This window comes from Effusibacillus consociatus (assembly GCF_042652925.1).
GTDB classification, from domain to species: domain Bacteria; phylum Bacillota; class Bacilli; order Tumebacillales; family Effusibacillaceae; genus Effusibacillus; species Effusibacillus consociatus.
Map to the genome: position 1 here is coordinate 1 of NZ_JBHSHC010000044.1, position 57,671 is coordinate 57,671.

Consider the following 57,671-nt stretch of genomic DNA (forward strand, 5'->3'; position numbering starts at 1 on the left):
GAACAATCTTTTCTTCGGTGTCGAACGTTTGCTTCATCAGAACCAGAATATTCATAAGTCGTATCCCCTCGCCTATCTGTTTTCATCGTACCTTCCGTTTTATTCGGCCACAATCCTGTTCAACGCGGAAATCGCTAGTTTCGCTTCAGCCACGATCCGCTCCACGATTTCCCGTACAGTTGGAATGTCGCGAATCAATCCGACTGACTGCCCGCATGACCATATACCCGCGTCAACATCTCCCTCGTTGTATACGCGGACTGAACGGGCCCCCGTAATCAGAGGCAATAGTTCCTCGAGGGAAGTCCCCCGTTTTTCCAATTCCATGACTTCAAGTGCCACAGCATTCCGTGCAACCCTGGAGGCGGATCCGATTGACTTCTGGACAAGTGCCGTATCCATCTCCGAAGCTTCCAGCATCCACCGTTTTACGTTGTCATGCACCATCGATTCTTGAGTAGCCAAAAACCGGGTGCCCAGAACAACCCCTTCAGCTCCCAATGCCAAAGAGGCGGCAAGCCCTCGTCCGTCCGCAATTCCGCCGCCTGCCAGCACAGGAATCTTGACCGCATCGACAGTTTGAGGAACCAGAACCACATGGCCCACGTCCTCCATGCCGGGATGACCTCCCGTTTCAAACCCGACCACAGTTACAGCGTCACATCCCACCCGTTCGGCTGTTTTTGCGTAACGAACCCCCGCGACTTTATGGATGACTATCGCACCATTGTCTTTCAATACTTTCATGTGGGATTCCGGACTGCGACCGGAGGTTTCTACAATTCGGACACCCTCTTCAAGCAGAACATCAATGTACTCTTCGTTTGGCAGCTTTCGCACACTCGGAAAGAGACTGAGGTTAACCCCAATAGGTTTCCTTGTTAATTCCTTCGCTTTCCGAATTTCCTGCCGCAAGTCCTCCGCCGTTTCGAAAGTGGCAGAGGTAATAATCCCTAACCCACCGGCCTCTGAAACCGCAGCGGCCAATGGAGCCCGCCCGACTCGGAACATTCCGCCGCATATGATCGGATATTGGATTCCAAGCATATCTGTTACCCGCGTCCGCATATTCAATCCCTCCTTTTGATCAAGTCGATTTCGACTTATTAATTCAAAATCGACTTATGATTCGTACTTACTGTTTGAGATTTTACTCACCTGCAAAATTTGGCTTTCGTTTTTCTTTAAACGCTTTTACTCCTTCTCGATGATCTTTGCTTTGCTGGAGGACTGACTGACCCATTCTCTCAAATTCCAAGACACCGGGTAAATCGTTTTGCAGCGAGTGATGCAATGCTTTTTTCACAAGCCCGATGGCAAGCGAGGGGCCTTCAGCCAAGGTATGGGCATATTCAAGAGCCGAATCCAGCAGTTGTTCTTTTTCGTAAATACCTGAAACAATCCCCATTTGCCGGGCCTCCGCTTCGTCAAAGAAGCGTCCCCCAAAAATAAGCTCTTTGGCTCTCAACAAACCGACCAATCGCGGAAGATGATACGTAGCACCTGCGTCAGGCATAAGTCCGATTTTTAAAAAACTCAGCGAAAACTTGGTTCCTTTTGCCGCCAATACAATATCGCTGGACAGGACGAGGCTGCATCCGGCCCCAACCACATAGCCGTGGACAGCAGCAATGATGGGCTTATTCATTGCAGTCATCTTGGTCACTATGCGATTGTATAATTGAACCGAATCGAGAGACTGTATGACGGTACGCTCCCCCATCGCCTTTACATCTCCACCTGCAGAAAAATGGTCCCCTTGCCCTGTGAGAAGCAGTACCTTCACATCGGGATCTGCCTCGGCCTCCTCAAGTGTCTTTAACAGTTCTTCCCTTAGTTCTGCAAGAAGCGCGTTTCGCGCAGCTGGATTATTGAGGGAAAGATGAGCCACTTTTCCGATTTTTTGATACACAACGTATTCCACGAGCATCCACCCCCTATTTGTTTTTAATTTTATGCTCCTAGCAAAAAATTGGATGCAATATACGTGCCAATTGGTTGATTCTCATTCGTTTGACGATCGTGTACTTCTGTTTAGTAGCTGCATTTGGAGTCTTCACTTTCCAAACACTTTTACCAAAATAGGAATGGACAGCAGTACCATCGCAAGACGGACAGAGTGAATCACCATCACGTTGACCGTTTTTACACCGTCAATGGATTGAGAAGCCGCCACAACGTCGGCCAGCCCTCCCGGTACGGCACTAAACATCGAGGTCATCAAATCCCACCCGGTTACCTTTGCAACGAAAAGCCCCACCAGCACACCCGCCAGCAGGTAGGTCCCCGCAATGATCAAAGCGGGCAGCCATGCTGTTTTTAAATCGGTCAACATCCCTTTCGTGAAGGACAACCCCAAAGCGGATCCCAAGACGATTTGGACTGCAATCATAACGCCATCAGGCATTTTCCCCAACGAACCGTAGAATAGATTAAAAAGCGCCACCGCGCCAAGCGATCCTATCATTGCACCAGCCGGAATTTTCAGCTTATAGCCCACGAGTCCTCCCGCCGTGCCAATTACCAATGTCAATAAGATTTTTGTGATATCCACTTGTGTCACCTCGTATTACATTCTAATATTTTGCCTACACTTTAATTAGTAAATCTCTTTGTTGAGAGGATTCTGAAAATGGATCATCAGATACAAAAAATTGAAGCGTTGCTCCGCCAGATTACCGAAATCAGGATGGAACATTATGTAGAACATGAACTATTCTCCTATCAATGGTGGACCCTGCTGGTCATGTTGATCGGCTCCTGGATTGTCTGGTGGAAACTGGTGGATCGATCCCGTTTGCTTGAATTATGTTTGGTTGGAGCGTTAGTGGCGATTTGTGCAGCTTCTCTCGATTATATTGGGTCGACCATTCCTTTATGGTCTTACCCAATGCGTTTAATACCCGTAGGAACTTTATTGCCGGTTGTGGATCTTTCGGTACTGCCGGTGTCCTATATGCTGATCGTTCAGTATTTCCCCAAATGCCGTCACTATCTAATTGCTTCGTTTTTACAGTCGGGAGCTTATTCTTTCCTGGCAGAACACCTGTTGGAAAAAATGAAAATTTACCAAATGATCAGCTGGAACCATTGGTATTCCTTTGTCTTTTATTTTGGCATAAGCCTCATGGTTTATTGGATCAGCCGCAGGGTACTGCAAATTACCAAAAACGAACGGACATGATGAAGAAAAAAGACGCCTGTCAATAGACAGACGTTTTTTTCATTTCGTCAAGTTTTCAAACTGCAGATGCAGGTCCCGCAATGCGGCAACCAATGCGTTTTGTGCCTTCCCTTGATAGTGGCGCTGCACCAGCGCAATAGGTTCGTCAATCCCATCTTTCAAACTGCAGCCCCGCAGGAGAGAACCGATAAAATTCCTGCCGTGTTCAGTCGCAAGTGTGCAGGAGGCTTCCAAAATGACTCCATATTTGCTATCTACTTCCGCCGTAATCGTCAAGGAATCAAAGACGCTTTTCGCAGCCATTCCCTGCGGCAGTTTGGCATGACCCGCAATAAAAATCGACTTTCCCGTCAACATCTCTTCACCGCCTCGCCCCTTGCTTCTTGTACTTACATGGTACTGTTGCGGTGAAAGATTCGTCAATTGCAAGATTTCTTCCAGAATTACAAAATTTCTGCCAGGTCCTCCACCGTTTGCTTTTCTTCGAACGGCCACGCCGGCAGCATCTTGCGAAGAGGCTTATCCACCCGATATCCCAATGCATATTCCGCTTGCATAATGGTATGGATCTCGCGGGTTCCTTCATAAATCACAGGCGCTTTCGAATTCCGGAGATAACGCTCAACAGGGTACTCGTTGGAATAACCGTAAGCCCCATGAATCTGAACTGCGTTGTTCGCCGCTTCAAAGGCCATATCACAAGAAATCCATTTTGCAAGAGACGTTTCCCGAGTATTCCGGACTCCTTGATTCTTTAACCATCCGGCACGGTAAACCAGCAAACGGGAGATTTCCAATCCTGATGCCATCTGGGCGATCATTTGTTGGACCAATTGATGCTGGCCGATTTTCTTGCCGAACGTTTCGCGTTCATGACAATACTTGAGACTCGCTTCCAGGCTTGCATTGATCAGACCGCACGCCCCTGCAGCCACGGTAAAGCGGCCGCTGTCAAGCGCGGACATCGCGATCTTGAATCCTTCTCCTTCTTCACCGAGCCGATTTTCCGCCGGCACCCGTACGTCTTCCAGAAACACTTCTCCAGTATTGCCCGCACGGATTCCCAATTTTCCTTTAATCGCTTTTGTGGTAACGCCCGGGAAGGTTCGCTCCACAATAAAGCAGCTGATTCCGTTATGAGCTTTCTCCTTGGCGGTATAAGCAAAAATCAGGAAATGATCTGCCACGTCACACAGCGAAATCCAAGTTTTGGAGCCGTTGAGAATATAGGAATCCCCATCTCTTGCTGCAGTGGTGGCCATTGCGGCAACATCGGACCCGGCTCCCGGTTCGGTTAAACCAAACGCGCCAATTTTTTCACCTCGTGCTTGCGGCGTAAGGTACTTCTCTTTTTGGAATTCGTTTCCCCATTGCAGAAGGGTCATACTGTTCAAGCCGGTGTGGACGGAAACCGCCGTACGAAATGCTGTATCCCCTCGTTCCAGCTCTTCGCAAACAATTGCCAACGTATTATAGTCCATCCCGCTGCCGCCGTACTGTTCCGGAATACAGACGCCCATCAGTTCCAACTCGGCAAGTCGTTTTAAAACTCCTCTTTCAAAATGCCCCTTGGCATCCCATTCCTGAATGTAGGGCATGATTTCCTTGTCAACAAAAGATCGTACCAGCTTGCGAACTGCCTCTTGCTCGTTGGATAATGCAAAGTTCATCATGTTCAACCTCTCCCATTCAAAGTTTAAATTCAGATAATGTTTCTTGCTGCCCAATCATCGATTTGTTCGATTCGAAACCCATATTCCATCAGTATTTCTTTCGTATGCTCTCCCGGAACCGGAGGATGCCGTCGGATTTCAACCGGGCTCCTGGATAGTTTAATGGGACTTCCGACAAGTGGAATTTGACCCGCGGTCGGATGTGTTACTTCCACCTTCATTTCCCTTGCAGCCACATGCGGATCGTTAAACAACTGCTCCATGTTGTGGATCGGTCCGTTTGGAATTCCCGCCTCATTCAATACTTGCTGCCACTCTTTGCACGTTTTGCGGCCAAACTCTGCCTGAATCAATTCAATTAACTGTTCGCGGTTTGAAAGTCTTGCGGAATTGGTCACAAAGTCAGGAGCCTCGGCCAACTCCGGTTTCCCTATGACTTGGCAAAGCTTCTGAAATTGGCGGTCGTTCCCCACCGCGACAACCATCTCCCCGTCACACGCCTGGAATGTCTGATAGGGAACGATATTGGGGTGCTGATTGCCATATCGTTTCGGGATTTGCCCCGATATCAAATAATTGCTGGCGACATTAGCCAGAAGCGAAATTTGGGAATCCAACAAAGAGATGTCGATATGCTGTCCTTGTCCGGAACGTTCCCGTTCCTGTAAGGCGGCAAGAATTGCAATCGTGCAATACAAGCCGGTCGCAAGATCTGCAATCGCAACCCCCACTTTCATCGGGCCTGTCTCCTCGCTGCCCGTAATGCTCATCATTCCGCCCATTGCCTGCACAATGTAATCATAGCCCGGGAGATCTTTGTACGGGCCGTCTTGTCCGAAACCGCTGATCGAGCAATACACCAAGCGGGGATTCAGCGCCTGGAGAACGTCGTACCCCAGCCCCCATTTTTCCATCGTGCCAGTTTTGAAGTTTTGAATGATAACATCGGCCGTCTTTACCATCGTGCGGACAATTTCCCACGCTTCTGGCTTCTTCAAATTTAAGGTCATCGCCCGTTTATTTCGATTGGCAGTCAGATAGTAGGCACTTTGATCCCCGGCAAACGGTGGTCCCCATTCACGAGTCTCGTCCGTTCCCCCAGGTCCCTCGATCTTGATCACGTCCGCACCCAAATCCCCAAGAATCATTGTGCAATAGGGTCCGGCCAGCACACGTGTCAGATCGATGACTTTCAAGCCTTCCAACGCTCTCATATTTCACCCCCCGCGCAGCACTCATCATTGTTTGGGTAAAAAATAAAAGCCAGCCAACCGCATAGAGTTCAATGCGGTTGAAACTGGCTTGTCATCCGTGTCTGGCTTTCCGGCAAGAAAGTCCAACAGATGCAACAGTTGATGAATCTATAAGTAAATAATATTCTGTAAATGCCGTTTTGTAAAGTGGGAATCCAATCAAATATCCAGGGGGGATGTAGATGTACTACTGTATCGCATGCAAAAAGCTGCACGAAAAAACAGACTCCGCTTGGGTGTTTAAAACAGGGTTTCATACGTTGTCCAAAGATGAAATTATTCAATTGGGGATTTGTCAAACTCAACAGACCTCTTCCCAACAAGTTGAAAAACAGGCCCGATCCGCCTGAATATAAGCACAAATCACATGAAGCAAGGAGTTACCGGCAGGTAACTCCTCATTTATATTCCGCCTGGGAAACAGCGGCGCTTGAATTCACATCTCTCGGAATATAAGAAGCAAATAGTGTCCCGACCAGGATCATCCCGCAAGAAAACAGAAACGCGGCCTGAAATCCTCCAAAGTGATCAATGATCCACCCGGCAGCTCCCGGACCGATTAACTGTCCTAAAGCAAAAAACACCGTTACATACCCAAGTGCAACGCCGATCAACGGCGGACGAACCTGTTCGGTAGCTGCTGCCTGAACCAGGGACAACATTCCTCCTACTGTACACCCTAATACGATCTGACCCACCACAAACCCGACAAGATGGGGTGCTATCACCGGGATACTTGTGCCTGCTCCAGCTGCCCAAAACGAGATAAGCAGTGCCGTCCGTCTGCCGATTCGATCCGATACCATTCCCCAAAGAGGCCCGCTCAAGATCGATAAGAAACCGCCTCCTGCCACCACTCTTCCGGCGACAGCAGGGTCAATCTCCCGCTCCAGCATGAATCCGACCAGGAATGTCATGGGAATCATATAGGCCACTCCCAGCAGGAAATAAATTATTCCTACTCGCAAAACCTCTTTTTTCTTATAGACCTCCGCGACAGGGTCCAGCACAGCAGCTTCCGGAGATGCCTTTTGAAGAGGTGGATTTTTGAAAATAAAAGCCGCAAGCAGCGTAACCAGCACTGACCACATTCCAAAAAATGCCCATGCCGAACGCCAACCCCAGACGGGAAATATTTCAACAAAAATGGGAACCAAGCTTCCTGCGGTGAACATTCCAATTCCCGCCCCGCTCGACATGAAGCCGATTACAATTCCCCTTCGTTCCGGAAACCATGCGACTAAAAGTGCAATCAAGGGGGTAAAGGTAAGGGCCGTTCCGACGCCTGACAGGAACATCATACCCAATGCCCACTCATATGAGGGAGCCCACACCAGCCCCAGCAAACTTACAGATATCCCTGCCCCGCCAAGCATTACAACCAGCTTTGCTCCCCAACGGGCGGTAAGCAGCCCTGCGAATATCACCATCCCCAAATATCCCAATGCCGTCGATGTTCCCAGCATCCCCGCCTGGGCATAGGACAATGAAAGTCCTTCTCTCATAAATGGCATTACAACACCATAGGCAAATCGGGCAAACCCAAGCGCGGTCACGTTTAGCAGCACACCAACCAAAACATACAACCCGAAGGAAACGCTTCGCCCCTCCACCCTGCCACCCCCTTTGAATGAATGAATAACCGGTCAGTATGCATTTATGTAATAAAAAATTCGATCATTCGGCCTCTACTCCTTCTTTCCAAGAAACTATTTTCGTCCGAGTCGTCAGACAAATTCTCCCCCTCCCGCTCGAAACTCTGATATGATGATCTTGAAAAAAGATGTTTGTGGGAGGGAAGGAACAATGAGAAATCGAGTATGCGAAATTCTTGGCGTGAAATACCCCATCATTCAAGGCGGACTGGCGTATGTCGGCAATGGCGCTTTGGCGGCGGCAGTTTCAAATGGTGGCGGATTCGGACAGGTAGGTACGGCTGGCCGGACACCGGAGAACTTTAAGGAACAGGTTCGAATCGCGGCCGAATCAACCGATCGGCCGTTTGGTGCAAATCTGCCGATCAGCGAGCATTCCGACAACACTCCTTATATCGAAGCAATCCTTGAAGTCAAAGACAAACTGACTGCGATCAGCCTTTCTGCGGGTAACCCGAAACCGTTGGTTTCTCTCTTCAAAGAAGCGGGTTTGAAAGTCATGATTATGACTGCATCGGTGAAGCATTCCTTAAAAGCGCAGGAATTGGGTGCAGATATTGTGATCTGCGAGGGATTTGAAGCCGGAGGTCACGACAGTCCGCTGGAGATGACCCTGTTCAGCCTCATTCCTCAAGTAAGTCGGGAACTGCAGATTCCTGCGGTCGCCGCCGGGGGAATCGCCAACGGCCAAGGTGTGGTGGCAGCTCTGGCTCTTGGCGCCGAGGGAGTCCAACTGGGTACCCGGTTTGTCGCAACGAAAGAATGTGAAGCCCACGAGAATTATAAAAAATTCCTGGTAGAAGCCAAAGACGATGCCACCGTCGTGCTGGAACGCAGCATTGGTCGGGCCTTACGGGTGCTGAAATCCCCTTTTGCACAAACCATTCTTGAATTTGAAAAATCCCGGCCCACCGTCGAACAGCTCCTTCCCTACATACGCGGGGTCAACAATCGAGTGGCGGCGATTGAAGGCCGTGTCGAAGAAGGTTGGATGAACTGCGGACAAAGTGTAGGTCTTATTGACTCGGTCGAAAGCGCGTCCGATGTGGTACGCAATCTCGCTCGGGAAGCGAGGGAAATTGCTGCAGCGCTTGGTGGCCTCTCGACTCTTTTTGCCGATTAATCAAGTAAACAAGATCTGTATTTGCCAAATTGCTAGACTCTTATGTCTAGCAATTTTTTATTTTTTTTATGTTGCGAGGTTTAGATCTTTCCAAATTGGTCAACTCTAGTTGATGAAATACCAACTTGGGAGGAGAAATTCAGATGAACAAACATATGTCAGTTTTAATTCTGGGAATTCTGATGGCATTCGGTTTGCTGCTGCAGCCGTCTGCGGGAGTCACATATGCCAAGGTGCTCTGCGACTGCGAAGCAGGTGTTCCGAAGATGTTGGCCAAATCCGGGGTGGATCCACTCGCTTCACGATCCGGAATGCCCCAATCCGACAAATCTTTTGTCACATATACCATAAAACCGGGTGATACTTTATCCCAACTCGCACGACAGTTTAATACGGACGTGACTGCAATCATTGCGATGAACAATGTGACGGATCCGCGAGCTTTAACGGTCGGTCAATCTTTGACCATTCCGAAAGAATTAAAGCAAGAAGAAGTTCCGGCTGTCATGAGTATTGATAAAATCATGAGCTTTACATTAACCGCATACACCTCTGGACCCGAATCAACCGGAAAGACACCGGAACATCCGGCCTACGGCATTACTTCGACCGGAAAACGGGCGACGGAAGGGCGGACCATAGCGGTGGACCCTCGTATCATTCCATATGGAACGAAAGTCTACATTGAAGGAGTCGGTATTCGGACTGCTGAAGATACAGGCGGTGCCATCAAAGGAAACCGGATCGATGTCTATATGGAGGACGTTGGACAAGCAGTCCAGTTTGGCGTTAAGAAAAACATTCGTGTATATATCTTGTCATCACCAAATGCATAGCAGGTTTATACTACTAGTTTTTGGACAAAATGATAAATGCGCCTAGTGGTCATATATTGAAATAAACACCTATTGAAACGAGGAAAGGAGAATTTACAACATGGTGACGATTGAACGAGTAATCAGATCCGAACAGAAAGGCCGCATTATCTATCAAGGCAATCTACTGTCACATCATGCAGATGCTTTATCTACTATCCCTTTATACAATCACCCGGATGGAACAGGATATCAGCGTCCGTTTGACAGTGCCAGAGCCTTATCGTATGCCGAATATCTTCAGCAGGATGATGCATGCCTCACCCCTATCGTGCTCAATGCAGATGGAAAATGGACATTTGAAGCTTATGACGAGAGCAATCCCGATTTTGGAAAATTGGTTTGTCAGGGCCCTGCAAGGGTCATAGACGGACAGCACCGGTTGGGCGGCATTGACAAGTATCATAGACAGCTTCTCAATGAAGAGCCGCTGCCGGTTCCGTTTCTGGCTTTTCATGTACTCTATCCGGAAGAGGAAGTTTCGATCTTCGACACCATCAATACGAATCAGGTAGGCCTGACCAAATCTCTGTTGGTGTATCTGAAACGGGACAAAGAAGAATATGCCCGTATCGCCATTGACCTTGCGGAGCGTAATGATTCACCGTTCTACAATCTGGTTGTGGTGGTGACAAAGAAAACTACAGACCGTCCGTTCACACTCGATCATTTGAAGCGGGCCTGTGAGATGATGATTGAAGGGACTCCGCTTGCAGAATTAAGTTTGGAAAAGAAACGGATCGCTGTCATGGTTTATTTCCGGGAAATCAGCCGGGTGTTTGAGGAAGCGTGGCATTCCAAAACCGCCTTCAAGCTCCGCAGCGTCATGGGCTTAATGAGCTGTGCGATGGTGGGAAGAAGCATTTTGGAAGCAGCTTGGCAGCCGGATAAAGAATGGATCGACGAGGGTGAGGTCAAACGTCTCGTTTGGAAAATGCACACGTTTGATTGGTCCCGAACCGGTCAAATCCGTTATGCATCAGGGATTCCGGGCCAACGCTATGTTTCGCAGGTACTTACCTACATGGTATTTGGTGTACCGGTAAAAACAAGAGAACCCGTTCCCAGACCGAAGTTTACGATCGAGGGACAGGTAGGATAAAAAAAGCCCACCAAAGTGACGTGACAATAAGGTTCGTCGGCTAAAACCGAACGTCCATGTTCGAACGCCGACACTAGCACATCCATGTGCGTCGCAACGGGAACCGCGACTACGCGTGCAAGGTCACGCTAAGGTCTAAAGCCCAAGTCTCGCCGTGTTGATGGGAACCCGAATAAAGATTCAGCGTAAGCCAATCAGATTGACAGGCGATCAATTATATCTGACGCAATCAAAGCGCTTTCGCCAAGGCGTGCAGCTGCCTGATCGCCTGCACGCCCATGTAAATACACGCCTAGACAAGCCGCCTGTACGGCATTATGTCCTTGGGCCAGCAGACTCGCAATCATGCCCGTGAGTACGTCTCCGGTTCCGCCGGTGGCCATACCCGGGTTCCCCGTTGTGTTGACAAAAGCCGCTCCTTCGGGAGTGGCTATTACTGTTTGAGCACCTTTTAACACAAGCGTGACTCCATATCTCAGTGAAAACTCCCGGGCCAAACCAATCCTGTCCTTCTGTACTTCCTGGACGGAGATTTTCAGCAGCCGGGCCATTTCCCCGGGATGCGGGGTCAAGATGGTTGCCGCTTGCCGCCGGGGCCATTTTTCAAATGCATTGGCCATCATGTTTAATGCATCCGCATCCAGTACCAACGGACAGGGAATCCCATTCCACAAAGCAGAAAGCCACTTCTCTCCTTGCAAAAATCGGCCTATGCCGGGTCCGACGGCAACCGCATCCTTGTCGGCGACCCACGACAAGATGTCCTGGGGGGAGGTCGCAGACCAATCCCCCCGCCCTCCATCAGCAATTCCCGCCAACATGACTTCCGGAACATGTCCAATCAGAGGTCCCGCCAATTGATCGGGAACAGCCCATGTGACAAGTCCGCAGCCAGTTCGAAGAGCCGCTTTTGCGCATAACAGACCCGCCCCGCTCATTTGCCGGGATCCTGCGACTGCCAATACATGGCCATACGTTCCTTTATGCGTATTCACAAGACGGATCCTCTCTATACCTAGCCGTTCCCGTAACAACCGATCAGTGAGCAGAAAAGTCTTGATGCCATGCTTGTCCGCAATCTCTTCGGGAATTCCGATAGGTGCTGCCATCACCTCTCCTGCTGCCCCAACACCCGGATACTGGACAAGCCCTTGTTTCAGAAAAGCGAGCGCGACTGTTCGAACCGCTTGGATACATGGATCATGGACAGCTCCCGTATCCGCATCCAATCCGCTTGGGATATCGATTGAAATGATCGGCAGCCCACTTTCATTTGCTTCCTTTATTACAGAAGCGTACGGTTCCCTCGGCGCCCCCTTGGTTCCTGTTCCCAGAAGCCCATCGAGGATCCCGTCAAATCCTCGCCAGTTGAACGGACCGGTCTGATAAACAGTGGAGGAAATGCCGAGTGCCGCTGCAATATTTCGCTGTACGGCCGCCTCTCCTGTAAGCCGGTCGGGTTCCTCAGCATAGAGAATCGTGACCCGATGCCCCCATTCAACCAAATGCCTGGCTGCAACCAAAGCGTCTCCGCCGTTGTTTCCCTTCCCGGCAAGAATGAGCCAATTCCTTTTTTCCCCTCCAAAATGGGATTGCGCCGCCTCCGCTACTGCTCGCCCCGCATTTTCCATCAAAGCGAGAACCGGGATCCCCACGGAATCAATCGCATATCGATCAAGGTGCCGCATTTCCTCTGAAGTTACGATGTACATACATGTCCCCCTCAGTTCTTACTTAAATTCCTCGAGAAGTTTGTTCCGATTCAGAATCGTCCGCAGTGTGGAATTGAGAGTCACCGGGTCATAGCTGAACCCCGCGTGAACGCGTGACATGCTGATTAACTCAAGCACCTCCGTACCCGTTGGAAAAAGCACCGGTCGGCTCTCCACATCCGCGACGATCCAGGCCCCCCGCTTGCTGCCGATCATTCTCTGTAAAGATGGGCTGTTTTTCGCATAAATCTCCATTCCAAATATCGGTTGATCCCCATGCTGGGCTTCCAATCCACGGCTGATCAGGTACAACATGGACTTGCCATAGAACGGAACGGAAGGATCCGATGTTTCCAACTCGTCACTTAAAGTATACAGGAAAAACCGCTTCAGACAGTAGCGATCCATCGCGCGTGCATAAACATCCTCAAACTGTTGGACCGTACTCGCGGGGGCATACAAAGTGCAGGTGAACATTTTGAGATAAGGATAAACATATCCGTTTCCTTCCAGAAGTTGTTTCAAAAGTGCGGCAAGAACTATCGATCCGGCACTGTGCCCCACCAGATGCACCTCTGCCTGGAGGTTTTCTTTGCGCAGCCCCTTCGCCAACAGCATAAAAAATTTCCACCCGCCGCCATGAGAGGCAAACACCTGCTCCCCCCGCCGCTTCATCGCCTCCCAAGGCTCCGGAAACAGCTTGGCCGCTTCTTCAATCACTTCATCAACGATCCGATCGATCGGCGACATTTCCCGAAAACGTTCATGGATCGTTTCCCGCAGATGGTCTTCCAAAGCCTCCTGAAAGGAGGACTGCCAAATGAAGAAAACCGGATACACATGATTGTCCAAAAAGGTTTTATAGCGATCCTTGATTCCATCCCCCGCAACTTTTTCCGACACCAATCCGCCATGACAATAGAATACCAAACGGTTCGTACCCGGATGTGCTTTAAAGAAACAGACAATATTCTGTACCATTCGTTTCAATTGAGCATCCGAGCTTTTAAAAATACCTGTATCCGAAAGCTGCCCGTCTGCCGCCGTATTTACAATATAGTTCATGAGCTCATCAGGATATCCAGTCGAGGGTCTATTCCTCCATTTCCGGAACCACCTCATCGCCATCCCCTCCTGATGTCATTTTATTCAGGTGTCTCAGGAAAGAAGCGTTATGCCGCGACACTTTTTTGAGATTTTGGTGCTTCTACATGCAGCTTATAACTCACAATCCAACCAAACATCACCAAAAAACCGGTCAGAATCGTTCCCGCCAAAATGATCATGTACCCCGGCAATCCCGCAATATCCAGCATCCCGCCTGTCAGCAGCAGAGCCAGCTGAAACACAGTCCGGTTCCACATTTCTTGAAAAGCAAAATATCTTCCACGAATCCCCTCGGGTACAATTAATTGCGGAATCGCACCGGAAGTTGGCAGCCAGCATCCAATCATCAAACCGAAAAGAGCAAAGCCACACACCACCGCCCATCTTTGCGCGGCAAAATGCAAAATATAGGCACTGGCTGCAATTCCCGACAGCAGTGCTACATTACGTCGAAGCAAATTGCCGCCGGCAAACCACCTTCTGACAACAAAACCGCCAATCAAAACTCCGATGCCCTCAATCGTATAAAGCCACCCTTTTAAAGCAGGATCTTGCTGAAATTCACTAAACTTTAAAATCAACAGATTAAATCCGCCGAGGAACAGGAATACCAAAGTGCTGGCCCCGACCAAAACCATAAGGGCAGGATGTGAACGTAACAGCGGAAAAACCTGAAGAAACGAAATTTGGTCCCGGCTTTTCTTTTCCAACGGGGTTGGATGTTCTTCAAACAGGAGCATATATCGCAATCCTGTCATCACCAGATAAATTCCCAATGCAGCCCAATACATTCCGTAAAGCGGCAAAACCGTCAACAACCATCCGGCGATCGCGGTTGCCGCAATTCTGGTGATGGTGACCACGTTTGTGTAGACTGCGTTCGCCTGCACCAGACTCGACTTATCTACCACCAACGGAATCACGCTTCGTAACACCGGGATGTAAAACGAATTTCCGATGCTTGCAATCAACAGCCCCGCTACCATCATCGGCACCGATTCCAGGCTCATCGCACCAATCATCACAATCGCACTGGCCAATTGCACTAGACTTCCGGCCATCATTACGCTTTTCTTCGATCGTCGATCGATTACAACCCCGGCTTTCGGACTGACCAAAATCCCCAAAATCGGGCCTGCAACCAAAATCAAGGATTTCAAGAAATTGGACGGGACATGCAGTTCAAGAAAGTGAAGGTTCGCAAGAATCCCAAACCACAATCCGGTATTTGATAATGTTTCCGCCACCATAATGATCATATAGTTTCTGTTTGATCGTAACCTTACTAAATCCCCCAAGAAAGTCTCTCCTCATTTAACATCCGTTTCGTCATGATAAAAAACACTCATATTCTATATACATTTGATATTCAGGTAAATATTCCTGCTCTCCCCTGAAAATAACATTAAAAATTGTTAACTTTGTCCGAATTCGTCCTGAAGTATCACCTCTGCAGGTTTTTGTACAAAACAAAAAACCTCGTGAACACGAGGTTTTGAGTGATTCGTTGCATTAGCGATTCTGTTTCTTGTTAAGAGTCGCAAGGTTCTCTTCGCTGTGTTTCATCCATTTTTTGAGTTGATCCTCGAACGTATTGAAACGTTCACGGGGTTCATTACCAAAAGAACGGTTGCCGCCTTTAGCCTGTCTAGGGCCGCGATTGCCCCCCTTGAATTCCCGGTTTCCCTGCTGACGGCGGGGCGCTTCTTCCCCCTCGGGTTTCGGCATCGTTTCTTTGATCGACAATGAAATTTTGCCCGTTTCCGGATCCACAGACAACACTTTCACTTTCACTTCGTCCCCAACGGACAAATGATCGTTCACATCTTTTACAAATGAATGAGCCACGTGTGAGATATGAACAAGTCCCTGTTGGGATTCATTAATTGCAACGAATGCGCCGAACGGTTTAATGGATGTGACTTTTCCTTCGATAATGCTGCCTACTTCTACTGCAGTTGACATTCAAACACTCCTCAAGAAATAGTAAGACGCGGGGAATCCGCTTGTATAGTATACCCTTTCTTTAAAAGGAAGGAAAGGGTTATCAAGAACTGTAAAAATTCTCCGGCTGAATCTCCTTATCCAGTGCCGAAAAAAATTCCACTATATTCCCGTAACTGGTGCTTAATAGCGCGTCTTCAGTTCCGGAGATTTGGCATGGTCGCTCGTTTCCGCTTGGGTTTTCCATAAACCTGTAATGATTCTTGCAACTGACATAGCTGCTCCTCTCCCCGACCTTCCATATGGCCGTACCGCTTTAACCTTTATTTACCGCTGTCCCTTCACATACGGCCTGCCCAGTGCGGACGGCGCATGGGCCCGCCCCACAACTCCCGCAAGAGCCAGGATGGTGAGAAGATAAGGCAGCATAATCAGAAATTCGGCCGGCACGTAATTCGTGAGTCCAATTACTTGTCCGGAAGCGGCAAGTGCAGTTGCAAAACCGAAGAACAAGGCGGCCCACATCGCTCCTACCGGATGCCATTTTCCGAAAATCATGGCTGCTAACGCCATGAACCCGTGACCCGCTATCGTATTATGCTGGAAGTTGCTTGTCACGGCGATAGACATTCCGGCACCGCCCAGTCCCGCAAGACCTCCCGCCAACAGAACCGCCATATACCGGTACAAGTAAACTCGGATCCCTACCGAATCGGCCGCATGGGGGTGTTCCCCCAACGCACGAATCCGCAAGCCGAACGGTGTCCGGAAAAGTAAAAAGTACACGATCAAGACCAGTACGACAGCCAGGTAGGATGTCGGATAGGCAAAAAATATACCGTTTCCGATAATGGGAATATCCGACAACCAGGGAATGCTGTATTTTTCAAACGGAAACTGAACAGTTGTGGTTTGGGCCGCACCCTCGAACAAGTTCTTCACCATAAAGATGGCAAAGCCCGCCGCCAAAAAGTTCAAAGCGACACCTGATACCACTTGATCGGCCCGGAAATGGATCGTTGCGACCGCGTGCGGAACCGCAAACACCACTCCCAATACAAAAGCAGCCAGAAGACCGAACCACGGAGCCATCCTGCCAACCCCCAATGTTTCCCCTGCAAAAATGGCCACAACTGCAGCAGCAAATGCCCCGATAATCATAAAGCCTTCCAGTGCAATATTTACAATCCCGGACCGCTCCGACAAAACTCCGCCAAGAGCGGCCAAGACGAGAGGAGTCGCATACAGAATCGTATTGTTCAAAATAATCTCAAGCATGTTCGTCCAATTCATGACCGTCCCACCTCCTGCCCTTTACGACGGAATTTGCCGATCATCCATTGAACCAACGCGCTGGAGGCAACGAACAATATAATCAGTGCAATAACGACCCGAATAATTTCTGTCGGAATTCCTTCCAGTCTCTGCATGCTGGAGGATCCATATGACAAACCGCCAAACAGGAGTGCAGACAGGAGTACGCCAAACGGATGATTCCCGCCAATCAAGGCTACGGCAATCCCGTCAAATCCGACTCCCGAGAAACCGCCTTGAATACCAAAATATCCGTAAACGCCCAGGGTTTCCACAGCTCCCCCGGCTCCGGCCAAAGCACCGGAAACAGCCATCGAAGTCACGATGTTGCGGGAGACATTCATCCCTGCATACTCGGCCGCATGTGAATTGAAGCCTACGGCACGAAGCTCGTATCCTTTGGTGGTGCGGAACAAAAGCCAGTAGACCGCTGCAGCAAGCAGCACGGAAATCAAGATCCCCCAGTGCAGCCGGGCATTATCAAACATTTGAGACAGGATTGGCATATCAAGCGATGCACTTGGCCGGATGGGTGGAGTGTTCTCCTGCTGTCCATGGAAGTAAGCACGAATTAAAAAGTTCGAAGTATTCAAGGCGATGTAATTTAACATGATGGTCGTAATCACCTCATGAATGTGCAGGCGCGCTTTCAAATAACCGGCGATTGCAGCCCATAGCCCCCCCGTTATCATCGCAAATACAACTGCTGCGAGCGCATGAACCACCGGAGGGAGGCTCCAGGCAGCCCCAATATAGGCTGCAGTCAATTGTCCAATGATGAATTGGCCTTCCACCCCGATATTGAACAAGCCGGTTCGAAACGCAAACGCTACCGCTAATCCGGTAAAGACAAGCGGAGTTACGGAACGGAGGGTTTCGCCAATATTATAAGCACTGCCAAAAATCCCGCCAAACAATGCCGAATAACCTGCAATTGGGTTGTAGCCGATTGACATCATCATCACGGCACCCACCAACAGTCCCATCAAGATGGCGATAAGAGGAATGAGAATCCTGTTGAATCTGGAGTCAATTTGTGTCATGTGGCCGCCTCCTCCCTACCTTTGTCTGTTGTTGCGCCCGACATCATTAAGCCCAGATCGTGCTCCGTAACTTCCTCCGGTTTCACAACACCAACAATCCGTCCTTCATAGATCACGGCAATTCGATCCGAAAGACTCATGATCTCATCCAATTCCAGCGATAACAAAAGCACTGCCTTGCCGTTGTCCCGCTGTTCAACCAATTTTTTGTGAATAAACTCGATGGCTCCCACATCCAGCCCTCGCGTCGGTTGGGCAGCGATCAACAGATCCGGATCACGATCGACTTCCCGGGCAATGATCGCTTTCTGTTGATTCCCGCCGGACAATGCCCGGGCAGGCGTGTACTCACTTGGTGTCCGCACATCAAATATTTTAATCAAACGTCTCGCATGCGAAAAGATTTTGTCAAACTGCAGGATCCCCGACTTGGAAAAAGGGCTCTTGTAATAGGTGTTCAGCACCATGTTTTCCCCGATGGAATAATCAAGCACCAGTCCCCGTTTATGCCGGTCTTCCGGAATGTGTCCGATTCCGGATTCCGCGATTTCACGCGGTGTTCGGTTCGTGATCTCCTGATTGTTGATCACGATCGTACCGCTTGTTGTTTTCCGCAATCCGGTAATCACTTCAATCAGTTCTTTTTGACCGTTGCCTTCCACTCCGGCAATTCCAACTATCTCACCGGCCCGCACTTCCAAGGTAATCCCGTTTAATGCTTTCACCCCGCGATTCCCATTTGCCTCCACGTTTCGCAATTCCAACACAGATGAACCGGGAGTGGCGGCCTCTTTTTCAACTGCAAACTGAACATGTCTGCCGACCATCATGTTGGCGAGTTTATCGGGATCCGTCTCTTTGACCGAAACCGTATCTATGTATTTGCCGCGTCGTATCACTGTGACCCGATCACAAATCGCCATAATTTCTTTCAACTTATGCGTGATAAAAATAATCGACTTGCCCTCTTTCACCAAATTTCGCATGATTTGCATCAACTCGGTGATTTCCTGCGGGGTCAAGACGGCGGTCGGCTCGTCAAAAATCAGGATCTCAGCACCGCGATATAAGGTTTTGAGAATCTCAACCCGCTGCTGCATGCCTACGGATATGTCTTCCACTCTTGCTTTTGGATCGACGTCCAATCCGTAGCGTTTGGACAGTTCCGCCACTTTCTTCTCCGCTTTGGCCAAATCCAGCAGCGGACCGTTTGTTACTTCACTGCCCAGAATGATGTTCTCTGTAACTGTAAACGGTTGGACAAGCATAAAGTGTTGATGAACCATACCGATTCCCAGACGGTTTGCGACATTAGGATCTGTGATTTTCACGTCCTTGCCGTGTACCCGAATCTTCCCTTCATCTGGCTGGTAGAGCCCGAACAAAATGTTCATCAGCGTTGATTTTCCGGCCCCGTTTTCCCCGAGCAGAGCGTGAATTTCACCCTTTTCCACAACCAAATGGATATTGTCGTTTGCCACAATTCCCGGAAATCGTTTGGTAATTCCCAGCATTTCAACGACAGCTGCCATGACCGATCCCCCTTTCAAACCTCAAACGGCCACCATGGAAATATCTGTATAGACGGACAGAAAAGGCGAGCGTTTCACTCGCCTTCCCCGGTTGTTCAACTGTTACTTCTTAAACGTTGCCTTAAACTGCTCAAACTCTTCTGCAGTCTTCGGTGCTTTGATTTTTCCGTCGGTCAGCTGCTTCTTGAACTCGTCCACTTTCGCAATCACATTGGCAGGAGTGTTCTTGCTGGTAGTAGGCGCATACCCGACTCCGTCCTCTTGAAGACCCAGTTCTACCTGCTTTCCTCCGTTCCAGATTCCGTTCGCGAGGTCTTTGGAGACAGTGTAAATTGCCGTGTCCACTCGTTTGATCATGGAGCTCAGCGTATTATCCGGTGCAAGAGACGATTGGTCACGGTCAACTCCGATTACCCAGAAACCTTTTCCGCGTGACTTCGCTTCTGTGAACACTCCGTCTCCGGTTGCTCCCGCCGCATGGAAGATTACGTCCGCACCGCCTTGGTACATGGTGCTGGCCAAGATTTTGCCTTGATCCGCTTTGTCAAATGCACCCGCATAGGCAACCTTGACTGTCGCATTGGGATTCACCGCATAAACGCCCGCTTTGAATCCGTTCTCGAACTTCTCGATCAACGGGAATTTCACTCCGCCAACGAAGCCCACTTGGTTGGATTTTGTCATCAAACCGGCGATCACTCCCATCAAGAAGGAGCCTTCTTCTTCCTTAAACGTTACCGCAGTCACGTTTGGCGGGATTTTTCCGTCCAAGTTCGAATCGATAATCGCCATCTTGGCATTTGGATTTTCTGCAGCTACTTTTGCAAGATCCTGTGCCATCAGGAAGCCGATGCCCCAGGTGAGATCCCATTTATCTTTCACGAAGCTGTTAAGGTTCGGTACGTAGTCCTCTTTTTTCTTGGACTCCACATACGTATATTCTTTCTTTTCCTGGAGTTTTAAATCTGCCCCTAATCTCTTCATGCCTTCCCAAGCGGCCTGGTTGAAGGAATTGTCATTTACTCCGCCAACATCGGTTACCATGGCCACTTTAATTTTGGGCTTTTGATCAGGGCCAGCGCCGGGTGCCGGTTTGTCTTTAGCGGCGCCCCCGCAGCCGGCGAGCAGCAGAGATGCGGACAAGGTTCCCGCAAGCAGAACTTTTGCCATTGTTTTCGTTTTCATCGCTTAATCCCCACTTTCGTCATTGTGAAAAAGCTTGTCTATCCAACGATTTAATATAACATAAGAGGCATTCTGGCCGCCAGTGCTTCCTTGACTATTTGGTCAAATTTTTAACCCTTTCACGATACTATTCCACCGAATTGACCGATCTTATCCAAGGCCTGTCATCCAGCCAATCCACCTGGATATTCAAACCGAATGTCCCGCTCAGATAGTCACCCGTGAGAACAGTCCGTTTGGGACCCGATGCGACCACTTGCCCCTCTTCCATTAACAACGCATGGGTAAAAATCGGTTGTATCTCTTCTACATGGTGAGTCACATACAACAAAGTCGGTGCATTGGCCGAGCTTCCAATCCGGTTGATCACAGACAGAACGTTTTCGCGGGCACGGATATCCAAACCGAAGCATGGCTCGTCAAGGATCAGCAGCTTAGGATCGGACATTAACGCACGAGCGAGCAGGACTTTCTGTTTTTCGCCTTGGGACAGGGTCCCGTATCTCTCCGCCGCCAAATGAGAACAACCGAACTTGGCCAGTTCTTCGAAAGCGCGTTCCCGATCAGAAGACTCGACAGTTTCCCAAAGACCGATCGAAGCATATTTCCCGCTTACCACCACGTCGAGTGCGGAATCTGACGGGTAAAATTCCTCCCGAAGAGCGGAACTTACCCACCCGATCGATTTCCGAACCTCCCGGATATCGCACTGTCCGTATGGATGGCCCAATACTTGAATCGTTCCCCTGCTTGGCCACTCATAACCGGTAATCATCTTCAGCAGGGAGGTTTTTCCGGATCCGTTGAGTCCAATAATGGCCCAGTGTTCCTTCGCGTTGACTTCCCAATTTACATGGGAGAGGATTTGCTTGTCCGAGCGTATCCAGTGCACATCTTTGACTTTAAGTACTTTCATCTTCCACTCACCCTTATTTTCCTGGCATTCAACTCGTACACTCATCTGCGTTTGGATTTTTACAGCCCGTATACCATCGTGTACTTGTTTTCCAAGTACTCCACCAAATACTTTGAATTAATTGATTCTCCCGTGACAGATGAAAGAATCTCTTTTGGTTCCAGAAGCTTTCCATGTTTATGGATCTTGTCGTTTAGCCAAGATTTTATCGCACTGAACTCGCCGCGCTTAATCGATTCTTTGTAATCCGGAAGATCCCGCCGCAATGCCGCCTCAAATTGCGCAGCATAAATATTTCCCAGCGAATACGACGGGAAATACCCGAAGGCTCCGCCCGACCAGTGTACATCCTGCAAAACTCCATCCGCATCATTTGGCGGTACGATCCCCAAATAGTCTTTCATTTTCTCATTCCATGCCGCAGGCAGATCTGCGACTGCAAGATCCCCTCCGATCAACGCTTTCTCCAGTTCATAACGCAGCATGATGTGGAGGTTGTAAGTCAGTTCGTCCGCTTCGACCCGAATCAAGGACGGCTGTACCTGGTTAATTGCGCGGTAAAACTCATCCAAGTCAACACGTTTGAATTGCTCAGGGAAAAATTCCGACAAATCGTCGTAGAAACAGGTCCAAAACTCATGACTGCGACCAATGATGTTTTCAAGGAATCTGGACTGCGACTCATGGATTCCCATAGACGCTCCCTCGCTAAGAAGGGTTCCGATCAGTTCTTGTGAAATATTTTGCTCGTAAATCGCATGGCCGGCCTCATGGATCGACCCAAACAAGGCCGACCGGAAATCATTCGGATGAAAGCGGGTAGTCACCCGCACATCCCCCGGATTCAGCCCGGTCGCAAACGGATGGGCGCTTTGATCGAGGCGACCCGCTTCAAAGTCGTAGCCGATTTTTCGAAGCACAAATTCACTGAACCGGCGTTGGTCGTCCACTGGGAATGTTTTCTCGAAAAAAGAAGCATCTGTCGCTTGTCCACGGTCTTGAATCGCCTGCAGCAGAGCCACCGATTTTGTTCGCAGATCCGCAAACAGAAGATCCAATGTCTCGACCGAAATTCCGGGTTCATAGTGATCGAGCAGTGTATTGTACCTATGTCCTTGATAGCCCCATATATCGATAAATTGTTTGTTGTAATCAAGAATTTTTTCCAAATAAGGATGGAATGCGGCAAAGTCATTCTTCTTTCTTGCCTCTTCCCAAGCGGTCTCCGATTTGGTAGTCAGTACGACGTATTCCTGGTAAAGCTGCGGCGGAATCAATTGACTCTTCTCATATTGTTTCTTGCACTCACGCACAATTCCTCGAGTAATAGGATCAAGTTTTTCGTATGTATCCGGTTCAGACAGCTCAACTAAAAATTCCTTCATTTCGCCTGAGATACCCATCTTGAACAGATCGGTCGAGAGAGTGCCGATCACTTCCGAACGCTGTGTTCGCCCTTTTTTTGGCGCACCTGTTCGGAGATCCCATCCCAATACTCCTATGGCTTCTCTATAGTCTTGCATCCGTCTCGTAAAGGAACGAAACGCTTGCACGGTTGATTGCAAATCTTTTGCCAATTCCCCCGTCCCCCTTCGTGTTTAAAAATAAAATCTATACCAAATCATACCATATTGCATTAAAAGGAAAAGCCCTAGACGGAACCAGGCACCCGACTATTTTTCTTTCGGGGCTACATGACCGCGTTTTTCAAGCAGTTTCTTAGCCCTGCCCATCCTGATCAGTTCCCCCATTTGCCTGCGGAGAACTCGAACCACCGTTTCCGGATCCAATACATCCATTTTTTCTCCGTAATGGGACTGCATACTTTTATATGTGGAACTTACCAGTTCATAGTACTCATCTTCCGTGTAGTCATCCCCCAAAGCTTGTCTCATTTCAATCGCGATGTCGCGCAGACCTTGTTTAATTTCTTCCATCCCTGATCCCCCAATGTCCTTCTTCAGTTTTTTCGGTTATAATGACAGTATATCCTTTTAGGTGTAAGGATTGTTTTATAAAGGAGGTGCCAGGTTTTGAAGGATCTTGCATATATGGAATCAGTCGATTCCCGTACACGCATTTTGCGGAAAGCAGAGGAGCTTGTCAATCTGATACAAGCTACAGAAGAATTCAATCGCTTCCGCCAAGCGGAAGATAAAATAAATCGCCACCCTGACGCCCAAGCGCTCATGTTTGTGGCAAAAGCAAAGCGCAACGCCTATTCCCAAACTTCGCTTCGCTACGGATACGATCATCCGGCTGCTATCAAAGCGAAACAAGAGTATGATAAAGTTCTCGAGCAGATTGCGGAAATTCCTCTTATGGAGCAGTTTCAATCCTGCCAAGAAGAACTGAATGAGTTGCTGCAAGGTATTACACGTACTATTATTAACACGTTGGCACCGGATGTACCTGCCGAAATCTACGAAGAAAAATCGGGCGGGTGCGGTAGCCGCGGCTGTGGCGGCGGTTGCAGGAGCCACTAAAGTGAGGGCGCATTTGTGATTCGAAAATATTCTGCCATTTTTCTGTTTGTGGCCATTATCCTCGTAGGGTATTGGCAGAAAGAATTCTTTCTTGAATGGATCCGCGCAGGCGGAACCATTTCGGTATTCGTCAGCATCCTTTTTGTTGCGATCATCGCCTTTTTCCCTGTTGTCCCTTTTGTCGCGGTAGCGGCAGTCATTGGCGGGGTATTCGGCACTTGGACCGGATCGGCGATTACTTTAACGGGTGCCATGACCGGGGCCATGATCATGTTCTGGCTTGCCCGTTACGGATTCAGGGACTGGGCGCAGAACTATCTCAACAAATATCCGAAAGCGAAAGAATACGAGACCTATTTTGAGAATAACGCGTTTCTGAGTATCCTTTTTGTTCGCATGGTCCCAGTTGTTCCTTCCCAAGCGGTGAACATAGTATCCGGAGTCAGCCGTGTTCCGTGGTACACATTTTTCGCTGCATCCGCATTGGGAAAGCTGCCTTCCAATTTGATATTCAACCTGGCCGGCAGCACTTTTGGACAGAACAAGTGGGCATCGGTGATGATTTACGGAACCTATTTCCTGCTCATTGCAATCGCTGCTTTTCTGTATTTGCGAAAACAGCAGCTTCAAAAAGAATCGTAAAAAAGCGGATCCGAAAACGGCGGAACAACTTGCTCGAAAGCAAGAAGTTCCGCCGTTTTTCTGTCTCTCTTACAAACCACTTACTTCTTGGTGGTGATATACGAAGAATACCAGAAAACAAACCACAACAATCCGGCAAATCCGAACAGCCCCAAGGCAAACAGAATCATTCCCATCCTGATATCCCTCCTGTTACTTCACAAGCTCTGTCAAACGAGTTCCGCACCAGGCAGCAAACTCGGAAACGCTCACAACATCGGTTACAATCATGACCACCAGTCCTACAACTACCGAGTACATCCATACAGCCATCGCACCCGGAACGAGACGACGCAGAACTTTGCCGTCTTTTGAATCCCCGTACCAACCAACAGCCGCAATGAATACCAAGCTGGTCAGCGTGATCAGGATCTGGAATCCTGTAATTGTTGCGTTAATCGTAGCAATTGCCGCACCCAGAGCGATATACTTCTTAAGCAGTTGAATTTGCAGCAGCAAATATCCGGAGTACAGCAGAGCACCGATACTCATGGTACCCAAGAACTTCTTGTAACTGCCGTTGCGGAAAAGAACCCCGGCAATCAACAGGATGCCACCGGTTACAAGCAGCAGCAGCGTGCTGAGATAGGAAAGATTGGATACTTCCGCAGGCACCTTCACACCAAATACCTCAGGTCTCCATCCACGGAGGTAAACATTTGCCGCAACAAAGGTAGCCAAGAAGAACGTGTAAGAAATCAAACCCAGCCAAGCGGCAAGCTGCCCGTTATCTTTTATGCCGGGACCCGGCTCAGGCAACGGAAGATGAGAATGTTGAGAAGCCAATGAAAGTCACTCCTTTCAAATCGTATACGGTATTTAATTCGCACTAAAGATCATCATGACAAACAAAGTGGTCATGTAAATCAAGGAATAACGGAAGCTTTTCTGTGCCCATTTCATGTCGTCTTTGGTATAAAAAGCCACGACGGAAATATACAGATACCCAATCCCTAGAACAATCGCCGCGATCAAATAGCCAAGGCCCACCGTTCCCAATCCATAAAGGATAAAGGTCACCGGTACCATTGCTGCCACATAGCGAAGGGATTGCCGTTTGGTTACTTCAAAACCGTACAATACCGGGAGAAGCGGAATTCCACCCGCACGATAGTCTTCCACACGCCGCATGGCAAGAGCCAAGAAGTGTGGAGGCTGCCACAGGAACATAAAAGCGAAGATCGCCCACGCACTCGCATCCAATACGTTAGCAGCAGCCGCATACCCCATGATTGGAGGAATTGCTCCCGAGATCCCACCTATTACCGTACTCAGTGTGGATGTACGTTTCAGCCACATCGTGTATACCACTACGTATACAAACAGTCCGACTAACCCAAGCACTGCTGTAAGTGCGTTCACCACAAAAAGCATTCCCGTTCCGATCATCGCCAAGATAACGCCGAAAATCAGGACTTTATTCGGGGTTAACGACCCTGTTGCTGTGGGCCGATTGCGCGTCCGTTCCATTTGTTGGTCCAGATCACGGTCAATATAATTGTTCAAACTTGTTCCAGCCATAATGACAAGTGCCGTGCCTACAATCGCCAAAATCATGGTAAGCACGTCAAACGAGTCAATTAGACCTGTCTTAATGGCAGTACGTGTACCAAGCCAATAACCGGCAAACACGGCGATCATATTGCCCATTGTAATTCCAAGTTTAGTCACCGTTACATAATCGCGCCATGTACCCGTCCGGTTGATTTCGGAAAAGGGTCCCGGCTCCATAGCACGGTTTGTTGTAGCCGTATACGAAATTTGTTGTTCCATCTACCTTACCCCCTATCCGTTAGTTACAACCGTCCGGTTGAACGGAAACTGATCTTCCGATGGACTAGCCGCGATCAATTTTGTTTCGGAAAACTTCGCACTCGCAGCGATATGCACGCTAATCCAAACCATCGCCGAGGCAACAGCCATATGGGCGGTTGTGGTTAACAATTCAAGTTTTGTGACAAGTGAGAAGAACCCTAGAAAAATCTGCAATCCGAGCAGCAGGAGGATGCTCATCGATTGTTTGAAAAATACCTTTTGCTTCCTCGCGTACACCAGCAGCAGGAATAAAGCCAACACTACAAGAAATGCGGTAAGCATGTGAACATACATGACAATTTCCGCCACGTTGTAGGTTGTTACGAGTTCTTTAGCCAGTGGTGCTTCCGGATGAACGTATGTGTGAGCGGCACTGCTGTGCTTCAAGAATCCTCCCACCAACGTTTCCAGATACACCGCACCTGCCGTTAACAAAGCAGGTTTGTACATCCCTTTCATTCTGTTTAACTTATCGACGCTTTCATATGTTGTTTCGACAGTGTCAGAGCCAGCGTTCCTTCCAACCCGAACCGTGAGTACAACAAGAACAGCAAGCAGCAGCACAGCGAGTGCCATATCAATGGCCGTCAGGCCGGAGGGCAGTTTGTTGAGAACGTTCACACCGCCCATGACTGCTACGAGAATCAACAATACCACTGACGTAACAGCAAGAATGCGCACCAGCCGGTCAGAAGGATTGTTTCTCCACAGTACAACTGCATTCCATACAATCAGCAATCCGGTCAACGACGAGAAGGTGCGATGGGTAAACTCGACCAGAATAATCCCTTCCATCGGAGGCACTATCCTTCCGTTGCAAAGCGGCCAGTCTGAACAAGCGAGCCCTGCATCAAACCCAACCACCAGGACACCAAGAAAGATGAGTATATACGTTGACAATGTTGCAATCAGCGGCAAGCGGCGTATCATTCTCCTACCCTCCTTTGTCGGGCCCATTTATAGATCGACTTAGCAGCTTGCTGGTTAGTTTGTATCTTATACCCGGATGGGTGAGAAAGTCACGTAATCCTTCGAAGCATAATCCCGGTACTTTCACGGCGACCCATAATCGTATCTTGATAGCCTATTAAGCCTTTACAGCCTCATCATCATCGAAACGTTTTTTCTCTGCAGCGGAAACGCCGAAGTTGTAAGGATAAGATGTAACAACCGGCATTTCAAGGAAGTTATGCTCGGGCGGTGGAGAAGATACGGTCCACTCGAGAGTCTGAGCTCCCCACTGGTTCGCTTCCGCTTTTGCACCCTTCCACAACGAAACAACAATGTTGACCATTACAAGGATCGTGGCAAAACTGATCACGTACGAACCAATTGTTGCAATTTGGTTCCCCAATTCCAATCCGGGGGTATGGCTGTAATCGTAAACGCGGCGCTGCATACCCTTATAACCGACTAACAGCATCGGGAAGAATGTCAAATTCGTTCCAACGAAGTAGATCCAGAATGACCACTTGCCAAGTGTTTCATTATACATACGGCCGGTAGCTTTCGGGAACCAATAGAACAAACCTGCAATAATCGCCATCATGGTTCCGCCAAACACCACATAATGGAAGTGACCGACAACAAAATAGGTGTCATGCAAATGCAAGTCAATCGGTACAGCGGCAAGGAACAGACCTGTAAGACCGCCAATGGTGAACAGGAACATGAAGCCGAATGCCGAGAACAGGAACGGCGTAGACAACTGAATCGATCCGCGCCATAAGGTGGAAAGCCAGTTAAAGATCTTGATTGCGGTTGGTACTGCAATGATCAACGAGGTAACCATAAACGGAATACCTGCTTCCACTTGCATACCTGCTACGAACATATGGTGAGCCCAAACAATGAACCCCAGCAAACCGATCGCCACGGAAGAATAGGCAATCGCATGATAACCAAAGATCGGTTTACGAGCAAATACAGGAATAATTTCAGATACAATACCCATCGCCGGGATTACCATCACATACACAGCCGGGTGGGAGTAGAACCAGAACAGATGCTGGTAAAGCATCGGGTCCCCGCCCGCAGCCACCTCATAGAACACGGTACCAAGGTGACGGTCAAACAGAAGGGTTGTAACAGCACCAGCAAGAGCCGGTGTACCGAACAACTGAATGAAAGACGTAACCAATGAGGCCCACACGAACAGGGGCATCCGATTGAACGTCATGCCAGGAGCCCGCATGTTGAAGATCGTGACAATAAAGTTAACCGCAGCCAGAATTGACGAGAGACCCAAGATGTGTACAGAAGTCACCCACAAATCAAGTCCGGCACCTTTTGATTGAATACTGTATGGCGGATAAGCGGTCCAACCAACATCCGGCATGTTGCCCATGAGCGGGCTGATCATCAACACGATGCCACCGAGCAGATAAAGCCAGTAGCTCAAAGCGTTCATCCGCGGGAACGCCATATCGATAGCACCAATCATGATCGGAACCAGATAGTTACCGAACGCACCGGTAAGCATCGGGATTACGAAAAGGAAAATCATGATCGTGCCGTGCATTGTAAAGAACTGATTGAATTGGTCAGGCTTTAAAACAACTTCACCTGGCAGAGCCAATTGTGTACGAATCGCAACAGCGGCAAGTCCACCGAAAATCAAGAAGAACAACGCGGTAACGGCATACATGATACCGATTTTCTTGTGGTCAACGGTAAGAACCCAGTCACGCCAGAAAGACGGACGTCGCGTTGCCTCTGCAACTGCAGCAGTAGCCATGAACCCTCTCACTCCTCTCAAACGATTTGTTCAATTACTTCAGGGTTTTGATGTATTCGATAATCGAATTAATCTGCTTTTCGTCAAGTTTGCCTTGGAACGGAGGCATTCCGTTGCTGTAGCCTTCCGGAATTTTTGCACCTGGGTTAAGGATGGATTCCTTCAGGTAAGCTTCGTCAGCTTTGACGGTAGTACCACCCTGCAGTTTGCGATCTGATCCATAAAGACCTTTCCATGATGGGCCGGCGGTCTTCGTTGTATCATCTGTCGCGTGACAGGACAGGCAATTCTGCATCGCGAGTTTCTTACCCGCTTGCGGTCCTTCCTCCGATGCTTTCTTCGCATCCACAAGGAATTTGTCAAATTGCTGCTCTGTTCCAATTGTCAAGGTAGCCAACATTTTCGTATGGGCAGTACCACAGTACTCGGCACAGATTACCGGATAAGTACCCGCTGTCATTTTCTCGAGCGGAATCAACGTTTCACGTCCAGGTACCGCGTCCTGCTTGATCCGGGCTGCAGGCAACCAGAAGCTGTGGATAACATCAGCTGATGTTACTTTCAGAACAACGTTTTTGCCTTCCGGAATCATAAACTCGTTAATCGTGGAAGCGCCATTCGGGTATTTAAATTCCCACGACCATTTCCGTCCCACGACTTCAATCACGTAAGCGTCAGCAGCAGAAGCTTTTTGAATGTCATAGGTCATCTGGGTACTGTAGATCCCTAATCCGACCAGGATCACGGCAGGAACCAACGTCCAAATGATTTCAAGTTTGGTGTTGCCATGCACGGCAAGACCTTCCTGATTTTTCTTGGAGCGCTTGTACTTCACCATAAAGAGGATCAGTAAGAATTCGACCAATATAAAAACAACCAGCGCAATGCCAAAAATAAGCACGAAAAGAGAGTCCACTTGTTGTGCCATATTAGTAACGGACTCCGGCAGCCAATTCGTAGGCAAGTTTCTCCCTCCTAATACGAATCAATTTTTCACAACCAACAACCAATACTGTGTCAATCTGGTAAGGAAGCGCATTCTCCTCCTCTCGAACTCTATCTGCTGGCGAGACGTATGATTGCGCCTCAACCCCCTGGAATAGGACGGCAGCCTGCAAACTACCTCTTATTTTACGACAATAAATATATATTTTCATCAGATTTTGCAGAAATAATGGTCGGTAGATTTTACAAGTTGTCACCGTTTTGTCACATTTGTTTAACAAAATTTTCAATGTTGGAAATTAGAACCAAAAATTTCAATAAACATTGAACCGCCTTTTGGGTTAGAATACATACCAGACACTATATAACAGATGAGGTACATACGATGAGTCGCATTGAATTGATTGCAACTGCCCCAATGGGGTTAGAGGCTGTCGTTGCCAGAGAACTGGACCAACTCGGTTATGAAGATGTAACCGTTGAAAACGGAAAAGTAACTTTTGTCGGGGATGAGCTAGCGATTCCCCGTGCCAATCTTTGGCTGCGTTCAGCCGACCGTGTGTTGGTAAAAATGGGAGAATTTAAAGCCGCTACATTTGAGGAACTTTTTGAGCAAACAAAAGCTCTCCCTTGGCCCGAGTGGCTGCCGGTGGATGCGGAGTTTCCCGTTGAGGGAAGATCGGTGAAATCCAAACTCTCCAGCGTTCCCGCCTGTCAATCGATTGTCAAAAAGGCAGTCGTCGAGCGAATGAAACAATCTTACGGAATCGAAAGGTTCGCGGAAACCGGTCCGCTTTTTTCCATAGAAGTTGCATTGCGAAACGATATCGCCACCTTAACGATTGACACCAGCGGTGCAGGCTTGCATAAACGCGGTTACAGGACATTGTCGGTGGAAGCTCCAATCAAAGAAACGCTTGCAGCCGGTATCATTTTGTTAAGCCGTTGGAAGCCGGATCGTATTTTGGCAGATCCCTGCTGCGGATCGGGCACGATTCCCATCGAAGCAGCCTTGATCGGACGAAACATTGCACCTGGGCTCAGACGCAGCTTTGCAGCGGAAGCTTGGCCCACACTTCCGGAAAATGTATGGAGGCAGGCGCGAGCGGAAGCAAATGACCTTGCCCTCTGGGATTTGCCGCTGCAAATTTACGGATCGGACATCGACCAGAAGGTAATCCCGACGGCCCGCTTCCACGCAAAAGAAGCCGGACTTGGAGATGCAATTGATTTCCGTGTCATGCCGGCCGAAGAATTTCAAATGGATGAACCTTACGGCTGCATGATCACAAATCCGCCTTACGGGGAACGAATCGGGGAACAACAAGAGGTTGAAGATCTATACAGCGACTTGGGGTATGTGGCAAGCATCCATGATACTTGGTCCTTCTTTATCCTCACTTCCTATAACCGGTTCGAGAGATTTTTTGAAAACAAAGCGGACAAGAATCGGAAGCTCTACAACGGGCGAATTGAATGCCATTTGTACCAGTATCTCGGGCCGCTTCCACCACGAAAAAAAGCTGAAGAGTAAAAAAAAGCCAAGCCGCCCAAGGCAGCATTCTATTCGACACCTGTCGCTGGGTTGACCCAGTTCGGCAGTGTCGCTCTGTTGTGATGACCACCCCATCGCAAAGCTCCCTGTCTTGACTGCACAGCCACGCAGTTGTGGTTCCCACACTATAGCCTAAAACGCAAACCGTTTGGTAACTTTGTCGGATCTTGCCTATCAGAGCTCTAACTTGATCCAATGCTCCGGCAAACCCGATGTTCGTTACAAAGCGGTACCTGGAGGCTGATCGTCTTCGTTCAACGACTGCCGAAAGGGCCGATCGGCTTTATCTGAATCCGGATACTGATTCGCTTCTTCCGGTTTTTTCATATAGTATCCATTCTCCAAAGGCACATAATTGTTCTTATTCTCATGATGCAGGGGACAGGACTTGCACCGGCCGCCCGGCCTGTTTTTGTAACACTCTATGCATTTGACGGGTTGGTTCATTTTCCCGTCCCCTAACCGGCAAACGGGCTGACCGCCTGGCGGATGACCCGCGTCATCGTTTCCACATTCGGATAGTTCCCTTGCCTGTACTGAGCGACCACGCGATCCATGTCGTAGGGAACTCGTTCAATCGTTACCGAAAAACGGTCCCCATCCGCTTGAACGATCGCGTAAGATGCTTTGGTCATCCCGTCAAACGGCAAGCCGACACTGCCGATATTCACAAGACATTTTCCGCCGGTATAGCGGATATACGGCAGATGAATATGGGCATATACATAGAGGGAAATCCCCGAACGGGCCATTAATCTCTCCTGCAATACATTGGAAGGAGTATCCGGCAACACTACATCAAACAGATTATCGGGTGTCGCATGAAATGCGTGTACTCTTACCGATTCCGACAGACTCAGTTCCAATTCCTCCGGCAGCCCGTCCAAATACGCCAGATCATCCTGATCCAGACGTTCGACGATCCATTCCCGTTCCTGGTTCATCATCTCGAGCATTCGATCGGGAACTTCTCTCTGCTTTACCCCGCGGACCGTCCACGCATCCGCATTTCCTTTGATAACCTTTGCATTCAAACTGCGAACCAATTCAATCGCTCGCTTTGGCTCCGGTCCCCGGTAGGCAATGTCGCCAAGCACTACGATTTGATCGACGTTTTTGCCGCTTAGATCGTTCAGCACCGCATCCAATGCAACCGCATTGCCGTGAATATCCGAAAGAAAAGCAATTCTCTTCGACATTGTAGCACCCCCCGCGAAAACCGGTTATTAAGGAAAGCCTTTTGCTTTCCGGTTTATTCAAACAGCGCAGCTAATTCCCGAACATCCCGCAAAATATGGTCAGCTCCATGAGCTTCAAACATCCCTCTTGCACGCTCCCCTTCGTGACCGGTCAACGTTGCGGCAAATGAAACGCCGAGTGCGCGGGCGGCCAGCAGATCGGCCAGTGAATCTCCCACCACCAGTACGTCCAGACGGGTTAAAGGAAGCTGCTCCTTTAGAATTTCAGTATGAGAGGGTTCGGCACCGCGCAGTGCACGCAGATAAGAGAACGGATGCGGCTTTGCAAGCGGTGTAACGCCAGTCTCTTCTTCCGCTTCCAAAACAGTGGAGGCGGTTGCGATTCGCTCCTTCGGAATGTAGTTCAGAACCCCCAGTACTTCCAGCGGGATCAATGTCTCTTTCTCCGGACGTCCTGTACCAATTCCGAGAGCGATTCCCTTATCTGCCAGTTTGGCAAGCAGCGCCTGAAGCTCTTCTCCGGGAACTATCGGTTCTTCCCGATCCAGGTAACCGGGTTTTTCTTTTCCATCCCCAAGATAGAATTCCTGGAAAATCTGGCGGGTTTCTTCCCACAATTGGCTGGCTCTCCCGAATGCTTCCGTTTCTGCTCCCACCCATTCAGCCGCCAATTGGTTGAGGTATTGGAGGAACTGGTGTTTCTCCAATTCAGCAGGGAAATCTTTTGTAAAGTCAGCAAATGCAGGTGAGACTTCCACCTTAGACCGAATTTCCGGAAAATCGGCCAACGTAATACCGCTCCGGCAGAGTTCACTCGCCCATTCTTTATCCACAGCACGGGCCAGATTTTTCAATATCGAATGAGACACCATTAAATAAACCATGTCCCAGTTGCTGTTTACGCCACGACCTTTCAGAAAATCGAGCACTTCGTCTTTCGGACCGAGTACCTGACGGCGGATTTCCGCCAGACGTTCGCGATTCGGGTTCGATTCCGTTTTCGCTGCACCGAGAAAACGCTCTGTGACAATCACTTCATGAATCGTCTGCGATGTGGCATTAAAGTATGTATCTTCACCCAACATCACACCATCTACGTCGAACAAGACTGTTGTGTACTTCATGTACCTTCCCCACTCCACCTATATATTTTCCTTCCATAATACCCTTTTTTTCGACTTGAGGAAAATTCTTTTTTTAGTCATCAACAAAATAGATGTTGCATATAATTCTAACGTATAGTAATATACTAACATAAAGTTAGTCATTAACTCATTTATTCATTATTCAAAAAGGAGAGGATTTCGGATGAATGCAGGTTTGTTGATTATTCGGTTGGTCGTCGGTCTTTTGTTCGCAGGGCACGGGGCTCAAAAACTGTTTGGCTGGTTTGGCGGGTATGGAATCAAAGGTACCGCCGGGTGGATGGAATCAATTGGTATTAAGCCGGGAGTACCGATGGTAGTTCTGGCAGGATTGGCAGAACTGGTCGGGGGACTGTTGTTTGCAGGCGGTGTCTTCCTGCCTATTGCCGCAGTACTCCTGATTGGTACCATGTTCGTGGCAATCCTCAAAGTCCACGTCAAAAACGGTCTCTGGGTGACCAGTAACGGGTATGAATATAATTTGGTTCTGATTGCGGTTGTGCTTGGCGTGGCGCTGATCGGTGCCGGAGAATATACGCTGTTTTAAGCAAAAAACACCTCCGTACGGGGGTGTTTTTTCGTTATAATCTAGGTACGAAGAAACAAAAAGGAGCTGGTCCGCTATGAAGTTGACAGAAGACCAAATCATTTCAAATCTCCCCCGCATACCCGATTGGCAGCGGCTTGATGAAAAATGGATTCAGCGCAAATACAAATTTGGCGGTTTTCCCGAAGCCATCCAGTTTGTGAACAAAGTGGCGGATCTTGCAGAGGAAGCCAATCATCATCCGTTTATCAGCATCGACTACAAAGTGGTGACTTTGAGAATGTCGAGTTGGAACGCGGGGGGCCTGACAGAACTGGATTTTCAGCTCGCCGAACAATTCGACAGGGCATTCAATCAACGCTAGAATCTTTTAAGCGGGCGACCGTCAAACTGCCACCAATCGCCCGTTTTCCAACCGCGGCACCACGGGGAGCAGCCCCTTTTTTGCCGCATAAAAAGTGGCCTCTTCCAGTCCCATGTCGGAGATAAATTTGCCCACTCTTGAAGATTGCAGACATTCTTCGTCCGTGCCCGGGAAGTTCGTATAAAACCCGAGCGCCGCTTTTGCCGCATCGGTCAGGACCCAACCGTCGGGCTTTCTTTTCAGCAGTTCGTCAATGAGATACCCCGCCCCGTAAAAATCTTCCAGGCTGAACCGGCCTTTTGAACCGGAGCAGACCAAGACAATCGTTTCATCCGAGTTTTCCTTCAGAATTTGCTGGGCAACGGCAGCGCCATTCAGCAAGGAGGAAGCATAAACCGCCCGCGCGTTTTCGGATCGCCTCACGGCTACTGTACCGTTTGTGGTAGAGTAGATCACGCTTTTTCCTTTCACATGCTCCTGCATCATGGCAAGCGGACTCGGTTGGTTGAATCCATCGATCGGATACCCGTCTTTTTCACCTGCCAACATGTAGGTTCCGTCTGTCAGTTCTGCCGCTTTCCGGAGAGCTTCCTCCTGATCAAAGACGGGGATCACTTCTTTTGCGCCATGATAAAGGGCCGCTGCTACACTGGAGGTTGCAAATATCACGTCAAACACTACGGCAATGCAAGTGCGTATTTTTTCTTCGTCAATGTCCTCCTTGCGGAGAACAACATGAATTTTTCGCATGCTTCCCTCTCCTTAGAAACCATCCATCGCAATTCGGTGTGCAAGATTCATTAAATTTTCTGTCACCTTCCCTAACCTTTCAAATCGCGGGTCTTGCGTCTGCCCTTTTTTCCAACGGAAGTAGATTTGCTGACAGATCACCGCGACCTTGAAGTATGCATAAGTCAGATAAAAATCGATCTCCTGCGTATCACGTCCGCTCTTTGCGGCGTACATTTCCAAAAACTCCCGCCGGGAAATAAATCCGGGTGCCGATGTGACCGATGTGAAACCGCTGCGCAAATTCTCCGCATCATCCGCCTCATCCCAGTAACTTATTGTAATGGCCAAATCGGATAAAGGATCTCCAATGGTCGTCATCTCCCAATCGAGAACCGCAGTCACCTGCGCCGGATCATTCGCGGAAAACACCATGTTATTCAATTTGAAATCGTTATGAATCAGAGTGGCAGGCGGTGATTCCGGCAGAGAATTCAGCATCCAGTTCACCGTTTCTTCCACCACGGGAATCTCATCAGTCTTGGCCCGCTCGTACCGGCCGATCCATCCTCGCACTTGTCTTTCCATGAATCCTTCCGGTCTTCCGATCGATTCAAGCCCCGCTTCCTTCCAATCGATTGCATGCAGAGCAACCAGCGTATCAACTGCCGATTCTGAAATCCGCCGGCACAATTCAGGTGAATGATCGATTCCTTCCGGCCATTTGCGGTCAAGCACAATCCCTTTTTTGCGTTCCATCACATAAAAAGGGGCCCCCAGTATCGACAAATCGTCACTGAACACATAAGGTTTTGGCGCCAGCGGAAACACTCTATGAATCAAAGATAAGATCCGGCTCTCCCGCTCCATGTCATGCGCCTTCGGTGCCACCGGTCCAAACGGAGGACGGCGCAGCACCGCTTCCCAATCACCGCAGCGGAGCAAATAGGTGAGATTGGAATGTCCGGACGGAAACTGCTCGATGACGAGTTCTTCCTTCGGGATTTCTTCAATCTGACTCCGCAGGAATCGTTCCACCGCTTCGCTGTTCAATTCTTCGCCCGGCCGAACCGGAATCGTGTCTTTCAATGCCTTTTGCATCATCCCCACTCACTCCCCTGAATGTTGTAAATTATACCGCCAAACTTGTTGTCCATACCTACTAACCGGACGGTATGTTTATCTTTATTCTATTCTATTTGTACGAATATTCAATATGATAATAAAAAAAGGCGCCAACATTAGCGCCTGACCGATTGAAGCCATTCCACCGTTCTTTCAAGCCCTTCTTGCAATGCGATTTCCGGTTGCCAACCCAGCACATTCCGGATTCTCTCATTTGAAAGTCTTGAATGTTGGATATCTCCTACTCTTGAGGGACCATAGCTCGGCTTAATTTGCCTGTCCAATAGGGTAGTCAAATTTGCAAACAACTGATTTAATTCGACGGACATTGACGTCGATACGTTAAAAATATCGCAGTGTCCCTTATGAAGGGCCAAAACTGTAGCCCGGGCAACATCTTCCACAAACACATAATCTCTTGTTGCACTTCCATCACCGTGGATTGTAGGGATTCTCCCTCTGCAAAGCGCATCCGCAAAGATCGCGATAACCCCGCATTCTCCTCTCACCGACTGCCGCGGACCATACACATTCGCAAAACGAAGAACCGTAAATTCGATTCCATACAATTGATAATAGATTCGTAGATACTCTTCTGCAGATTTTTTAGTCAGTCCGTATGGAGATACCGGAATCAACGGATGCTCTTCCGTAATCGGCAGGCTTTTGGGGGGACCATAGACTGCCGCCGAAGAAGCGAAGACAATTTTTCTGACCTGATGTCGTCTGCATGCTTCCAGAATCCATAAAAGACCTTCCAGGTTCACTCGCAGGTCACCCAAGGGGTCTTGAATTGAGCAAGGTACACTTACTTGAGCGGCCAAATGGATAACCGCATCAAACCGTTCCTGTTCAAAGAGAGGATTCAGATTGGAAACCACATTCTGCACCACGAATCTGATATCTGCCGGTAGATTATGACGGTCCCCGCTGCACAGGTTATCAACAACGACAACCTCGTGTTGGTTTTTCAACAATTCAGTCACAATGTGAGAACCAATGAACCCGGCTCCTCCCGTAACAAGTACTTTCAAGACACCCGCCCCCTTGGATTCCCTTTCTCTTCCGTCTGCAAACCTGAATCTTGCCCGATTGGCGAAACCTCCCGGACCACCGGCAACCCTCTCTTTATTTGAGACGCTGTTGGAAGGGCTGCCGGAGGCAATTCATTATCTATCGAACGGTTGGCCCCGTAGAAAGCATAGTATAACAATCCTTCCGCCTGACGGTTTAAAAACAAGAAGCTCACAAATAACATGACAACCGCCCCCATCAAATAACCTGTGCCAGTCCACCAATCGAAATGTTCTGTCAAAAAAGAAGACAGAAACATCACAAACAACCCCAGACCTATGCACCACATTGCCTTCTTGCGGGCGTCGAAGTAGAGCAGCAGCAAGAATACCGTAATCCATGATATATGCGGAATGCTTCCGATAATCGTCCACTGCAGTATTTCGATCACATCGGGATAGGTTGCGAATAATTGTTGAGCAACCACCCAAACCAGAACAACCATTACGGTTTGTATCTTGGCAATCGTCAGAACTGCGCGCTTAGCCTCTGTTCGTAACGCTTCTTCGTAAACCTGAATTTGTGCCAGTGTGTCTCCCTGTTCGATCGACTTATAAAATTGCCTGTAAACCAGGTAAAATTTTGTTTCAATCTGTACGGAAAACGCAGTAAGAGCTGGTATGAACGAAAGAAATGTAAAAAACTTGGCCAAGTCATAAGTTGGAGCCAATGGATAAGAATCAGCCACTTTCACCCTCAGTTCCGAAAACCAGTACACGCCGTTATCCACCCACAAGGTCAACGCATAGAACAATCCAATCCACAGCAATTCCGGATAGCGCCTGTGCTGCGGCAGCAAATTGTACAGAACGGGAATTCGCCCGGAAAAATCCCGAATGGCCACACTCCCTACCCAGAGAAGCGTAAATCCCTGTCCGATTGCAAACAAAGCAAGTATGCTCGTAGGATGCGGAACCGGTCCTCCGCTCTGTATCCAAACACCCCAGCCGGTTGCCACAATGAATAAAAAGGCCATCCCGATCAGAAAACCGTACGCGATGTCTCGATAGGCTTTCGCAGCTGAAATCAAGACCATCAACAACCATAGAAGCGTGAGGATGACAATTAACAGAACTGTCCAAACCCGATACGGAAAAGGAAGGGGCAGAAACCATTGGCCAACAATCCCCCCTATTAAAGCGGCACCACCGCTGTATACAAAAATCGAAGTAAATGCACTCAATAGACGTTGTGGTGAATTGACATACAGTGCATCAGCCAAGTAACGAGTCAGAACGAATTGAGCCGTGCCGGATATCAAATTCGAACCAATCGTCGCATACGTCACAGTTGCAAAGAACAGGTCCCTCTGTTCCGTGGTCATTCCGAAATAATATCCCCAGGAGAGCAAGGCAAACAAACTGATTAGTGTTAAGAGCCATGGTCCTGCGGTTACGAATGCCGCCGCTCCATATACCCCTACTTTTTTGTTTAGTCGCGCCCCACCCAACGCCTTTTGCAGCGTAAAACCGATTCCAGCCATTCTAAACTCCCACCGCTTCTTCGAATAGTTCACGGTATTTTTTCATTACGTCATCAAATTGGTAATATCTTGAAACTCTCTCCCTGCCTATGCGCCCCATCAAAATTCTCAACTCCGGATTCTTGGCCAGCTCCAAAAGCGCTGAGGCGGTCTCTTCGGGATTCATGAGAGTTGTCACGAAGCCGCATCGGCCAAGCTCCCTGTCTTCTCCCGGAAGTCCTTCTATCAATTCCCGACAAGCTCCCACGTCAGTGGATATACAAGGCATGCCGGCAGCCATTCCTTCAAGCAAAACCAGAGGCTGTCCCTCAGATATGGATGTCAACACGAGACAATCAAGATTTTGCATGTATTCCACAACATTGACAGGTCCTGTCCAAATGCAGGATTCAGCGATTCCCAGAGAGTCAAGTAATGCCAGACATTCAGAGACATAATCCGGATCCTCATCCTGAGGTCCAATAATCATGAGCTTTGCATCCGGAATCTTGGTAACTACAATGGCCATCGCCCGTATAAGTGTCTTTACGTCCTTGATCGGGACTACCCGCATAATCGCTCCAATCGTAAACGGCCTGCCGGGTGTCGGTGAAATAGTTCTATACTTCGATAAATCGACTCCGTTCGGAATCAATCTCATTTTCCCGGAATCCGCGCCGTATTTTACCTGTGCCGCCTGATTCACGCCCGAAAGGGTAGTGAGATATGCAGCCTCCTGATACGCCGTTTTTCCCAAATAAAAAAAGAACTGATTCCACCATGTTTTTAACGGACTGGGAATCCAATCGGCTCTTGCAATTTCTTCTTCCCTTTCCCGAATATAAATTCCGTGCTCCGTAACAACAAACGGCTGACTCGTTAATCGGTGCATGACAGCCCCATACCAACCGGCATATCCGGTCGATGGACTGTAAATCAAATCCCCTTCGGAAAGCGGCAAACACAGCAATCGTAAAAGCGGCAGCCACATCGAGCGCCAATTCCACACGAACTCGGCAAAACTCGGGGCCCCTGGCAGGGACCGATAAGTTTCTATCGTGGCCTCCCAAGCCCATTTGACCCGTATGATCGCCTCGGCGTTTGGCGTATACCTGTTGTTCCTCAATTTGGCCAGAGTTGTTTCTGAAGGGAGTTCACCCGTGATAAAGAAACGCTTCATCTCGTCCTGTTCCCGTTTTTTCCATCCGTACAGTTCTCCACTGACCGTCTCCGCATCATGAAGGTAAACTTCCTTTATATCAACGATGTTGGTCGGCAATGTATATCGATAGCGTGCATTTGCCTGACGGATGCCTCCGATAAATACCAAGGAAAATTGGCAATCCTTCATCGTATGAACCATTTGATGAGTCCAATTCGAAACACCGCCCTGCACATAGGGATAGGTCCCTTCCAGCAGCAATATGATTTTCATCGTAAAGCCTCCAGCACAACCTCGGGTTCGTCTGCCCGTATCCACAAAATGCCGTACTCACTGTTTGTGTTGACGATGGTTCCCCCCTTCTTGATTTCCCAGTTCGAAAGATCCGGCACGCGAACTTCTAGGAAAATCGGCCCCTTAAGTGGGGTTAGGGTAATGCTTACTAGACCCGATTGACGGCGGTCGATGTACATTTGGGCTTGATGATACACCCGCAGAGCCTCCGAAAGCTGGGTTGCCGACAAGGGTCGCAGCCATCCAAATTGACTCTGGACATTCCCGATCAAACTATCAAAAGAGGCATGCAATTCCGACCAATTGAGTCCATAGTTTCGATTTTGATCGAAGACATCGTCGGGATGATTAAAATGGGACACAATTCCCAGATTAGCGATCGCGCTGTAGAAATTCAGACGTTGATCGCCATTTAACACATATCCGTAAGATACACGCGGCGTACCCATTATTTGCGGAAACTTTGGATCTGGAAGAAATTCTTGTTCAAACTCATTGACTGCTTGATTTGCCACATAAATGGAGCTGATCGTTTTAATCTCCGGAAATGTTTCAAGCAGTACTTTTTCTCCATCGTAGGACAGAACGTTTGAAGGCGGAATGTACATCGTCGGCAAGGAGGTTCGAAACAAATGCTTCCAGCTTTCACGGGCAACATGCAGGGACTGCTTCATATCATCCGTTGAGGGCCAAACGGGGTAGCCCAATTGATCTTTTTGTTGTTTTGTATATTCCAGCATAAAGGGCAAGTGGTTATATCCGTGCAGTCCCAGCTCTCCATCTCCGATTATGAGAGCCTGCTCCAACCTAAAAAGTCTCTGATACTTGGGCAGTAAAAACGGAGGAACCACTTGGTCACTGTAATTCAGAATCACGCCTGCTGAATAACGGATTCCGTATTTGTTTTTTATCTGCTGCATATCGGGATTCCAGCGATTTAACCGAAACTGATAATCCGTTGTTCCCGTATTGTTTGATTTTGTTTTTTGATCAAATCCGACAGGAGCCGGGAAATCGTCTATATACCAAACTTGTGCTCCGACACTCGCCTTAACCGAGAATTTTTGGGCTTTAAGTACCCCTTGTATAAACACGCCTCGGAAAGATTTCTCCCCGATCGCAGTTAAATTCCAACCTTCAACTTTGCCCTTCCCCCGTTTTCCGTACCAGAGGTAAGGGACTCGGACAGGATAAATCGATTCTGCCCATACCTCCATCTCTGGAGTTAATTTGATGTCATGCGAGGATGAAACCAATTGTTCTTTTGATAAATCCTCTTCACTCAAGCCAGGATACAGTTTTGACGTCCAATGCAGGCCGGCAACTTTTTCAGAACTAAAAACCGGAATTCCTTGAATTCCAAAAAAATCGTTTAAGGGGGAATTGGGACTGCGCCAAGCATTGACCAGCAGGCCCCCGTCCTGTTCGACATACTCCCTGAATCGGTCTGCCCATTTTAAATCCGATTGGTCTTCCGCAAGTAGGATGACTGCTCCATCTTTATACGGAGACAAATCCCGGGGGGCCTTTTTCCAATCCTCCCAGGTAATCAAATCAAGGGGAAGTTTCGAGTAATAAAAGGCCATTTTTAAATTCGGGGGTACGTTTGAAAACTGCTTGTCTGCACCGCCGTCCTTAACAATCAGCAGATATTTAACCCTTTCGCTATTCAGGGTTGCAGAAGTTTTGATCGTCTCGAATTCAATTGTCGTATCCTGCGGCTGCTTCTTCTCTTGCTCTGCGAAGCTGCTGATCCGAAAGGTCAATCCTATTGCGGCGATTACTGTGAGAACCGCGTAGAGCAGAATCTGCATATGTCGTTTCATCCTCGACTCTCCTCTCCCTGAGTTCTTTATACAAATCAACCAGTCCCCGCAGTTCAATCGGTAACTTCTCCGGGTCTTTTATCATAGAAGCCAACCGGTCGATCTCCGATTGGTCATTTTGATCGTAGGCTGCGGACAGCAATACACCAAGAGCCCGATCACGCTCGGTGGAATGAACCAAATCCCGAACCGCTTCAACGGCTTCCCGCTGTCTTCCCAAGGACAACAATGTTTCTGCCCGCCGCACTGCCGTAAGCGGTTGATGGGAATTGATTGACAGGCTTCGTTCAAGAGTGCGCAATCTCTTTTCTTTATAAAAACGGCCAAGCTCATCTCCAGAAATCCCTTCCGCAACCATCGCATGGTATGCATCTGCCAGACTGTTCCAAGCTTGTGGGTCGTTTTCATTTTCCAAAACGATTTTTTCAAGTCGGGTTATTTCCGCCAGGTATAATGTCTCCGTCCGATTTATCAAGCCGGCAGCATAATACCGAACTTCAGGATCGGGATCGGCCAAAGCCAAACGGGTGACAGGCACATTCACTTTACTTGACAAATCTCGGCTGTAAAGCAAAATCCTTTTTTTCTGGTTGACCCCCCCGTCTGTCAACACATCAACGATCGGAACCACTTCAAGCGCATTTTCCCAGTCTATCTTGGAACGGGTTAGATTCGAATCAACGGGCACATCTTCCCAGGCACCGGTGGGGCGTGTGGCGATACACGACCAAACCGCCCCGATTACCCCTCCAAATCCGGGGAGAAGCAAGACCGTAAATGAGATCATGGCTTGCCTGCTGGACCAAATCTCTTTGTTCGAAAACGGCTGGGCAAAATAAACGGCGGTGCCTGCAAGCGCCATTCGGAGGACACCTACCCACAATTCTTCGATATAAAGCAACAGACCAAATAAGAGACAGTCAACCAGTGCAAAACAACCAAATATAAGTATGGAGGGGAGGTGCCGCGTGGGTACCCTTCGCCTGTGGGAGTGGAATTCCTTGCGAGGGCCCGGAACAGGTTTAAACATAGAGGATGTATTCTGTTCCATTTGCTCCGTTAGCTCCTTACGGTCAAAATCGGAAATTCATTGGTTAGTGTTTTGGAAGAAAGAATCATTATGGAACTGCTGTCAAACAATTTGATGATTCGCATCTGCACGAGAGGGGAACAGTCTTTGTCTAATCCCGGCATTAAAAAGCTGATTCGCTTTTCCTCCTCTTCCCAGGTCACTAAATCCCAAGTCCGAATGCGTCCGGTAAGTAATTGCGTTAGATAAGCCGGAACTTCGTTTGCCTGAAGATTCAGCTTGACCGACAACTGCAGGACGGTATACGGGATGCCAAACCGTTGGAAACGTTCGTGTTCCAGAGTTAACTGATCATGAAAAAAGTTAGGCCGCAGCACGATAGTTCTCGGAAAACGAGCTATGATCAGGTTGGCTTGTTCATAAGCATTGGCCCTGTCCAAGGAAGATCCCGCCCAGTCAGCCAGCACCGAAAGCAATTTTTTGGAATCCGGGTTTACCTTGATTTTTGGGAGGCGATGTATGACAATTACCGCATAGATTCTCAGCGAGGAATGGATCGGTACCGCATAAATTGGGGCAGGCCTTTCTTCAAAATCCACAAACGTCAGAACCTTGCCTTCTCGAAAGATTTTCTGCCATATGTCACTTCGCTCCAATGAAATCGAATTCTGCCACACCAGATCACCTTTGCGCAAAACCAATCGGGCAAAACGTCGATTTTCTTCTATACGGTAAATGCTTGCCTGCTGAACAGCCAATAAATCTTCCAGCACACCCATTAACTCCGTCAGGATTTTTTCGGTTGATAACACATTCAGGCTTTGCGCGATTTGATAGAGTCTTGACATGGTGGCCGTCTGTCCAAGAATGCGGCCTTGCAGCTCCAAAATCGTCTCTTCGGCTTCACGTAGACGGGCTGTTTTTTCCTCTGTTTCCAGTTCCGCCACCCTTGTTTGCTCCTCCAAGCGTTCAAGCCGTCTTTGCCACTGGACTCGAATCTCCCCTACCAGATATCCAAGCAATAAAAAAAGAACTGGAATGATAAACAATTCCGGCTTGACCATGAGGAATTCCTTAAATACCCCCACGGAAAATCCCGTGGCATAAAAGGATAGTCCAATGAAAAGCAGCGACGAAACCACTCCGGCGAGCACCCCTACCCAAGCACCCGACACCAAGGCTCCATACAGGATCACAATAAAGAACGGTTGAGGATTGATTTCAATCAGTATCCCGGCAGGTATAAAAGCGATCATCAGTGCCAAACCAATCAATACTTCCAGTGTCGCAGAATACCGATTTTTCAGATTTGGCACGAGTTCAACCCCTTTCTTCCGTGACCTTCCAAATGGTACTGAAATCAGCCAGCAATCATCCGCTGCAATACGTGTTATTTGATGTGATTATATCATTAAAGAAGTCGAAAATGATAGAAAAACAGAGTGTTTTGTCACACTCTGTCGAATCGTTTAACTCTTAATCTAGTACCTATTTCACTGCTTATTCATCTTTATAAAAACTTATCTCCTTTACCGTTACTGGTTGAGACGAACTCAATTCATCAAATTGATCAAGCGCGGTACAACCTAAATTCGGACAAGCAAGAGGGCCTTCAGTGACTGCATAGTCATCTGTGATACGAATCCATTCACTTCCAGGAAAAATGCCGCCGCATTTCTTACATGTCCAATCGGGGTTTGAACAGTTCATTGATTATCTCTTAAACCGGGCAACAAAGACATCTTTTGTAGGATTCATTGTTCTTCCACCTTCCGCGAAGCAGCCCTTCTCATACATCGAGTAGGCCCATGAATAAATTCATGGGCCTCTCACAGAACTTATCCCGACAGAACCGTACGTGCGGATCTTCGCATACGGCTCCTCCGTGATTATCCCCTTTGGGGATGTTGTTCATCATTACATCCGAAATTCGAGGAAGTGTTACTGATCAGATTTCAGATTAGAGAACTCACGTGTTGTCCTCTATCGAATGTACTGTCCACTTTCTCCATTTCCTCCGTAACTCCCACACGAAAACAGCTCTTGCTACGGTTTCCATGCAATAAGGGTTATTCTAAGCGGTTGTCCTAGCCTATTTAGGCAATCGGTGCTCATTCCCTGTCCCAGACGGTCTACCCGTATGTTCGACCCCGGTTCTACGCGCTTCATGGCTCCCCGGCTTCTGTCTGATGCTGGAATGATGTCCTGTTAGATCTGTTTCTCTTCCACGGTTCCGGGCTTCGCACCAAGTCCCCGCCTTTTGGTTCAGGGCTTGCATCGGCAACAATTGCACCGATTCACTCGCCATTGCGGCTTTTCCTGCGAGTTTCTTCGCTACTATCCCTTCGTATGACTTCTCACCATCCATAACTATTGTCTTATCCATCGCGGACTTGTCCAACAGCTTACCGCCTTGCGGAGACGATGAGATCTCCTTGGGTCACGTCATCGGCTTTCCCCCAAATCCAGTCCTCTTAACTTTCGAAGCCAATGGTGGTATTGGACGTTCCCTTCTCTTGCAGGGTTATCCGGCTCCGCCAGCCAACATGGTATATGCCGCCTGTGCCGGGATTTGCCTTCCCATCCTCCGCACCCTGCCTCACGGCCAGAGCACTATGGGTCAGCTAAGGTCAGCTATACACTTCCGCCACCCCGCGGTGTGTTCGGGTCTCTCACCCGTTAGCACGATGGCGCTGCCAAGCGCACAAAAACAGAGTACTTTGTCGTACTCTGTCGAGAACTATTCGATTTTGCAAATATAAATCAGTCAATCCAGTATTCATGAACGCAGAAATGGAATGAAATTTACCGTATGACAATTGCTGGGGGTACCCCTAATCGTTAGATCATGTTAGTTTGGGACATCCCCTTATTTAAAAAATGTCTGACTTTCTGAACATAACCAAATGGTCATTTGTAATGTCTTCCCTCCATTTTTCGTTAATCCATGCTTTTATTTCGGGCGAGTTCACTCGAAGCGGTTTTTTATCTGTTTGATAAACGGTTATCTGATTCATTACATCCTCAGCAGTCACTTCATAGCCATCCTTTGTCTTTTCAACTGATTCCACCGCAGATTGAATCCTTAAAACTTCGCCGTTTTTTAATTTAATTTCAATTCTTCTCGGCGATGAACCTACAGCTATTAATTCGTTTTTAGCATCTCCAACGACATGTGATAAATTAAACCAGTTAGCTATCTTATCAATGATTTTTCTGTCATCGGGATTTGAAGGATACAAAGTAAATGACTTATCACATAAAGCACCAGTACAAGGACCTACAATCGTGATAGACTCAATTTCTGTTAACTGTGGTTTCGTGGATGAAGAATTACTGCACCCGGTTACAAAAAGTGTAAATCCAAGGAACAGCAGCAGCAGAGCGGCATTTTTCATGTTTATACCCATTCCTTTCGCTTCGCTCAAGGCACAAAACGGAATGAAATCCGTTAGCTTGATCGATTTTTTTGTATTCTTGATTCACAGGGATACCAGTACACTACAAATCACGCGGGGGTGAGTGGGTCGCCCCAATTATGAGGTGACCGCATGTTTATATGTGTAGATTGCCTTTCCAAGCACAAATAAGTGTCGCTTCGAGCACGCAGATCAAGGCCATTCGTGGCAAGAAGACGGACGAAAAGGACGCCCAATGGATTGCCGATTTGTTCAAGCATGACCTTGTCGCGGGAAGCTTTATGCCTCCCTTGCCGATCCGTCAGCTCCGCGACCTGATACGCTACAGTTTTAAGCTGACGAACTTTTCATCGAGCGAGAAGAATCGGCTCTAGAACAGCTTGACGGTTTCAAAAGCGAGAAACATCCCGAAATCCGAAACCGCTACTTACAACTGAAAAAGCGCAGAGGCCACAAACTCGCCATTATTGCGATTACGCGAATGCTGTTAACGGCCATCTATCACATCTTGAAGAACAAAGAACCCTATAACCCTGATTTGTATAAAAGATCCGATGTTCGTCAAGTAAACCGTGAAATTCCGGTAGAACAAGCGATTTTGTTGGCACAAGCTCAAGGTTATCGTATTATGGCGGCTGCAACCTAATCATTTAACCTTCATATTTTCCTATTTGGTCATCTTTTGATGGCTTGTTTGTTATGCCTTTTTACTTTTGTGGTTACATCTACTGTCGATTTCAGACTTACCCTCCCATTAAAAAGACTCATTTCAAGGTTAGACACGACTAGATGATCAAAGGTTACACGGACTTTTACCTGAACATATATTGCATTTTGTTAGTATCTGTTACCATTGACGTTTTCATGCGACACTAGTGACTGACCACAAAATTTTGTATAACGATGAGAAACGTTAATAACGGGAGGAAAATGAAGAATCATTTACCTTATTATGGAATACTATCATTTACACTATTTGTCATGGTAAAAAAAGTATTATAGTTTAAATATGAAAAATAAATTTTAATTTATTAAAAAGGAGTTGTTTTACCCATATAACATTCTATTTTTTTACTGTTTGATTATTGTTGAATCTCATTTTATAGGAGGATTATAATGAAGGACCCAAAACTATCAACCGCGTTCTTGGCAGGTTTATTATCAATCCTACTAGGGACTAGTGCGATTGCTGCGACTGGACCAACTAATGTCTATACTGGCGGCTATGCACAGTATCCTGATTCTTCATCAGGGCAGATGACAAGCGTCTACTGTGATATTAAAACACCATCCTACCCTGATACCTTCTATCCAAGTGCATCTAATGGCTGGCCAATGATTGTTGGGACCTATTCGAATGGAGCTGACAAAGTACCGTATGTTCAGGTGGGATGGGTAAAAGCGAACGGTGTATTCAGTGGGGAAACAAACGGCGAAGGTGTCCGTTATTTTTGGGAACATAACGATCGTAAAGGTCACTTCTATCGAGTGTTTAGTGCTGTCGGGCCAGCTGAAAATACTACCCATGGTTATCGCGTATATTATGAGGCTGGTGACTGGAAAGGCACTGTAGATGGCGGAAAAATTGGATCGTATCCTAAAATATTTACTTCATTGGGCGCTCAATATTATGAAGAACTAGTATCTCAAGAGGATGTATACAGAGCGGCTTATGCTGGTACTTCAACAAATCATGCGCGGTTCTCAAATATAAGGTACTTTTTTAACAACACCACGTATTATTCACCAACTTTAAATATGTCTAGTGATGGAGTTGGAAAATACGATCAGTCGAATTACTCCTCTACTAAGACCGACCAATCTCAGTCTTATATTGAATTTTGGGACTCACGTAGATAAAAGGAGGAACCTGTAGATGAAGAAAACTTCTCTGTTTATAGCTGTGGCTTCTGTAGCTCTGTTTGGAGGGGCTCTTCTAATCAACAACTCTAGCAATAATCTGAATACAGCCTCAGCCCAAGTGGAAAATGTAAAGACACAACATGATCTTGAGAAGCTAAAGTTTGCAAAAACGAAACTCGATGTTCCTACCAAACCTGCAATAATTGACGAAAAGACAGCAATTGAAAATGCGAAGAAAGCTTTCAGTTACTTTACAAAGGACGCAAAAGAAGTAACGGTAGAGTATCATTTAATGACAAACCCAGAGTTTGAGCTATTTTCAGAAGAGGCTCTTGCTAAGAACCCTAAACTTAAAGAGAAAAAACATATGGATCAGTTACCAGTTTATATAGTCTCTTTTAAAGGATTATCCCAATTGACAAGCGCTCCAGCAGGGTCGAAAGGTGATATGATTACCGAAAACAACATAGTTGTAGATGCAGAAACTGGAGTAGCATTGATGGGATTCTCCTATCGGTAATTCCAACAAAAAGGGATTTATACCCTAAGTGTTGATAACGAAGGGGCTGTCCCAAAAGCGTGCTGACAAATGATGCAGACCCAAAAACGAATCAGAAATATATCCCGTATCACAATATAAGTGGTACGGGATAGCTGTTTTTGTTCAAATTTGGTTACTGAATGGGGCAAAGATTTTCCGAAAATGACTTTTGGGACAGCCCCTTCGTATTAGGGGTCTGAACAGCTTTTTTTGAAAAAGCTCTGTTAAAGGATAATGTTGATTTTTAGGGGGGGAGCATTGGCCCTTCCTTCAATGGATTGCATTCACTCCACCGGAAACTTTCCTACTCAACATTAAAATATCTTGCTTCAGGATGAGCAAATACCATAGCCGACACAGACGCTTCCGGATCCATCATGCACCCTTCCGTCAGTTGGACGCCGATATCTTCCGGTTTCATTAACCGGAACAACTGCTGCTGATCGTCGAGATTTGGACAAGCGGGATAGCCGAACGATACGCGAATGCCCTGGTACCTTGCACCAAACCGTTCCTGCATCGTCATTTCCGCAGGATCGGGGAAGCCCCATACGTCACGCATGATATGGTGAATCCGTTCCGCGAACGCTTCCGCCAATTCCAATGCCAGCGCTTGAATCGCATGGGATCGGAGATAGTCGCCTTTGTCCTTCCACTCATTGGCGATCTCTCGAACCCCTTTCCCTGCTGTTACCACAAGGAACCCGACATAATCCATCACACCGCTTTCGACCGGCTTCAGAAAATCGGCCAGGCACAGATACGGAGCTTGCTGCTGCCGCGGGAACGAGAATTTCTCGACAACCTTCGTATGATCCTGCGGATCATAGATGAGAATGTCATTTCCCGAAGATTGTGCGGGGAAGAACCGGTACATGCCCTGAGCCTGAATGACTCCCTTGTCTTTGGCTTCCTGCAGAAGCTGATTGATCACTTCCATCAGTTCGGTTGTCTTCGGATCTCCTTCTTCCAGCAGCTTCTCAACGTTCCCTTTCACTCCAAGGTGTTTCCCCAGCAACATGCGCAGGTTGATATACGGCTGCAGGAAAGAAATCGGATAATCCCGCAAAACGTGACGTTCCAGATCAGGCGGGAGTAAGACCGGTACATTGCGGTCAACAGTAGAACGTTTTTCTTCCGCTGCGTCCTGGACCACCGTGCCCGCTGTGCCCTTACCCGATTCCATCACATACGAATTTTGAACCTCGCGCAGTTCCTGCACAAGAGCTTTCCTTTGTTTTTCATCACTGAGCCGGTTCGCCAAATCCAGCCCGTCCATCGCATCTTTGGCGTAAAGCACCAGACCGTCATACTCCGGCGCAATCCTTGTATGGGTAAACTTCCGGGTTAAGGCAGCTCCGCCTACAAGGATCGGCACATCGACTCCTGCCTCCCGCAAATCCTGGGCGGTGGTCACCATCTGCTGGGCCGATTTCACCAACAGACCGGAGAGGCCAATTGCATCCGGTTTCTCCTGTCGGTAGGCGGCAATTAGCTGTTCCGGCGGAACTTTAATTCCGAGATTGACTACCTGGTACCCATTGTTGGACAGGATGATCTCCACCAGATTTTTGCCGATGTCGTGTACATCCCCTTTAACGGTTGCCAGCAGGATCTTGCCTTTAACGGCAGACTCGGATCGCTCCATAAAAGGTTCCAGATAGGCAACGGCCGCTTTCATCACTTCGGCGCTCTGCAGCACTTCCGCCACAATTAACTCGTTGTCGTTAAACAATCGGCCGACCTCTTCCATGCCTTTCATCAGCGGGCCGTTTATAATATCCAGCGGCGGATATTTGGCAAGTGCTTCCTTCAGGTCGTCAATTAACCCTTCTTTCGTACCTTCCACTACATAGTTGGCCAATCTCTCTTCCAGTGTGAGATTGGAAACTTCCTTCACCTTCGTAACTTTCTTTTCGCGGTAGAAAGCAGTGAACTCTGCAAGCGTGGCATCATTCGTATTAAAAAGAAGCTCCTCTGCCATCCGCCGTTCCTCGTCCGGAATCGACGCATAGCGTTCCAACTTCTCCGTGTTAACAATGGCGTAATCAAGCCCGGCTTTGGTGCAATGATAGAGGAACACGGCGTTCAGCACTTCGCGGCCTGTCGGCGGCAAGCCGAACGACACGTTCGACACGCCCAAAATGGTACCGCACTGAGGATACTCTTGTTTAATGAGACGAATCCCTTCTACCGTTTCAAGTGCGGAACCGATATATTGCTCATCTCCGGTACCGACAGGGAACACCAGCGGATCGAAGATAATATCCTGCGGGTTCACACCATACTTGTTCACCAGCAGATCATAGGAACGTTTGGCAACCTCCAGTTTACGTTCCCGTGTTACTGCCATCCCCTGCTCGTCGATAGTTCCGACAACAACCGCAGCCCCATATTTCGTGATAAGCGGAGCAACTTCCTCGAAACGTTCTTCCCCGTCTTCCAGGTTAATTGAGTTGATGATCGCTTTTCCCTGTGAATGCTTCAATCCCAGCTCAATCACTTTGGAATCGGTGGAATCGATCATCAGGGGCACTTTTACCTTTTTGACCACATAGTGCAGGAACTTCTCCATGTCCCCATACTCGTCCCGATCCGGATCCGCCAAGCAGATGTCGATCACATGAGCTCCCTTTTTCACTTGGGCTCGCGCAATTTCAGACGCGTCCTCATACAGCCCCTCTGCTATGAGAGTCCGAAACTTCTTCGATCCGATGACGTTCGTCCGTTCTCCCACCATCAGCGGACGATTGTCCGGCTCCAGGTACACGGTTTCGATCCCGGAAACTGCCGGGAGATGGCCCTCTGCAGCGTGACGCGGCTTATAGTCTTTTAATGCTTCTGCGAGTGCATGGATATGTTCCGGTGTCGTACCGCAGCAGCCCCCCGCAATATTCAACCAGCCTTGTTCTGCGAATCCGGCCATTTTTTTCGCAAGTGCTTGCGGGGATTCGTGGTAATGACCGTTCTCGTCCGGCAGTCCCGCATTCGGATAACAGCTGACCCCGCACTGAGCCAATTCTGACAGAGTACGCAAATGGTCACGCATGAACTCAGGGCCGGTTGCACAGTTCAACCCGACAGTGATCGGTTTCAAATGTTCGAGGGAAATATAGAACGATTCGATGTTCTGACCGGCCAATGTCGTACCCATTGGTTCAATGGTGCCGGATAACATCAGCGGAAGTTCCACACCGAGTTCGTCAAACGCTTTTTTAATTCCAAGGCTGCCCGCTTTCACATTGAGTGTGTCCTGTGCCGTTTCAAGCAGCAGGACGTCCACGCCGCCCTGTATCAATGCCTTCGCCTGCAGGTAATAATCTTCCGTCAGTTCCTCAAAAGTGGTTCCCCCTGTGACCGACAGCGTTTTTGTAGTGGGACCCATTGCACCCGCCACAAAACGAGGCCATTCGGGAGTAGACCATTTTCGTACTGCATCGACCGCCAGCTTCGCGGCAGCCAGGTTGATTTCATCCGCCCGGTCCTGCAGGTTATACTCTGCCAGTACCAGTCGGGTAGAGCCAAACGTATTCGTCTCAATGATGTCGGCCCCTGCTTCCAGATACTTCTCATGGATCGCTTGGATCACATCAGGACGTGTGAGGTTGAGGTACTCGTTGCAGCCCTCGTATTCTTCCCCGCCAAAATCTTCCGCAGTCAGATTTGCCTGCTGGATCATGGTCCCCATCGCCCCGTCGAGGATGAGAATTTTCTTCTTTAGTTGTTCCAAGATTGGATGTTGAATCTTGTTCGCTGACGTGCTCATGCTGGTTCCCCCTGTCTATAACAAAGCCCTCTCCAGAATGAGAGGGCTGATCGCTTCAAGTCCGCTCCTCCTATCTTCCAGAACGCTTTCTGCTGGAATTAGCACCGTGTGATCGCACCGGTTGCTGTGGTTTCATCGGGCCAGTTCCCTCCGCCACTCTGGATAGAAGTATGAAAATATTTTAATTTTTATTTAGTTTGCATGAAATAGTGAATGCTGTCAAGATGATTTATGCGGATTTATTACTCCAAAGCCATGTCCAGATCCTGCCATATATCTTCCACATCTTCGATCCCAACGGAAAATCGCACAAGCCCATCCCAAACTCCCGCTTTCTCCCGCTCTTCTTTCGGAATAATGGCGTGGGTCATGGAAGCCGGATGCTGAATCAGTGTACCGACATCCCCCAGTGAAACGGCCAGGGTACACAGTTTCACCGAATTCATGAGCTTGACGCCCGCTTCATATCCTCCCTTTAAGACAAAAGAAATCATCGCTCCCGGTCCCTTCATCTGCTTTTCCATGATCGCTTTGTCTTCAAATCCCGCCAATCCCGGAAAAAACACCTGAGCGACGGCATCGTGCTTTTCCAAACGCTCCGCCAAGACTTGTGCATTGAGTTGGGCACGATCCATCCGAATGTGCAATGTGCGCATCCCTTGAGAAAGAAGCCATGCATCCATCGGAGACATGACGGCCCCCATATTTTTCTGCACTTCTTTCCGCATCGGATCAATAATATCCTTTCTGGCCACCACCAGGCCGCCAATCAGATATCCATGACCGGACAGGTATTTGGTTGCGCTGTGCACCACAATATCAATTCCATGCAAAATCGGATTTTGCAAGTACGGGGACAGAAACGTGTTATCGACAACGGTCAGGATCCGTTTTTGCTTGGCCAAATCCGCCACACTGCTCAAATCAACCAGGGACAGAGTGGGATTTGAAGGCGTTTCGAAGTAAATCACTCTTGTTCGTTCTGTGATGTGGGGCTCCAGATCTTCTGCTGTTTTGAATGGGACAAACGTTACGTCGATTCCAAACTTTTTTACCGTTGTAGTAAGAAACGCATGAGTTGCCCCGTATAATGCAGTGTGGGCAATTACGTGATCTCCTGCCTGCAGAATCCCAAGGAGACAGCCTGTAATGGCCGCCATTCCTGATGAAAAAGCGAGACAACCTTCACCGAATTCAAGTTCCGCCACTTTCTCTTCCAACTCACGAACGGTCGGGTTTCCCAGACGTGTATACATGAACCCGGGGTCTTCCCCCGCAAAACGTTGGGCTCCCACTTCCGCATTTTCAAATACAAAAGTCGAAGTCATATAGATAGGTGGAATATGGGATCCATAGCCGGGATCTTTCTTGACTTTGACAAGTTTGGATGCATACTTCATTCAGTCGCTGCCCCCTTTTGTTCTCCCCTTTTGCCTTTCCCTATATTCTATCCTTCCCATTTATCCCTGGTACAAAGAATTAACCGCACGCCGGATTTGGCCCAAGCCCTGTTCCAAAATCAGACGGGGGCAAGCGATATTCATCCGCATAAACCCTTCACCGCCGAGTCCAAAACCGCGTCCTTCATTCATCGCCACTTTTGCTTTTTCAAGCATAAAACGAGGCAGTTCTTTCAAGGTTCGGCCACATGGGGAGATCGTCGCTCACACCAAAACGTTTTTCAAGTTCGTCCCACTTTTCGGAAGCTGTGTTCCTCCGGTTTATCACTTGATCGGAATCATACTTCATCAACGTTCCCTCCAGTTGATTTGTAATAAATCTATGTTATCGTAAATTCCAAAGAAATACAGCCGATGTCCCGGCGTAAACCGCTGTGAAATTGCATAGAAAAAGGCTTCCGCCGGGGAAGCCTGTTCGGTCAAACGTCCAATCTTTATGTTCGATTTCGCACAGCTCGCATAATAAATGCGACAAGCAAAGACACAACTATCGCTCCAATTAGAGCCGGCACAATGTAAAATCCGCCTATCACCGGACCCCATTGCCCCAACAACAGACCGCCAAGCCAGGCGCCAACGAAACCTGCAATTATATTCCCAATTACTCCTCCCGGGACGTCTCGTCCGCTGATCAGTCCTGCCAACCAGCCAATCACTCCACCGATGACAAGTGTCCATAACAGAGCCATGATTTTTCCTCCTAGTCAAATCGTGAATGGAATTCAACCCTTATTCGCTCTTTTTAAGGGTTGGATACTTATTGTTTTTCAGTTTGATTTTCTTTATGCAAAATTTTATGCATAAGAAAAGCATGCATTATCTGCATGCCGTTTGTTTCTACTTGAGCAACGCCAATCCGTTCTCGATAAGCTGCTGCAATTCCCCATTGGCCTTCATCAATCCTTCCAACTCCTCGCGGAGCCGTGCCTGCCGTTGCGGCAGAATGTTTCGTGCAGAAAGAATTTCGAGCATTTCGAGTCGGAGCAACCACTCTTCCGGGCAGTGGGTGTTTCCCTGAAGTTCAACAGAAGAAATAATTTCGTCAATTTCCGACTCAGACAGAGAACTTCCGCCTTCCAGGCACTGCCGAAGATCTCGTATGGCCTGGTATAAAGTGTTTCGTCGCTGTTCCTTTTCATCCATCTCCATTCGTCTGGAAGTCAACTTGGACGGATGATGGGTGCCTGTTTCAAAACGCTCCTTATCTGCAGCGCCCGGGTAGGCGGAAACAATTGCGGCGCCGACTGCCATATCGTATGGCCCCCATTCCGATTGGAAAAGCGTCTTCCCTTTGTAAGTGACCGTAGAATCGTCAAGGGTCAGCAAGAGGATGGAACCGGATTCCCGAATGATTGAGTTTACAATACCCTCCACCTTTACACCTGAAGCAAACTGTAACGTCACATTGCGTCCTGTCACCACTCCAATACTTTCCAGTTGTTCGTCAGTAAACTGTTCGAGCGGAGTGTCGATGCCTTTCAGCAGCCCAATCGGTGAGCCAAATCCCTCATGATGATAGGCTTTTCCGTGTCCGGGCAGTTCCATGTTGTTAAAAGCCAAAGCGGTTGGCCCAGTTGTTTTGAGGTATATCGCTTCTCCGGTTTCATCCAGTTCCAATTCTGTTACTGTTCCGCTTACCTGTATGCCGGAACTGTACACCACTGTTGCCGTATTTGCTGATTCAAGCGCTTTCTGCAGGCTGTAGGTACCACCAATTTTAAACGCCAATTTTTGGCCCAATTCATGCACCGCTTCAATCAGTTGATCAAAATCTTTGCATACAAACAGCTGCGGCTGCGGCTTGGTGATATCATAACTGGTCTGAATGCAAGCCTCCAGGCTGAATAGGATTTTCTTAACATCGTCCTGCAGGCAGCTGATGCTTTCACCCACAGAAGATAACAAACCGGCTCCATACAGTAACGGATCATGCAGTTCTCCGATCAATCCGTATTCAACGGTCCACCAATATAAGCGGGACACCATGGCCGCTTCGGAAGTTACTGTTACCGCTTTCACAGCGCGTTCCAGATTCTCCTCGGCCTCCTTGATTTGATCAGTCGTCGCAGTCGGATCTTCTTTTACAATCGATAAAAGGCGAATTGCTTCATACACCTCATGGTCCTCTTTTGACGAAAACGCTTTGGCCCCGACTTCCCCTATTTGCTGCAAATAAGAGCGATATTTTTCATCCAGGATGATTGGGGCATGTCCGGCGGCCTCATGGATAATGTCCGGTGCAGGCGTATAGGCCACATGATCGATTGTGCGGATGTCAGCGGCAATTGCCAAAATACGGTGTGCCTGGAAATCCATAAACGCTTCCGGCGGAATAAAACCGTCAACCGTAACCGCTCCCCATCCGATCCGGGACAAACGCTCATTCATATACTCGATGTCCGGAATGGTCTCTACGCCAATTCCGGATTCCCGCAGCCCGTTTAAGTACGCCTTATGCGCTTTTTTCCCAAGGAAAAATCTGTTTTGGCGCATTACATATCGCCATACCGCCTGATTGACAGCCGTGTAATTCTCATAGTGCTGTTCCACCACAAACTGTCGAAGATGGGACGGAACCGACACAAGAGAGTTTTTCGGTTCTTGAAGACTCATTGTAGACCTCCCAAAATGACTTTTCATTTTTTGTATTATATCTATTCATGCTATTCTGGTTTCCACTTTGATCCTGTCCCACTTCTTCGCATTTCCGGAGTAAAGGAAACTGATTGGTAACCAAGCCCCCGGATCGGGTGAACAGACTTCCACTCGACAAGTGTAGTTCGCTATCCGATTCGAAAAAACCTTCTCCCAATTTCTCCATATTAAAA

The 57,671-nt window shown here is 48.3% G+C and carries 56 protein-coding genes and 1 riboswitch; of the genes, 14 read left to right on the plus strand and 42 right to left on the minus strand.

Annotated elements, in window-relative coordinates; genetic code table 11:
* Positions 1–99: 99 nt before the first annotated feature.
* The 3 genes from ACFO8Q_RS06490 to ACFO8Q_RS06500 form a co-directional block, all read right to left on the minus strand.
* A complete protein-coding gene (locus ACFO8Q_RS06490; protein ID WP_380024915.1) occupies positions 100–1,068 on the minus strand; it encodes an NAD(P)H-dependent flavin oxidoreductase in 969 nt (322 codons plus the stop codon).
* An 82-nt stretch (positions 1,069–1,150) separates the two neighbouring features.
* Positions 1,151–1,924 (minus strand): enoyl-CoA hydratase/isomerase family protein, encoded by a 774-nt coding sequence (locus tag ACFO8Q_RS06495; RefSeq protein ID WP_380024916.1) that lies wholly within the window; start codon positions 1,922–1,924, stop codon positions 1,151–1,153.
* Positions 1,925–2,056: 132 nt separating this feature from the next.
* Entirely contained in the window at positions 2,057–2,554 is a 498-nt protein-coding gene (locus tag ACFO8Q_RS06500) for an AbrB family transcriptional regulator (protein ID WP_380024917.1), read from the minus strand.
* A gap of 78 nt (positions 2,555–2,632) precedes the next feature.
* Here ACFO8Q_RS06500 and ACFO8Q_RS06505 point away from each other — a divergent pair, with 78 nt between their 5' ends.
* Entirely contained in the window at positions 2,633–3,184 is a 552-nt protein-coding gene (locus ACFO8Q_RS06505) for a CBO0543 family protein (protein ID WP_380024918.1), read from the plus strand.
* 39 nt (positions 3,185–3,223) lie between these two features.
* Here the strand turns inward: ACFO8Q_RS06505 and ACFO8Q_RS06510 are convergent, their stop codons facing one another.
* From ACFO8Q_RS06510 to ACFO8Q_RS06520, 3 genes are all read right to left on the minus strand, one after another.
* Entirely contained in the window at positions 3,224–3,541 is a 318-nt protein-coding gene (locus ACFO8Q_RS06510; protein ID WP_380024981.1) for a DUF3870 domain-containing protein, read from the minus strand.
* 86 nt (positions 3,542–3,627) lie between these two features.
* Positions 3,628–4,854 carry an acyl-CoA dehydrogenase family protein gene (locus tag ACFO8Q_RS06515; protein WP_380024982.1) on the minus strand — a complete coding sequence of 409 codons (1,227 nt, stop codon included), beginning with the start codon at positions 4,852–4,854 and terminating at the stop codon, positions 3,628–3,630.
* Positions 4,855–4,886: 32 nt separating this feature from the next.
* Positions 4,887–6,071, minus strand: a complete 1,185-nt coding sequence (locus ACFO8Q_RS06520) for a CaiB/BaiF CoA transferase family protein (RefSeq protein ID WP_380024919.1) — start codon at positions 6,069–6,071, stop codon at positions 4,887–4,889.
* A 221-nt stretch (positions 6,072–6,292) separates the two neighbouring features.
* Between ACFO8Q_RS06520 and ACFO8Q_RS06525 the strand changes: the two genes are divergently transcribed.
* Positions 6,293–6,460 carry a DUF3973 domain-containing protein gene (locus ACFO8Q_RS06525; RefSeq protein WP_380024920.1) on the plus strand — a complete coding sequence of 56 codons (168 nt, stop codon included), beginning with the start codon at positions 6,293–6,295 and terminating at the stop codon, positions 6,458–6,460.
* Positions 6,461–6,508: 48 nt separating this feature from the next.
* Here ACFO8Q_RS06525 and ACFO8Q_RS06530 read toward each other — a convergent pair whose 3' ends face one another.
* The gene (locus tag ACFO8Q_RS06530) at positions 6,509–7,723 is read right to left on the minus strand and encodes an MFS transporter (protein ID WP_380024921.1); all 1,215 of its coding nucleotides are present in this window, start codon (positions 7,721–7,723) and stop codon (positions 6,509–6,511) included.
* A 193-nt stretch (positions 7,724–7,916) separates the two neighbouring features.
* Between ACFO8Q_RS06530 and ACFO8Q_RS06535 the strand changes: the two genes are divergently transcribed.
* The 3 genes from ACFO8Q_RS06535 to ACFO8Q_RS06545 all read left to right on the plus strand — a co-directional run bounded on the left by ACFO8Q_RS06535 (position 7,917) and on the right by ACFO8Q_RS06545 (position 10,865).
* The gene (locus ACFO8Q_RS06535; RefSeq protein WP_380024922.1) at positions 7,917–8,888 is read left to right on the plus strand and encodes an NAD(P)H-dependent flavin oxidoreductase; all 972 of its coding nucleotides are present in this window, start codon (positions 7,917–7,919) and stop codon (positions 8,886–8,888) included.
* Between the two features lie 143 nt (positions 8,889–9,031).
* Entirely contained in the window at positions 9,032–9,724 is a 693-nt protein-coding gene (locus ACFO8Q_RS06540) for a 3D domain-containing protein (protein WP_380024923.1), read from the plus strand.
* Positions 9,725–9,824: 100 nt separating this feature from the next.
* Entirely contained in the window at positions 9,825–10,865 is a 1,041-nt protein-coding gene (locus tag ACFO8Q_RS06545) for a DGQHR domain-containing protein (RefSeq protein WP_380024924.1), read from the plus strand.
* A 194-nt stretch (positions 10,866–11,059) separates the two neighbouring features.
* Here the strand turns inward: ACFO8Q_RS06545 and ACFO8Q_RS06550 are convergent, their stop codons facing one another.
* From ACFO8Q_RS06550 to ACFO8Q_RS06600, 11 genes are all read right to left on the minus strand, one after another.
* A complete protein-coding gene (locus tag ACFO8Q_RS06550) occupies positions 11,060–12,577 on the minus strand; it encodes an NAD(P)H-hydrate dehydratase (protein WP_380024925.1) in 1,518 nt (505 codons plus the stop codon).
* Between the two features lie 18 nt (positions 12,578–12,595).
* Positions 12,596–13,699: a hypothetical protein gene (locus ACFO8Q_RS06555; RefSeq protein ID WP_380024926.1), complete on the minus strand. Its 1,104-nt coding sequence runs from the start codon at positions 13,697–13,699 to the stop codon at positions 12,596–12,598.
* 50 nt (positions 13,700–13,749) lie between these two features.
* Positions 13,750–14,982: an MFS transporter gene (locus tag ACFO8Q_RS06560; protein WP_380024927.1), complete on the minus strand. Its 1,233-nt coding sequence runs from the start codon at positions 14,980–14,982 to the stop codon at positions 13,750–13,752.
* Positions 14,983–15,196: 214 nt separating this feature from the next.
* Positions 15,197–15,649, minus strand: a complete 453-nt coding sequence (locus tag ACFO8Q_RS06565) for a CvfD/Ygs/GSP13 family RNA-binding post-transcriptional regulator (RefSeq protein ID WP_380024928.1) — start codon at positions 15,647–15,649, stop codon at positions 15,197–15,199.
* Positions 15,650–15,955: 306 nt separating this feature from the next.
* Positions 15,956–16,921 carry an ABC transporter permease gene (locus ACFO8Q_RS06570; protein WP_380024929.1) on the minus strand — a complete coding sequence of 322 codons (966 nt, stop codon included), beginning with the start codon at positions 16,919–16,921 and terminating at the stop codon, positions 15,956–15,958.
* Positions 16,918–17,976 carry an ABC transporter permease gene (locus ACFO8Q_RS06575; protein ID WP_380024983.1) on the minus strand — a complete coding sequence of 353 codons (1,059 nt, stop codon included), beginning with the start codon at positions 17,974–17,976 and terminating at the stop codon, positions 16,918–16,920. The genes ACFO8Q_RS06570 and ACFO8Q_RS06575 overlap by 4 nt, the downstream gene beginning before the upstream one ends.
* Positions 17,977–17,981: 5 nt before the next feature.
* Positions 17,982–19,517, minus strand: a complete 1,536-nt coding sequence (locus tag ACFO8Q_RS06580; RefSeq protein WP_380024930.1) for an ABC transporter ATP-binding protein — start codon at positions 19,515–19,517, stop codon at positions 17,982–17,984.
* 102 nt (positions 19,518–19,619) lie between these two features.
* The gene (locus ACFO8Q_RS06585) at positions 19,620–20,702 is read right to left on the minus strand and encodes a BMP family lipoprotein (protein WP_380024931.1); all 1,083 of its coding nucleotides are present in this window, start codon (positions 20,700–20,702) and stop codon (positions 19,620–19,622) included.
* Positions 20,703–20,829: 127 nt separating this feature from the next.
* Positions 20,830–21,618, minus strand: a complete 789-nt coding sequence (locus ACFO8Q_RS06590; protein ID WP_380024932.1) for an ABC transporter ATP-binding protein — start codon at positions 21,616–21,618, stop codon at positions 20,830–20,832.
* Between the two features lie 59 nt (positions 21,619–21,677).
* Complete coding sequence (locus tag ACFO8Q_RS06595) at positions 21,678–23,195, minus strand: carboxypeptidase M32 (protein WP_380024933.1); 1,518 nt, start codon at positions 23,193–23,195, stop codon at positions 21,678–21,680.
* A 96-nt stretch (positions 23,196–23,291) separates the two neighbouring features.
* Positions 23,292–23,555 carry a hypothetical protein gene (locus ACFO8Q_RS06600; protein ID WP_380024934.1) on the minus strand — a complete coding sequence of 88 codons (264 nt, stop codon included), beginning with the start codon at positions 23,553–23,555 and terminating at the stop codon, positions 23,292–23,294.
* A gap of 96 nt (positions 23,556–23,651) precedes the next feature.
* Between ACFO8Q_RS06600 and ACFO8Q_RS06605 the strand changes: the two genes are divergently transcribed.
* Positions 23,652–24,104 (plus strand): YlbF family regulator, encoded by a 453-nt coding sequence (locus ACFO8Q_RS06605; protein ID WP_380024935.1) that lies wholly within the window; start codon positions 23,652–23,654, stop codon positions 24,102–24,104.
* A 15-nt stretch (positions 24,105–24,119) separates the two neighbouring features.
* Positions 24,120–24,746: a TVP38/TMEM64 family protein gene (locus ACFO8Q_RS06610; protein ID WP_380024936.1), complete on the plus strand. Its 627-nt coding sequence runs from the start codon at positions 24,120–24,122 to the stop codon at positions 24,744–24,746.
* A 192-nt stretch (positions 24,747–24,938) separates the two neighbouring features.
* On the opposite strand, the gene ACFO8Q_RS06615 is transcribed toward ACFO8Q_RS06610, so the two are convergent.
* From ACFO8Q_RS06615 to coxB, 5 genes are all read right to left on the minus strand, one after another.
* Complete coding sequence (locus tag ACFO8Q_RS06615) at positions 24,939–25,571, minus strand: hypothetical protein (RefSeq protein ID WP_380024937.1); 633 nt, start codon at positions 25,569–25,571, stop codon at positions 24,939–24,941.
* A gap of 33 nt (positions 25,572–25,604) precedes the next feature.
* Positions 25,605–26,558 carry a heme o synthase gene (gene cyoE, locus ACFO8Q_RS06620; RefSeq protein WP_380024938.1) on the minus strand — a complete coding sequence of 318 codons (954 nt, stop codon included), beginning with the start codon at positions 26,556–26,558 and terminating at the stop codon, positions 25,605–25,607.
* 12 nt (positions 26,559–26,570) lie between these two features.
* A complete protein-coding gene (locus ACFO8Q_RS06625) occupies positions 26,571–27,530 on the minus strand; it encodes a COX15/CtaA family protein (protein ID WP_380024939.1) in 960 nt (319 codons plus the stop codon).
* A gap of 157 nt (positions 27,531–27,687) precedes the next feature.
* Positions 27,688–29,337 (minus strand): cytochrome c oxidase subunit I, encoded by a 1,650-nt coding sequence (gene ctaD / locus ACFO8Q_RS06630; protein WP_380024940.1) that lies wholly within the window; start codon positions 29,335–29,337, stop codon positions 27,688–27,690.
* A gap of 34 nt (positions 29,338–29,371) precedes the next feature.
* The gene (gene coxB / locus ACFO8Q_RS06635) at positions 29,372–30,301 is read right to left on the minus strand and encodes a cytochrome c oxidase subunit II (protein WP_380024941.1); all 930 of its coding nucleotides are present in this window, start codon (positions 30,299–30,301) and stop codon (positions 29,372–29,374) included.
* Positions 30,302–30,667: 366 nt separating this feature from the next.
* On the opposite strand from coxB, the gene ACFO8Q_RS06640 reads away from it, so the two are divergent.
* The gene (locus tag ACFO8Q_RS06640; RefSeq protein ID WP_380024942.1) at positions 30,668–31,816 is read left to right on the plus strand and encodes a THUMP domain-containing class I SAM-dependent RNA methyltransferase; all 1,149 of its coding nucleotides are present in this window, start codon (positions 30,668–30,670) and stop codon (positions 31,814–31,816) included.
* Positions 31,817–32,056: 240 nt separating this feature from the next.
* On the opposite strand, the gene ACFO8Q_RS06645 is transcribed toward ACFO8Q_RS06640, so the two are convergent.
* Genes ACFO8Q_RS06645 through ACFO8Q_RS06655 form a run of 3 tightly spaced genes read right to left on the minus strand, consistent with a single transcriptional unit; the run spans position 32,057 to position 34,160 of the window.
* Positions 32,057–32,284, minus strand: a complete 228-nt coding sequence (locus ACFO8Q_RS06645; protein WP_380024943.1) for a hypothetical protein — start codon at positions 32,282–32,284, stop codon at positions 32,057–32,059.
* 11 nt (positions 32,285–32,295) lie between these two features.
* Entirely contained in the window at positions 32,296–33,036 is a 741-nt protein-coding gene (locus tag ACFO8Q_RS06650) for a metallophosphoesterase family protein (RefSeq protein WP_380024944.1), read from the minus strand.
* A 53-nt stretch (positions 33,037–33,089) separates the two neighbouring features.
* The gene (locus ACFO8Q_RS06655) at positions 33,090–34,160 is read right to left on the minus strand and encodes an HAD family hydrolase (RefSeq protein WP_380024945.1); all 1,071 of its coding nucleotides are present in this window, start codon (positions 34,158–34,160) and stop codon (positions 33,090–33,092) included.
* Positions 34,161–34,344: 184 nt separating this feature from the next.
* On the opposite strand from ACFO8Q_RS06655, the gene ACFO8Q_RS06660 reads away from it, so the two are divergent.
* Positions 34,345–34,728: a DoxX family protein gene (locus ACFO8Q_RS06660; protein WP_380024946.1), complete on the plus strand. Its 384-nt coding sequence runs from the start codon at positions 34,345–34,347 to the stop codon at positions 34,726–34,728.
* 76 nt (positions 34,729–34,804) lie between these two features.
* Positions 34,805–35,092 carry a 4a-hydroxytetrahydrobiopterin dehydratase gene (locus ACFO8Q_RS06665; protein ID WP_380024947.1) on the plus strand — a complete coding sequence of 96 codons (288 nt, stop codon included), beginning with the start codon at positions 34,805–34,807 and terminating at the stop codon, positions 35,090–35,092.
* Between the two features lie 21 nt (positions 35,093–35,113).
* Here the strand turns inward: ACFO8Q_RS06665 and ACFO8Q_RS06670 are convergent, their stop codons facing one another.
* The 11 genes from ACFO8Q_RS06670 to ACFO8Q_RS06720 all read right to left on the minus strand — a co-directional run bounded on the left by ACFO8Q_RS06670 (position 35,114) and on the right by ACFO8Q_RS06720 (position 47,192).
* A complete protein-coding gene (locus tag ACFO8Q_RS06670) occupies positions 35,114–35,842 on the minus strand; it encodes a 2-phosphosulfolactate phosphatase (protein WP_380024948.1) in 729 nt (242 codons plus the stop codon).
* Between the two features lie 12 nt (positions 35,843–35,854).
* Complete coding sequence (locus ACFO8Q_RS06675) at positions 35,855–36,925, minus strand: phosphotransferase family protein (protein ID WP_380024949.1); 1,071 nt, start codon at positions 36,923–36,925, stop codon at positions 35,855–35,857.
* 137 nt (positions 36,926–37,062) lie between these two features.
* Positions 37,063–37,980, minus strand: coding sequence for an NAD-dependent epimerase/dehydratase family protein (locus tag ACFO8Q_RS06680; RefSeq protein WP_380024950.1), 918 nt, complete (start codon positions 37,978–37,980; stop codon positions 37,063–37,065).
* A complete protein-coding gene (gene pelG / locus ACFO8Q_RS06685) occupies positions 37,977–39,503 on the minus strand; it encodes an exopolysaccharide Pel transporter PelG (protein WP_380024951.1) in 1,527 nt (508 codons plus the stop codon). The genes ACFO8Q_RS06680 and pelG overlap by 4 nt, the downstream gene beginning before the upstream one ends.
* A gap of 1 nt (position 39,504) precedes the next feature.
* Positions 39,505–40,917: a GT4 family glycosyltransferase PelF gene (gene pelF, locus ACFO8Q_RS06690; RefSeq protein ID WP_380024952.1), complete on the minus strand. Its 1,413-nt coding sequence runs from the start codon at positions 40,915–40,917 to the stop codon at positions 39,505–39,507.
* Positions 40,914–42,752: a DUF2194 domain-containing protein gene (locus tag ACFO8Q_RS06695; RefSeq protein WP_380024985.1), complete on the minus strand. Its 1,839-nt coding sequence runs from the start codon at positions 42,750–42,752 to the stop codon at positions 40,914–40,916. The genes pelF and ACFO8Q_RS06695 overlap by 4 nt, the downstream gene beginning before the upstream one ends.
* Positions 42,640–43,626 carry a tetratricopeptide repeat protein gene (locus tag ACFO8Q_RS06700; protein WP_380024953.1) on the minus strand — a complete coding sequence of 329 codons (987 nt, stop codon included), beginning with the start codon at positions 43,624–43,626 and terminating at the stop codon, positions 42,640–42,642. The genes ACFO8Q_RS06695 and ACFO8Q_RS06700 overlap by 113 nt, the downstream gene beginning before the upstream one ends.
* A 197-nt stretch (positions 43,627–43,823) precedes the next feature.
* On the minus strand, positions 43,824–45,110 hold the full coding sequence (locus ACFO8Q_RS06705; RefSeq protein WP_380024954.1) for a GAF domain-containing protein: 1,287 nt from the start codon (positions 45,108–45,110) through the stop codon (positions 43,824–43,826).
* Positions 45,111–45,294: 184 nt separating this feature from the next.
* Complete coding sequence (locus ACFO8Q_RS06710) at positions 45,295–45,504, minus strand: hypothetical protein (RefSeq protein WP_380024955.1); 210 nt, start codon at positions 45,502–45,504, stop codon at positions 45,295–45,297.
* A gap of 382 nt (positions 45,505–45,886) precedes the next feature.
* A complete protein-coding gene (locus tag ACFO8Q_RS06715) occupies positions 45,887–46,195 on the minus strand; it encodes a hypothetical protein (RefSeq protein WP_380024956.1) in 309 nt (102 codons plus the stop codon).
* A gap of 472 nt (positions 46,196–46,667) precedes the next feature.
* Positions 46,668–47,192, minus strand: a complete 525-nt coding sequence (locus tag ACFO8Q_RS06720; protein ID WP_380024957.1) for a hypothetical protein — start codon at positions 47,190–47,192, stop codon at positions 46,668–46,670.
* Between the two features lie 161 nt (positions 47,193–47,353).
* On the opposite strand from ACFO8Q_RS06720, the gene ACFO8Q_RS06725 reads away from it, so the two are divergent.
* The 4 genes from ACFO8Q_RS06725 to ACFO8Q_RS06740 all read left to right on the plus strand — a co-directional run bounded on the left by ACFO8Q_RS06725 (position 47,354) and on the right by ACFO8Q_RS06740 (position 49,596).
* The gene (locus tag ACFO8Q_RS06725) at positions 47,354–47,587 is read left to right on the plus strand and encodes an IS110 family transposase (RefSeq protein ID WP_380024958.1); all 234 of its coding nucleotides are present in this window, start codon (positions 47,354–47,356) and stop codon (positions 47,585–47,587) included.
* 107 nt (positions 47,588–47,694) lie between these two features.
* Positions 47,695–47,859 carry a hypothetical protein gene (locus tag ACFO8Q_RS06730; protein WP_380024959.1) on the plus strand — a complete coding sequence of 55 codons (165 nt, stop codon included), beginning with the start codon at positions 47,695–47,697 and terminating at the stop codon, positions 47,857–47,859.
* Positions 47,860–48,329: 470 nt separating this feature from the next.
* Complete coding sequence (locus ACFO8Q_RS06735; RefSeq protein WP_380024960.1) at positions 48,330–49,073, plus strand: hypothetical protein; 744 nt, start codon at positions 48,330–48,332, stop codon at positions 49,071–49,073.
* A gap of 16 nt (positions 49,074–49,089) precedes the next feature.
* Entirely contained in the window at positions 49,090–49,596 is a 507-nt protein-coding gene (locus tag ACFO8Q_RS06740) for a hypothetical protein (RefSeq protein WP_380024961.1), read from the plus strand.
* Between the two features lie 325 nt (positions 49,597–49,921).
* On the opposite strand, the gene metH is transcribed toward ACFO8Q_RS06740, so the two are convergent.
* From metH to ACFO8Q_RS06765, 5 genes are all read right to left on the minus strand, one after another.
* Positions 49,922–53,383, minus strand: a complete 3,462-nt coding sequence (gene metH / locus ACFO8Q_RS06745; protein WP_380024962.1) for a methionine synthase — start codon at positions 53,381–53,383, stop codon at positions 49,922–49,924.
* 67 nt (positions 53,384–53,450) lie between these two features.
* A riboswitch (SAM riboswitch) is annotated at positions 53,451–53,552 on the minus strand.
* Between the two features lie 73 nt (positions 53,553–53,625).
* The gene (locus ACFO8Q_RS06750; protein ID WP_380024963.1) at positions 53,626–54,783 is read right to left on the minus strand and encodes a trans-sulfuration enzyme family protein; all 1,158 of its coding nucleotides are present in this window, start codon (positions 54,781–54,783) and stop codon (positions 53,626–53,628) included.
* Between the two features lie 60 nt (positions 54,784–54,843).
* Positions 54,844–55,020: a hypothetical protein gene (locus ACFO8Q_RS06755; RefSeq protein ID WP_380024964.1), complete on the minus strand. Its 177-nt coding sequence runs from the start codon at positions 55,018–55,020 to the stop codon at positions 54,844–54,846.
* Between the two features lie 257 nt (positions 55,021–55,277).
* The gene (locus ACFO8Q_RS06760; RefSeq protein ID WP_380024965.1) at positions 55,278–55,532 is read right to left on the minus strand and encodes a GlsB/YeaQ/YmgE family stress response membrane protein; all 255 of its coding nucleotides are present in this window, start codon (positions 55,530–55,532) and stop codon (positions 55,278–55,280) included.
* A gap of 148 nt (positions 55,533–55,680) precedes the next feature.
* A complete protein-coding gene (locus tag ACFO8Q_RS06765) occupies positions 55,681–57,456 on the minus strand; it encodes an aromatic amino acid hydroxylase (RefSeq protein WP_380024966.1) in 1,776 nt (591 codons plus the stop codon).
* Positions 57,457–57,671: the final 215 nt, after the last annotated feature.

Bases quoted from the DNA above. Each gene is read 5' to 3' on its own strand.
- ACFO8Q_RS06490 (WP_380024915.1), bottom strand. From the start codon at position 1,068: ATGCGGACGCGGGTAACAGATATGCTTGGAATCCAATATCCGATCATA.
- ACFO8Q_RS06505 (WP_380024918.1), top strand. From the start codon at position 2,633: ATGGATCATCAGATACAAAAAATTGAAGCGTTGCTCCGCCAGATTACC.
- ACFO8Q_RS06510 (WP_380024981.1), bottom strand. From the start codon at position 3,541: ATGTTGACGGGAAAGTCGATTTTTATTGCGGGTCATGCCAAACTGCCG.
- ACFO8Q_RS06515 (WP_380024982.1), bottom strand. From the start codon at position 4,854: ATGAACTTTGCATTATCCAACGAGCAAGAGGCAGTTCGCAAGCTGGTA.
- ACFO8Q_RS06520 (WP_380024919.1), bottom strand. From the start codon at position 6,071: ATGAGAGCGTTGGAAGGCTTGAAAGTCATCGATCTGACACGTGTGCTG.
- ACFO8Q_RS06525 (WP_380024920.1), top strand. From the start codon at position 6,293: ATGTACTACTGTATCGCATGCAAAAAGCTGCACGAAAAAACAGACTCC.
- ACFO8Q_RS06535 (WP_380024922.1), top strand. From the start codon at position 7,917: ATGAGAAATCGAGTATGCGAAATTCTTGGCGTGAAATACCCCATCATT.
- ACFO8Q_RS06540 (WP_380024923.1), top strand. From the start codon at position 9,032: ATGAACAAACATATGTCAGTTTTAATTCTGGGAATTCTGATGGCATTC.
- ACFO8Q_RS06545 (WP_380024924.1), top strand. From the start codon at position 9,825: ATGGTGACGATTGAACGAGTAATCAGATCCGAACAGAAAGGCCGCATT.
- ACFO8Q_RS06550 (WP_380024925.1), bottom strand. From the start codon at position 12,577: ATGTACATCGTAACTTCAGAGGAAATGCGGCACCTTGATCGATATGCG.
- ACFO8Q_RS06555 (WP_380024926.1), bottom strand. From the start codon at position 13,699: ATGAGGTGGTTCCGGAAATGGAGGAATAGACCCTCGACTGGATATCCT.
- ACFO8Q_RS06565 (WP_380024928.1), bottom strand. From the start codon at position 15,649: ATGTCAACTGCAGTAGAAGTAGGCAGCATTATCGAAGGAAAAGTCACA.
- ACFO8Q_RS06570 (WP_380024929.1), bottom strand. From the start codon at position 16,921: ATGAATTGGACGAACATGCTTGAGATTATTTTGAACAATACGATTCTG.
- ACFO8Q_RS06580 (WP_380024930.1), bottom strand. From the start codon at position 19,517: ATGGCAGCTGTCGTTGAAATGCTGGGAATTACCAAACGATTTCCGGGA.
- ACFO8Q_RS06585 (WP_380024931.1), bottom strand. From the start codon at position 20,702: ATGAAAACGAAAACAATGGCAAAAGTTCTGCTTGCGGGAACCTTGTCC.
- ACFO8Q_RS06590 (WP_380024932.1), bottom strand. From the start codon at position 21,618: ATGAAAGTACTTAAAGTCAAAGATGTGCACTGGATACGCTCGGACAAG.
- ACFO8Q_RS06600 (WP_380024934.1), bottom strand. From the start codon at position 23,555: ATGGAAGAAATTAAACAAGGTCTGCGCGACATCGCGATTGAAATGAGA.
- cyoE (WP_380024938.1), bottom strand. From the start codon at position 26,558: ATGGAACAACAAATTTCGTATACGGCTACAACAAACCGTGCTATGGAG.
- ACFO8Q_RS06625 (WP_380024939.1), bottom strand. From the start codon at position 27,530: ATGATACGCCGCTTGCCGCTGATTGCAACATTGTCAACGTATATACTC.
- ctaD (WP_380024940.1), bottom strand. From the start codon at position 29,337: ATGGCTACTGCTGCAGTTGCAGAGGCAACGCGACGTCCGTCTTTCTGG.
- ACFO8Q_RS06640 (WP_380024942.1), top strand. From the start codon at position 30,668: ATGAGTCGCATTGAATTGATTGCAACTGCCCCAATGGGGTTAGAGGCT.
- ACFO8Q_RS06645 (WP_380024943.1), bottom strand. From the start codon at position 32,284: ATGAACCAACCCGTCAAATGCATAGAGTGTTACAAAAACAGGCCGGGC.
- ACFO8Q_RS06650 (WP_380024944.1), bottom strand. From the start codon at position 33,036: ATGTCGAAGAGAATTGCTTTTCTTTCGGATATTCACGGCAATGCGGTT.
- ACFO8Q_RS06655 (WP_380024945.1), bottom strand. From the start codon at position 34,160: ATGAAGTACACAACAGTCTTGTTCGACGTAGATGGTGTGATGTTGGGT.
- ACFO8Q_RS06660 (WP_380024946.1), top strand. From the start codon at position 34,345: ATGAATGCAGGTTTGTTGATTATTCGGTTGGTCGTCGGTCTTTTGTTC.
- ACFO8Q_RS06665 (WP_380024947.1), top strand. From the start codon at position 34,805: ATGAAGTTGACAGAAGACCAAATCATTTCAAATCTCCCCCGCATACCC.
- ACFO8Q_RS06670 (WP_380024948.1), bottom strand. From the start codon at position 35,842: ATGCGAAAAATTCATGTTGTTCTCCGCAAGGAGGACATTGACGAAGAA.
- ACFO8Q_RS06675 (WP_380024949.1), bottom strand. From the start codon at position 36,925: ATGATGCAAAAGGCATTGAAAGACACGATTCCGGTTCGGCCGGGCGAA.
- pelG (WP_380024951.1), bottom strand. From the start codon at position 39,503: ATGGCTGGAATCGGTTTTACGCTGCAAAAGGCGTTGGGTGGGGCGCGA.
- pelF (WP_380024952.1), bottom strand. From the start codon at position 40,917: ATGAAAATCATATTGCTGCTGGAAGGGACCTATCCCTATGTGCAGGGC.
- ACFO8Q_RS06695 (WP_380024985.1), bottom strand. From the start codon at position 42,752: ATGCAGATTCTGCTCTACGCGGTTCTCACAGTAATCGCCGCAATAGGA.
- ACFO8Q_RS06700 (WP_380024953.1), bottom strand. From the start codon at position 43,626: ATGGCGCTTGCAGGCACCGCCGTTTATTTTGCCCAGCCGTTTTCGAAC.
- ACFO8Q_RS06710 (WP_380024955.1), bottom strand. From the start codon at position 45,504: ATGAACTGTTCAAACCCCGATTGGACATGTAAGAAATGCGGCGGCATT.
- ACFO8Q_RS06720 (WP_380024957.1), bottom strand. From the start codon at position 47,192: ATGAAAAATGCCGCTCTGCTGCTGCTGTTCCTTGGATTTACACTTTTT.
- ACFO8Q_RS06725 (WP_380024958.1), top strand. From the start codon at position 47,354: ATGTGTAGATTGCCTTTCCAAGCACAAATAAGTGTCGCTTCGAGCACG.
- ACFO8Q_RS06730 (WP_380024959.1), top strand. From the start codon at position 47,695: ATGCTGTTAACGGCCATCTATCACATCTTGAAGAACAAAGAACCCTAT.
- ACFO8Q_RS06735 (WP_380024960.1), top strand. From the start codon at position 48,330: ATGAAGGACCCAAAACTATCAACCGCGTTCTTGGCAGGTTTATTATCA.
- ACFO8Q_RS06740 (WP_380024961.1), top strand. From the start codon at position 49,090: ATGAAGAAAACTTCTCTGTTTATAGCTGTGGCTTCTGTAGCTCTGTTT.
- metH (WP_380024962.1), bottom strand. From the start codon at position 53,383: ATGAGCACGTCAGCGAACAAGATTCAACATCCAATCTTGGAACAACTA.
- ACFO8Q_RS06750 (WP_380024963.1), bottom strand. From the start codon at position 54,783: ATGAAGTATGCATCCAAACTTGTCAAAGTCAAGAAAGATCCCGGCTAT.
- ACFO8Q_RS06760 (WP_380024965.1), bottom strand. From the start codon at position 55,532: ATGGCTCTGTTATGGACACTTGTCATCGGTGGAGTGATTGGCTGGTTG.
- ACFO8Q_RS06765 (WP_380024966.1), bottom strand. From the start codon at position 57,456: ATGAGTCTTCAAGAACCGAAAAACTCTCTTGTGTCGGTTCCGTCCCAT.